The following is a 56,975-nucleotide window of genomic DNA, read 5'->3' as shown; positions in this document are numbered from 1 at the left end:
GGTGCCGGGGAGCATCGCCTCGGCGATGGCCTTGACCGCCTGCCAGATCATCACGTCGCTGTTGATGCAGAGCGCGGCGACGGGTGTGCCGGCGCTGTCGCGGACCACGATGGTGGTCGAGAGCAGCACCCGGCCGTCGGGCAGGCGCGTCTCGTAGCCGACGTTCGTCGCGAGCGTCCCGTCGGCAGCCCGGCGCAGCAGCAGGTCGGTGGCAGGGCTCCCCACGCCGCGCCCGGTGACGTCACCGGCGATGGCGATGATCGAGTTGGGCAGCCGGCGCAGGTCGTGCAGAACGACCTCGGCGTCGCCCGGCAGCGCGGCGGCAAGGGGCTCGACCAACGCGCCCAGCACCGCGAGCGCCTGGTCGGCCTCGAGTGCCGAAGGTCCTGCTGCGGGCTGCTCGCGACTTGTCATCCTCGTGACCTCTCCACTGTGGAGCAATCAGCATGACACAGAGTTGAAGCCCTCACACCTTGTTGAATACTTCAACGTAAGTGGCTACTGTCGCACCAGCAGTTGATGGATTCAACGCGGGGTGTATGCCCTGCGGCCGGACGTCGGAGCCCTGCGCCGGCGGCGACACGAGGAGACGGACCATGCGGTACCTGCCCGAGCCCTTCAAGATCAAGATGGTCGAGCCGATCAAGATGACCACCCGCGAGGAGCGGGCCGCGTTCATCCGGGACGCCCACTACAACGCCTTCTCGCTGTCCGCCGAGGACGTCTACATCGACCTGCAGACGGACTCCGGCACGGGCGCGATGAGCGACGCCCAGTGGGGCGCGATGATGCGCGGCGACGAGTCGTACTCGGGCGGCCGCAGCTACTTCCGCCTCCTGGAGGCCGGCAAGGAGATCTTCGGCTACGAGTACATCCAGCCGGTGCACCAGGGCCGTGCCGCCGAGAAGGTCCTCTTCCCGCTGATCGTCACCCCGGGCCAGTACGTCATCTCCAACATGTTCTTCGACACCACCCGGGCGCACGTGGGCCTCGCGGGTGGCCGGGCGATCGACTGCGTCTGCCCGGAAGGGCTCGACTCGGGCGCCTACTTCGACTTCAAGGGCAACATGGACGTGCCCCGGCTCCGCTCGCTCATCGCCGAGCACGGCGCCGAGAACATCGCCGCGATCGTCATGACGATCACGAACAACAGCGTCGGTGGCCAGCCCGTCTCGATGGCGAACATGCGCGAGACGGCGGCGCTCGCCCGCGAGCACGGCATCCTCGTCGTCATCGACGCAGCCCGCTACGCCGAGAACGCGTACTTCATCAAGGAGCGCGAGGCCGAGTTCGCCGACGCCACGCCCCTCGAGATCACGCGCGAGATGTTCAGCTACGGCGACGCGTTCACCATGAGCGCCAAGAAGGACGCGCTGGTGAACATGGGCGGCCTGCTCGCGGTGCGCGAGGACGGACCGCTCGTCGAGGCCATCAAGACGCGGGTCATCTCCTTCGAGGGCTACCTGACGTACGGCGGCCTGGCCGGCCGCGACCTGGAGGCCCTGACCACCGGCCTGTACGAGGGTCTCGACCACGACTACCTGCGCTACCGCGTCGGGCAGATGCAGTACCTCGGCGCCCGGCTCACCGAGTACGGGATCCCGTTCCAGAACCCCGTCGGCGGCCACGCCGTGTTCGTCGACGCCGGCAAGCTCCTCCCCCACATCCCGTACGACCAGTTCCCGGGCCAGGCGCTCGCCATCGAGCTGTACATCGAGGCCGGCATCCGCACGTGCGACATCGGCTCGTTCCTCATGGACCGCGACCCCGAGACCGGCGAGCAGCAGCGGGCGCCGTTCGAGTTCACGCGCCTGGCGATCCCGCGCCGGGTCTACACCCAGGCCCACCTGGACGTCGTCGCCGACGCCCTCAAGGCCGTCAAGGACCGCGCCTCGGAGGTCCGCGGCTACCAGATCACGTGGGAGCCCAAGGTCCTGCGCCACTTCACCTCGCACCTCAAGCCGGTCGACTGACTCGCCCGGACCTCCCCACCGGCACCGGTGAGGGACGGGGGCCGTCGTCCGAACGACGTCGGCCCTCGTCCCGGCCTCGGCCGCCTTTCAACGACGAAGGGACTTGAACGACCATGACCACACAGGCACGCGAGGGGACGGCGGCGTCCGTCGAGCCGCCCCCGGCTCCGGCAGGGGGCGACGACGCCCCCACCGAGAACGGCGGCCTTCGGCGAGGGCTGAAGAACCGACACATCCAGATGATCGCGCTCGGCGGGGCGATCGGGACCGGCTTGTTCTACGGCTCGTCGGCGAGCATCGGGATGGCCGGCCCGTCGATCACGCTGGCGTACCTGATCGGTGGCGCCATGATCTTCCTGATCATGCGTGCCCTCGGCGAGATGTCGTGGCACACCCCCGTGTCCGGCGCGTTCAGCCACTACGCGTTCACCAACTGGGGCCGGTTCGCAGGCTTCTTCTCCGGCTGGAACTACTGGTTCAACTACATCGCCGTGAGCATGGCCGAGCTGGCCGTCGTCGGCATCTACGTCAACTTCTGGCTCCCTGACGTGCCGACGTGGGTCTCCGCGGCGCTGTTCCTCATCCTGGTGACGGTGGTCAACCTCACCAGCGTCAAGGCCTACGGCGAGTTCGAGTTCTGGTTCGCGATCGTCAAGGTCGTCGCGATCATCGCCATGATCGCCCTCGGTGCCGTGATCGTGATGTTCGGCGTCGACGGGTCGGAGGCGACCGGCGTCTCCAACCTCTGGGAGCACGGCGGCTTCTTCCCCAACGGGGTCTGGGGCACGGTGACCGCGCTCGCGGTGGTGATGTTCTCCTTCGGCGGCGTCGAGCTCATCGGCATCACCGCCGGCGAGGCCGAGAACCCCCGGCGCACCATCCCCAAGGCCATCAACCAGGTCGTCTACCGGATCCTGATCTTCTACGTCGGCGCGATCCTGGTCATGCTCTGCATCTTCCCGTGGAACCAGATCGGCGAGGGTGGCAGCCCGTTCGTCCTCATCTTCGACAACATCGGCATCAGCGGTGCGGCGGTCCTGCTCAACGTCGTCGTCCTGACGGCGGCGGTCTCGGCCTACAACAGCGGCCTCTACAGCAACGGGCGGATGCTCTACAGCCTCGCGCAGCAGGGCAACGCGCCCAAGTACCTGGGCAAGCTGAACCGCAACGGCTCACCCATGGCGGGCGTGCTCACCTCGTCGGCCGTCACCGCCTTCGCCGTGCTCCTCAACTTCCTGGTCCCCGGCAAGGTGTTCGTCTACCTCATGGCCGTGGCCCTGATCGCGGGCATCTTCAACTGGACGATGGTCGTCATCACGCAGATGAAGTTCCGCAAGCGAATCGGGGCGACCGAGGTCGAGAAGCTCGGCTTCAAGATGCCGTTCTACCCCGTGTCCAACTACATCGTGCTGGCGTTCCTCGCCGGCGTCGTCGTCCTCATGGGCGTCCTGCCCGACTTCCGGTACGCGCTGTACGTCGGCCCGATCTGGATCGGTGTCCTGTACGTGGCGTTCCGGTTCAAGACGCGGGCCGAGCAGCGCACGGCCGCGACGGTCGAGAGCTGACCACCGGGGCGGCCTCGTCGGCGACGACGGCGGCGAGGCCGCCCCACCCCCTCACCCCCACCGGCGGGCACCGCCCGCCGACCACCTGGAGAGCACACCATGACCACCACCGACCTCCCGGCCACCCCCACCACGCACTCCGACCGGCTCGCCGGGCTCGGGCTCGAGCTGCCGGCCGTGGCCACGCCCGTCGCGGCGTACGAACCCGCCGTGCGCTCCGGCTCCTGGGTGTGGACCTCGGGCCAGCTGCCGCTGGTCGACGGCGCCCTGACCGCCCGCGGCAAGGTCGGTCACGGACCCGGCTGCGTGGCCCCCGAGGCGGCCACCCTGCTCGCCCGCGAGGCGGCCCTCAACGCGATCGCCGCCGCCGCCGCGCAGGCCGGGGGCATCGACCGGATCCGCCGGGTGGTCAAGCTCGTCGGGTTCGTGGCGAGCGACCCGTCCTTCACCGGCCAGCCCGTCGTGGTCAACGGTGCCAGCGAGGTGCTGCAGGCCGTCTTCGGCGCCGCCGGGGCCCATGCCCGCAGCGCCGTCGGCGTCGCCGTCCTGCCGCTCGACGCACCCGTCGAGATCGAGCTGGTCGTCGAGCTCGAGCCCGACGCGACGGCCGGCTGACCGCCCCCCGGCCCGCCATCACGCTCGCGAGCAGCGCGCCCCGCCGGCCGGGAATCCCGGCGCCAGCGGGCGCGTTGTGGCGTACGATCGACATGCTCGCTGCGCGGACCCCGGTCCGGACGCGAGTGCTTGACAACTGCACAGGGGGTGATCGGTTTCGACGATGGTCGTCGTTCCAGGAGAAGCGGGCCGAGGATGCAGGGTTATCTCGTTAACGCTCCTTGCAAACCAATAGGTGCCGATTCCAAGCGCACCGACTTCGCACTCGCCGCCTGAGCGAGTCCTGAAGTCCGTCAGCCTGAGGTAGCTTCCGACTCAGAGTCTGGCGTCATCTAGGAAGCCACTGCTCGCAGCGTTCGCCGTCGGCGCTGCGGGGACTTTCAGACGGCTGAGCCCGTCAGCGACTCGTCTGCGTGATCGCTGGGGCTGAGAAAATCTTCAGCAGACTGCGCCCGGAGAAGACCTGTTTCACTGCCATCGGACGCGGGTTCGATTCCCGCCACCTCCACGCTGTGACCGCCCACGGGTGGTCACGACCTTGAAGGCCGTCATCCCTCTCGCCAGGGGTGGCGGCCCTTCTTGTGCCCTGACGCCCCCCACGCCCACCGAGGTCGTCGACGTCGCACATCTGCACCGACGACGGTCCTGCGCATGTGCGGCCTCGCTGCAGCCGTGCGACCTCGCCCGACGTCCGGGGCGGGGCGCCAGGCGGGACGATGAGCGCGGGACTCGTCGGCCGACATGGCCGACCGCCGAGGCGGTGCGTCGACCCGGCCCCACGGTGCTCGAGCCAATCACTGAGCACATCGACCTGCTCACCGGCGCAGGCTCGGACACTCTTTCGCACTACCGCGGCCGGCCGCGAACCACATTGCCCCCGCGCTTCGCCCTACCCGGTGGCCGCCATGAGAGACCGGCACGTCGCCGGGTCGGTGCGGGCGATGGCTGAGAAGGGGCTGTCCCCCGAGACGATGACGAATGTGCACGGCCTGCTGTCCGCGGTGACGACGACGGCCGCGCGACTGGGCTACCCCGCGGCACGTCGCCTGCGACGACTAGCCTCGTCACGTGAGACATCCGGGTTTGGGGCAAGCCGCCGTGCTCTCCGCCGGAACGGTCCTCGCGCTGCTGCTGTCAGCGTGCTCGACGCCGGCGGGCGGAACGGGCACCGCCGAGGGCGGACCGGTTGCCTACGTCACCCCCAGCAGCGACGGTGGCGACAGCGCCCTCCTCGAGGGCACCGTGCAGGTGTCCGACTCCTGTGTCGTGATCGCGGACGAGTTCGGCCAGACGTGGCTGCCGATCTTCCAGAGACCACGGACAACGTGGGACGGCACGACCCTGACCTACAACCGCAGGCCCTACACGGACGGCAGCAGCATCAGCCTCGGCGGCGGCTTCAACGAGGAGCCGCTGGATGCCGACTACGCGCCCAATGGTGCGACGTCGACGGCGTCTTCTACGTCGCGCCCTGACGCGCAACGGAGACACCGCGCATCACTTCCACGGGGCGCAGTCGAGCCCACCTGGACATGTTGACGCCGTCAACGAACGCGGTCGATCCGAGCCGCCGGGACCACAACCGTTCGCAGCGTTCCCCCAGGTCAGCGCCTCGAACCACCACGTCCCAACAGCTCCCGACGGGTTCGATTCCCGCCACCTCCACCAGACAGCCGGAAGGCCGTCGCCCCTCGTGGGCGACGGCCTTCTGGCGTGCAGCCCGCGTCGCGCCCTCAGAGGTGAAGCGCGATCGGGTGCCTCGGTTCGTACACGAGGATGCGGCCCGCGCCCGGGACGAGCATGTCGACCCCCGTCCCGAAGCCCATGTCGCGGGGCTCGCCGTCGAACCGTGCCCCTCGGCCGCCCAGCTCCTCCATCGTGGCCTCGAGGTCGTCGCACATGAGGGCGACCCGGTGCTGCCCCTCGGGTCCCCAGGTCTCACCGGTCGGCCCACCCGTGGGGTGGACGCCCAGCTCGCTGGGACCGGTCCGGAAGATCAGCCACTCCTCGGGCTCGTCGGTCTCACCCTCGCTGACACAGGGCCACCGCAGCACCTCCTGGAAGAACCTCCGCGTCATCGCGGGGTCGCTCGAGTAGAGGAGGGTGTGCGCACCGGTGAGCATGACCCAATGTACGACCGCCCGCCCAAAGGTCGACGTCGCACATCCGCACCGACGACGGTCATGCGCACGTGCGTCCTCGCTGCAGACGTGCGACCTCGCCAGGTGGCCGGGGTTGGGGTGGACGCGCGGTGGGACGGCGACCGCAGGGACCGCGTCGGCGTGACAGTCTTGGTGGCAGCACGCCGACAGCACACCGACAGGAGTCACCCGTGGTCGACCTCGCGTACGTCATCGCCGGATCCGAGGCCACGGGGGGCGCCGGCATCCAGGCGGACCTGCGGACCTTCCAGGAGCTCGGCGCCTTCGGGCTGGGCACCCTGACCTGCATCGTCTCGTTCGACCCGGCGAACGACTGGGGGCACCGCTTCTTCCCCGTGCCGCCCGAGGTCATCGCGGCCCAGATGGAGGCGGCGACGGCGGCCTACGAGCTGGACATCGTCAAGATCGGGATGCTCGGCACGCCCGCGACGATCGAGGTCGTGGCCGCAGGGCTGCGGCGGCAGCCGTGGCGGCACGTCGTGCTCGACCCGGTGCTGATCTGCAAGGGCCAGGAGCCCGGCGCGGCGCTCGACACCGACAACGCGCTGCGCCAGCACATCCTCCCGCTCGCCACGGTGGTCACGCCCAACCTCTTCGAGACCCGCGCCCTGTCGGGCATGGAGAGCGTCGAGACCGTCGAGCAGCTCACCGAGGCGGCCCGGCGCATCCAGGAGCTCGGTCCGCGGTACGTCGTGGCCAAGGGCGGGGTCGAGCTGCCCGGCGACGACGCCGTCGACGTGCTGCTCGACGGCGACGACGTCACGGTGCTGAGGACGCCGAAGGTCGGTCGCGAGCGCGTCGCGGGGGCCGGCTGCACCCTCGCCGCCGCGATCACCGCGGAGCTCGCGAAGGGCGCCGAGGTCGGCCCGGCGGTCGCGCGGGCGAAGGAGTTCGTGACCGCGGGCATCGAGGGTCGGGTCTCGGGTCGCGCACCGTTCGAGGTGGTCCAGCAGGGCGCCTGACCTCCCTGGGCGCCGCACCCTCGGCGCCGCCGCGATCACGCACGACGTCGTAACCCCGACGACGCGCGCATGTCACACAGATCACCTACGGTCGAGCATGACCACTCCCGCGACGGCGGAAGCCGGGACGCGCAGCGAGCTCAAGCGCTCGATCACCGCGCGGCAGCTGTACTTCTACGTGGTCGGCGACGTGCTCGGCTCGGGCATCTACGTGCTCGTCGGGCTCGTCGCCGCGGCGGTCGGTGGGGCCTTCTGGATGGCCTTCCTCGTCGGCGTCGCGATCGCGGCCGTCACCGGCCTCGCGTACGCCGAGCTCGTCACGAAGTACCCGCAGGCGGCCGGAGCCTCGCTCTACATCAACAAGGCGTTCCGGAACCCGCTGCTGACCTTCTTCATCACGATCTGCATGCTGTCGGCCAACATGGCCGCGGTCGGATCCCTGGCCTCGGGCTTCGTGCGGTACTTCAGCGGCGTGGTGGGGATCCCGGAGGAGTCCGTCTGGGTGGCGGCCGTCGTCGCGCTCGTCTTCGTGGCCGTGATCACCGTCGTCAACCTCATCGGGATCACCGAGTCCGTCGTGGCGAACGTCATCATGACGTTCATCGAGCTCAGCGGCCTGGTCGTCGTCGTCGCGATCGGCGTCATCGCCGTGATGCAGGGTGTCAACGACCCGGGCGTGCTGCTGGAGTTCCGCGCGGAGGGCTCGCCCGTCATCGCCGTGCTCGCCGGCGTCTCCCTCGCCTTCTTCGCCATGACGGGGTTCGAGAACGCCGCCAACGTCGCCGAGGAGACCATCGACCCCTCCCGCGCGTTCCCGCGGGCGCTCATCGGCGGCATGCTCACCGCCGGCGTGGTCTACGTGCTCGTCTCCGTCGCCGCCGCCCTCACCGTCCCCATCGACGAGCTCGCGGGGCAGACGCTGCTCGCGGTGATCGAGGCGGACCTGCTGATCGTCCCCGCCACGGTGATGCTCGTCGTGTTCGGGCTCGTCGCCATGATCGCGATCAGCAACACCGCGCTCGTCACCGTGGTCGCGCAGTCGCGGATCCTGTACGGCATGGCCCGCGAGGGCGTCGTGCCGTCGGTCTTCGCCAAGCTGCACCCCGCGCGCCGCAGCCCGTACGTCGCGCTGATCTTCGGGGCACTCGTCGTCGGCTCCCTGCTGATCATCGGCGCGGCGGTCCGGTCCACCCAGTCCGCCCTGCCCGTCGACGAGCAGCTCGACGTCGTCGACCGCCTCGCGACGGTCACCGTCGTCTTCCTGCTGTTCATCTACGCCCTGGTGATCGTCGCCTGCCTCAGGCTGCGCGGCCGGGACGAGGCCCCGGGGACCTACCGGGCCAACACCCCGCTGCTCATCGCCGGCATCGCCGGCAACCTGCTCGTGCTGGTGTACACGCTGATCGACGACCCGGCGGCGCTGCTGTGGGTCGGCGGGCTGCTCGCCGTCGGCCTGGTGCTGTACCTGCTCAAGAAGTTCCGCGCCGGCAGGCAGCCCGGCCCGGGGGGCACCGGGCAGGCTGCTGTCCCCGGCGCGCCCACCACCACGACGAAGGAGCTCTGACCCATGCACGTCATCGTCGCCACCGACGGCTCGCGGGCCTCGCTGGTCGCGGCCCGGCAGTTCCAGTGGATCGCCGACTCCCGCGAGATCACCGACGTGACGGTCGTGGCCGTGGTCAGTCCCTACGCCGCCGTCCCGTTCGCCAACGACCTGGGTCCGCAGGAGCCGGCCCCGCTCACCGAGCTCAACTTCGTCCGCGAGGCCCGGGCGGCGGTCGACATCGTGGCCGCCGAGTTCGAGGGCTGGGGCCCGCGCATCCACAAGGAGATCCGCAGCGGGTCCCCCGCGCAGGAGATCATCCGCGCCGCGGAGGACGTCGACGCCGACCTCATCTCCCTGGCCTCGGGGAGCCGCGGCCTGACCCGCACCATCCTGCTCGGCAGCACCGCCTCGCGGGTGCAGCACTCCGCGCCGTGCCCGGTGCTGGTGTGCCGCCCGACGCCCAACAGCGAGCGCGCCCTGGGCTGAGGCCGTGGCCGGGCCGCACGGAGCCGGTCCGACCCGGACCCGGCCGCGCACCTCCGCCCGCTAGGGCCGGAAGGCGTTGCCGACCTGGTCCCACGCGCCCTCGGCGGCGGGCAGCGCACCGCGCCGGACGGCACGCAGCAGCTGCGCGTGGTCGAGCTCCGTCTGGTCGGCGTAGGCCCGCGCGAAGCGGACCATGGCCCGGTCGAGCTTGTCGGACCGGCCCGCGTACCCGGCGATCATGGACGCCCCGCTGGTGCGCGCGTGCCCCTTGGCGAGCAGGTGCCCGACGATGCCGGCGTAGTCGGCCAGCGCCGCGGCGTCGATCGCGTCCAGCGGCACGGTGCCCTTCATGTTCCGGAACTGGCGGACGTAGTACTGCCGGTCCCCCGCCGTGGTCCACCCGAGCAACGGGTCGCTCACCGTCTGCAGCGCCTGCTGGTACTCGACCACCCGCTGGCCCTGGTGCGCGTGCCACGCGGAGTCGCCGTGGACGAAGGGCGCCAGCACGGAGCGCCGCGCCTGCTTGAGCTGGAGGAAGAGCACGTCGTCGGGCGCGCTGCCCTCGAGCAGCGCGACGTAGGCGCGCAGCCCGACGCTGCCGACGCCCACCACCTTCTGCGCGAGGTCGACGAGCGTGTACCCCCCGAGCACCCGGCGCCAGTGCGGTGGGAGCGTCTCGAGGTACCCGTCCAGGGCCGCGGCGAGGTGCTCGGCGTCGTCGTCCGGGACGTGGGTGATGAGCGGCGGCTGGTCCACGATCCGCCGCCGCCCCTCGTGCTCGTGCGTGAAGCGCGGAAGCGCGCGGTCGCTCGTCCTGGTCCTCGCGCGGCGGACGGCGCGCTCGATCTCGTCGCGCAGCGTCTTCTCCGTGGCCGTCTCGTGGAGCCGTTCGACGTCGAGCCGGTTGTAGGAGCGCATGAGCAGCGGCTGCTCGGCGAGGAAGTCCACCTCCGCCCGGTACGCCGCCACGCACGAGCGGACGGCGTCGGCGCACTGGTCCTCGCTCGCCGAGTTCTGGCGTCCCGCCACCCAGATGCTCGCCACGAGCCGACGCAGGTCCCACTCCCACGCGCCGGGGTGGGCCTCGTCGAAGTCGTTGAGGTCGATCACCAGCTCGCCCTCGGGCGAGGCGTAGAACCCGAAGTTCCCGAGGTGGGCGTCGCCGCAGATCACCGGCGTGATCCCCGTGGCCGGAAGCCCCGCGACGTCCGCGGCCATGACGACGGCCGTGCCACGCAGGAACCCGTACGGCGAGGTCATCATGCGCGCGACCCGGATCGGGACCAGCTCCGCGAGCCTGCCGTCGTGCGACTCCTGGATCAGCGCGACGGGGTCGCGGCGGTCCGCCGACACCTCCCAGTCCCCGAGCGTGCGCCGGGGCACCTGTCGCCGCAGCCCGCGCCCGATCGCGAACCGCTCGCTGCGCGAGGTCGGGCGCCGGAGCAGCGAGCCGAAGCCCTCGCTCTGCGCCGTGGCGAGCACGGTGTGCCGCCGCGCGTCAGTCGTCACCCGGCCACCTCCGCTCGTCGCCGGTCTCGTTGTACCAGACGACGCGCGGGACGAACGGGTCGAGCGGCGGCCCGACCCGTTCGGCCCCGGGCTCACTCGGCGCGCTGCTCGGCGCCCGCCTCGTCCTCGTAGCCGTCGATCGCCGCGACCTTCTCGGCCGAGGCCGACGCCGGGTCGAAGGCGTGGTCGAGCCACTCGGTCACGAGGCGCTTGGCGAGCTCCACGCCGATGACCCGCTGCCCCAGGCACAGCACCTGCGCGTTGTTCGACTTCACGGACCGCTCGACCGAATAGCTGTCGTGCGCCGTCACCGCGCGGATCCCCGGCACCTTGTTCGCCGCGATGGCGACGCCGAGCCCCGTCCCGCAGACCAGCAGCGCCCGGTCCGCCCCGCCCGCGGCCACGCGCCTCGCGGCCTCGACGGCGACGTGGGGGTACGCCGTCACCTCGCCCTGGCGCACGCCGACGTCCTCGACCGACGCGACGCGGGCGTCGGCACGCAGCAGGTCCGCGAGCACGTCCTTGTAGGTGAGCCCGGCATCGTCGGACCCGACGACCACCCGCCAGCCGGTCATCGCCCCTCCCCCGCCTCGGCCACGGGACGTGCCAACGCGTCGACGACGAGGGCGAACGACGTCGCCCCCGGATCGGGCCAGCCCACGCTGCGCTCGGCGAGCGGGCGTGCGCGCCCGACGCGCGGGCGCAGGTCCGCGGTCGCCTCCGCGGCCTCGAGCGCAGTCGGCGCCGCGGCCGCCCACGCGTCGAGCACCCCCGCCCCGCCGTCGGCGGCCAGCGCGAGCGCCTCCGCGAAGGGCAGGGCGGCGTCGAGCAGGGTCTTGTCCCCGAGCGAGGCGCCGCCCAGCGTCGCGACCGCGTCGAGGCCCGCACGCACGGCGGCGGTCACGTCGGCGGCGGACGGGCCGATCGCCTCCGCGGCGGCCACGAGCGCGGAGCCCCACAGCACCCCGGACGTGCCTCCCGCCCGGTCGGCCCACGCACGGCCCGCAGCCACGAGCGCCGCGCGCCCGCCCTCGCCGGCCTCGGCGGCGGCCTCGGCGGCGCGGTGGGCGTGCGTGAGGCCCCGGACCATGCCCCGGCCGTGGTCGCCGTCGCCGGCGACCGCGTCGAGCTCGGCCAGGCGCGCCTCCGCGTCCGTGACCGCACCCAGCGCGACCGCCAGGTGCTGGACCACCGCGCGGGCGAGCACGCGCTCCGCCTCGGTGACGGCGGCCGCCGGGGCGCCGTCGGACCCGGGCGTGGGCCGGCCGGCCGTCGCCGCGACCGGAGCGGGTCGCGCCACCGCGGCCGCCCGCGACGCCGACGTCGTGGTCGGCACGGCCCCGCGCCGCAGCGCCGGGGTGTCGACGGGTGCCGTCCAGTGCCGCTCGAGCTCGTCGTCCAGCCACATCAGCGTCAGCGAGCAGCCCGCCATGTCGAGGCTGGTGACCAGCTCCCCCGCCTCGGGCGCGACGACCTCGAGGCCCGCCCGGCCGAGGGCCCGGCGCACGGTGCGCCACAGCACGAAGAGCTCCTCGTACTTGGTCCGGCCCAGCCCGTTGAGGAGCGCCGTCACCCGGGTCCCGGCGTCCGGCGGCGCCTCCTGCAGCAGCCGCTCGACGAAGAGCTCGCCGAGCTCGGCGGCGGTCATGACGGGCATCTCCCCGATGCCCGGCTCGCCGTGGATACCCACCCCGAGCCCCACCGTGCCCTCGGCGACCCGGAAGAGCGGCTCGCTCGTCCCGGGCATGGTGCAGCCGTCGAACGCCACGCCGAGCGTGCGCGTCCGGGCGTTCGCGCGCTCCGCGAGCGCCACGACACCCGCGAGGTCGTGGCCGTGCTCCGCCGCGCTGGACGCGACCTTGAACACCGTGAGGTCGCCCGCGATCCCGCGCCGGTCGGCCTCCTGCGGCGCGCTGGCCACGTCATCCGTCACGACGAGGAACTCCGCCGGGATCCCGGCGGCGACGAGCTGGTCGCGCGCGAGCGTGAAGTTCATGACGTCGCCCGCGTAGTTGCCCGTGAGCAGCACGACGCCGGCGCCGCCCGAGCTCTCGCGTGCCACCGAGACGGCGTCGGCGGTCGAGGGTGACGTGAAGACGTTGCCGACGACGGCGCCGTCGGCCAGGCCGGGCCCGACGAGACCGCAGAAGGCGGGGTAGTGCCCCGAGCCTCCCCCGACGACGACGGCGACCTTGCCGGGCGTCGGGCCCGCGGCGCGGACCACCCCGCCGGGCACGAGCCGGACGTAGGAGGGGTAGAGGTCGACGAAGCCCTCGAGCATGTCCTCCGCGAAGGTCGCCGGGTCGTCTGCGAGCGGTCTCATCGGGTGCCCTCCGCGCTGGTGAGGATGGTCGAGATCACCGAGTCGTCGGCGGCGTGCAGGCCGGCCGCGAGGCCGACGCGGTAGAGCTGCTCGGCCGCACCGGCGACCGGCGTCGCGACCTTGAGCTCCCGGGCGAGGTCGCCGACGATGCCCATGTCCTTGGCGATGACGTCGAGCCGCGACCGGGTCGGGGGCACCTCCCCGCGCAGCTGCGCGGCGATCCGGGGGCCGCGGTCGGCCAGCATGAAGGACGCCGCGGCGCCCTGGCCGAGCACGTCGACGGCGGCGTCGAGGTCGAGCCCCAGCCGCTGCGCCAGGGCCAGCGCCTCGGCGGCCGCGGCGGTGTGGATGCCGCACAGCAGCTGGTTGACCGTCTTCATGTCCTGCCCGGCGCCGACGCCGCCCAGCGGGACGAGGGTCGACGCGAGGGCGTCGAGCACGGGCCGCGCCAGCTCGAGCGCCGCGTCGTCCGCCCCCACCATGATCAGCAGGTCCCCGGCACCCGCCCGCACCGGACCGCCGGAGACCGGCGCGTCCACGGTCGCGACACCCGCCGCCGCGAGCTCCGCGGCGGCTGCCCGCACCGCGGCGGCGCCGACGGTCGAGGTGACGACGACGACGGCGCCGGCGCGCAGGCCCGTGCCCGCGCCGTCGGGACCGAGCACCGCGCGCAGCTGGGCGCCGTCGCGCACCCCCACCACGACGACGTCGGCGGCCTCGCACGCCTCGCGGGCGCTGGGGGCGGGCCGGACGCCGCCCTCGGCGGCGAGCGCGAGACGCTCGGCACTGAGGTCGAAGCCCGTCACGTCCATGGTCCGCGCGAGCCAGGTGGCCATGGGCAGGCCCATGGCGCCGAGCCCGAGGACGGCGACCCGGGTGGTCATCGCGTCACCCCCGCGCGCGTCCGGGCCAGCACCGCGTCGCGCGCCTCGCCGGTGGCGACGGCGAGCAGGCGGCGCAGGTACCGGGCGTTCATGGCCGAGACCGAGAGCCCGTCGCCGCCGTAGTGCTCGACGCAGAAGGGACCGGTGAAGCCGGCGTCGAGCGCGACCGCCACCGCCCGGCGGTAGCTGACGGACCCGAGCTCCATCGGCGCCGGCAGGGTCACGACCGCGCCGCTGGACGGGTCCTCGTCGCGGTAGTAGCTCTTCACGTGCCAGTAGTTCGAGACCGGCAGGCACAGGCGCACCGCGGCGTCGAAGTCCTCGATCTCCCGGTGCAGGCGGAAGACGTTCCCGAGGTCGGGGTTGAGGCCGACGGCCGCGTGGTCGATGTCCTGGACCAGGCGGACGGCGGACTCGGCGGTGCCCAGCAGCGTGTCCTCGTACATCTCCAGCGAGAGCTCGAGCCCGACGTCGGCGGCGTGCTCCCCGAGCTCGCGCAGCCGGTCCACCGCGAGCTGCCAGGTGTCCCGGTCGGTCGCGTCGACCGGGCCCTGGGCCGTCCAGAACCAGAACGCCTCCCGCTGGCCGGGCAGCAGCGGCCGGTGCAGGCCGACGCTGACCACCGAGCAGCCCAGCTCCGCCGCGGCGTCGATGGTGCGGTGGGAGTAGGCGAGGTTGTCGGCGCCCTGCTCCGGGTCGATGACGCTGCGCCGGATCGCCGACAGGGCGGCCGGCGCCAGGCCGGTCGCCCGGAGCGCGTCCTTGAGCTCGTCCAGGCGGGCGGGCTCGAGGTCGCCCGCCCGGACCCACGAGTCGGTGACGTCGACGTGGTCGAAGCCCTCGAACGCGACCTCCGCGAGCTGGTCGACCCACTGCTCGGCGGGGGCGTCCTGCGACGGCGGGAACGGCAGCATGGCGGCCGCGATCGGCCAGCTCTCGGCGGTGGGTCGGGGACCTGCGGGCATCGATGCTCCTCGGGGGTCGTGGGGCTCGGTCACTTGCCGAACCCCGCGGTCAGGCCGGCGACGAGCTGGCGCCGGCCGAAGACGTAGAGCGTGAGCGGAGGCAGGGCCGAGAGCACGACGGCCGCCATCATCGCCGGCACGTTGATCGTGAGCTCGCCCTGGAACGTCCACAGTGCCAGGGGCAGCGTGCGCGTACCAGGGCTCTGCGTGAGGACCAGCGGGAAGAGGAAGTTGTTCCACACGTTCACGCCGTTGTAGATCGCGGTCGTCAGGATGGCCGGCTTGCTCAGCGGCAGCACGAGCCGCCAGAGGATCCGCCACTCCCCCGCACCGTCGAGCCGCATCGACTCGAAGAGCTCGCCGGGGATGTCGCGCATGAAGCTGCAGAAGATGATCACGGTGATGGGGATGGCGAACGCGGCCGACGGCAGGACCACCGCCGTGAGGCTGTCGTAGAGCCCGAGCTTGGTGATCATGTAGAAGATCGGGATGATCGCCGACTGCACCGGGATCGCGAGGCCGAGCAGGAACAGCGAGAACGCGCGGCGGGCCAGCGGCCGCGAGCTGCGCACGATCGTGTACGCCGCCAAGAGCGAGACGAAGACGGTCAGCGCGACGGCGGCGACGGTGACGATCCCCGAGTTGAGGAAGTACCGCGCGAAGCCCAGCTCGAACACCACGAGGTAGTTGTCGAGCGAGGGCTCGGCGGGCAGCGCGAGCGGGTGGTCGCCGAAGAAGTCCTGCTGCGTGCGCAGGCTCGTGATGAGCACCCAGTAGATCGGCACCAGCACGACGACGAGCCAGACCAGCGCGCCGACGCCTCCCGGCCAGTTGACCCGCCACGACGGCGCGCGGCGCCCGGTGGGTGCCGGCGCCCGCTCGGACGTGCGGGGGGCGGCCTCGTCGACGACGGTCATCAGAGCCCCTCCTGCTGGCTCTGCATGCGCGAGAACCCGGAGAACCTGGTCAGGGCGAGGGACAGCAGGAGGCCGATGACGGCCAGCACCGCGGCGATGGCGCTGGCCTTGCCCATCTCGGTCGCCTGGAAGCCCGTGAGGTACATGTGCAGCGGCAGGATCCGGGTGGCGTCGCCCGGGCCCCCGCCGGTGAGGACGAAGACGAGGTCGAAGTAGGTCAGGGAGCCGACGAGCACGAGCACCGACGACGTGACGATCGTGTACTTCAGCTGCGGCAGCGTGATCGACCGGAACTGCTGCAGGGTGCTGGCCCCGTCCATCGCGGCCGCCTCGTACAGCGACCGCGGGATCTGCCGCACCCCGGCCTGGTAGAGCAGCGTGTGCAGGGGGACGAAGTGCCACGCGACGATGACGACGACGGCCGCGAGCGCGGTCCGCGGGTCACCGAGCCACGCGTGGGACAGCGGGCCGGCCGGCGCCGTGCTGGTCAGCCCGAAGTTCGGGTCCAGGAGGTTCTTCCAGGTCAGCCCGACGGCCGCCGACGACAGCAGGAGCGGCAGGAAGTAGGCCACCCCGACCACCGCCCGGCTGCGCCTGCCCCCGGCCAGGTAGACGCCGAGCAGCAGGCTCAGCGGCGTCTGGACGACCCACGAGCCGACCATGACCAGCAGGCTGAGCCGGATCGTGTGCCACGTGACCGGGTCGGAGTAGACGTCCCGCCAGTTGTCGAAGCCCGTCCAGGCCGGCACGCCCAGGCCGTTCCACGACGTCAGGGACAGCCCGATCGCGCCCAGCAGCGGCACGACGGCGAACGTGACGAACAGGAGGGCGGCCGGGGCCAGCAGCCACAGCGACGGCCCGGCGTGCGGGAGCGCGGTCCTGCCGCGCTCCCGCACGGCCTGTGCGGGAGCGCTCATTCGATGGTGGCGTTCATCGTCTCGGCGAACTGCTCCGGGGTGATCTGCAGCAGGAACACCTGGTCCAGCGCCGTCTTGAGCGCCTCGCCCTGCGCGGGCGAGAGCGCCTGGTCGAGCGAGAGCTGGAAGTGCGGCGCCTCGGCGACGAGGTCGAAGACGAAGCCGGGGTACTCGTCGTCGCTCTCGGCGATGAGGTCCTCGGCCGTTGTGACCCCCGGGACCGCCGAGCGTCCGACGATCTCGCCGGTGTACTCCTCGTTCATCACCTGCTCCTCGAGGAAGGCCAGCGCGGTGGCCTGCTCCTCGTCGGACGCCGCCGTCGTGATGGACCAGTAGTTCGACGGGTTGCCGGTGAGGTTCGCGGGGTCGCCCGCGCCGCCGTCGACCGCCGGGAAGGGGACGTAGCCCATCGACCCGGACTCGGCGAACTCCGGCGCGGTCTTCGCGATGTTCGAGTACGCCTGGCTCAGCATGACGAGCATGGCCGCCTTGTCGGTGTAGAGCAGGGCGTCCGCGGCGCCGCTCTCGTAGGAGATCGAGGAGAAGTTCTCCACGAAGCCCCCGGCCTCCACGAGGTCCTGGATCATCGTGACCGCCTCGAGCACGGCGGGGTCGGACCACGCGTCGGGCTCGTTCGCCGCGACGGCGTCCCAGACCTCGGGCCCGCCGACCCGGTCGACCAGGTACGCCAGGTACGGCAGCTGCGGCCACTTGCTCTGGCCCGCCAGCGCCAGCGGCGCGACGCCCGCCTCGGTGAACGTGGGCACGAGGTCCATGAGGTCGTCCCACGTGGCCGGCGGCTCCGCCCCGACCTGCTCGAAGACGTCCTTGTTGTAGAGCAGCACGACCGGCTGCATGTTGTTGATCGGGACGCCGTAGACCTCGCCGTCGAACGTCACGCCCCCGAGGGTGGCGGGCAGGTACCGGTCGATGATCTCCGGCGTGTCCGCGGCGAGGTCCGAGAGCGACTCGACGAGGTCCTGCTCCACGAAGGCCTCGAGCCCGCCGCCGCCCCAGCTGTAGATCATGGTGGGCCCCTCGCCGGCCCCCAGGGCGACGCGGAGCTTGTCCTTGTACCCGTTGTCGGGGAAGAGCTGGAGCTCGATGGGTGCGTCGGGGTGGTCGGCGTTCCACCGCTCCACCGCGGCGACGTAGGTGTCCGACTGCGAGCTCTCGACCGCCCAGACGACGGCCCCGCCGCCCGCGGAGTCACCCGCGGCTGCCTCGGGCTCGCTGCTCTGGCCAAGCTCGGGTGTGGCGCCGGAACCACAGGCCGCCAGGAGCAGGGCTGCGACGACGCCGCCCGTCACCGCGGCGGCCTGGCGCGTGCGTGTGTGCCTCAACATGGCGTCTCTCCACTTCGTCGTGGCGAAAACTTTTCGGACCTTCGTCGAAACGCTTGCACAGTACGACGACGCGGCAGCCGTGTAAATAGTCCGCTTCGGCCGAGACCGGACGGCCTGAGGCGGCCGGCCCACGCTTTGATGTTTTCGGTGCCGTGGGTACAGTCGCGTCGAACCTTGGAGGACCGCGGTGACCAAGCCCAACGGTGCGCGCCCGAACCTGTCCGCCGTCGCGGCCCACGCGGGGGTCTCCGTCGCGACGGCGTCGAAGGTCGTCCACGGGCGTCCGGACGTCGCGGCGACCACGCGCGAGCGCGTCGAGCGCGCGATCACCCAGCTCGGCTACAAGACGCCGGCGGGCCGGCGCTCGGCAGGTCAACGGACCGTCGAGCTCATGGTCGACGTGCTCAACAGCGCCTACGCGATGGAGGTCCTCCGCGGGGCGACCCTCGCCGCCGAGGAGCACGGGGTCGACATCGTCGTGGGCCGCTTCCTGCGCCGGACGCCGGACGGCGCGGCGGAGTCCAGCACGGCCTGGACCCAGCGCCTCGCCGCGTCGGGACGCCTGGGCGCGATCGTCCTGACCGCGGGCCTCGGCCCCGAGGTCTACGGCAGCATCGTCCACGCGCGGCTGCCGGTGGTCGTGATCGACCCGCTCGACTTCACGCATCCCGACGTCGTCTCCGTCGGCTCGACGAACTGGCTGGGCGGTCGGACCGCCGCCGAGCACCTCCTGAGCCTGGGCCACACCCGGCTCGCGGTGGTCGCCGGGCCGGCGCAGTCCATGAGCGCCGTCGCGCGGCTCGACGGCTTCCGCTCGGCCTGCGCCCAGGCGGGCATCGAGCTGGTCGCGGGCCACGCGCAGCAGGTGGGGTTCAACCTCGAGGAGGCCGAGCACGTCGCGTGGACGTGGCTGCAGCGACCCGACCGCCCGACCGGCATCCTCGCGTCGAGCGACGTGCAGGCCATGGGCGTCCTGCAGGCCGCCCGGCGGGTGGGGTTGTCCGTGCCGCGCGACGTCAGCGTCGTCTCGTACGACGACACGCCCGTGGCCGGCTGGGCGAGCCCGCCGCTGACCGCCGTGCGACAGCCGCTGCAGGAGATCGGCCGGCGCGCGCTGCACACGGTCCTGCGCGTGCACGACGGCGTCCCGCTCGACTCGAACCACATCGAGATCGCCACGTCCCTCGTGGTCCGCGACTCCACGACGCACCCGCCGCTGCCCAACCGGAAGGTCTGACCGTGCCCCACGAGACGGAGCGGCCGGCCGCGACCACCTGGCACGACGCCGACCTGCCGGCGGAGCGACGCGTCGCGTCGCTGCTCGCGGCGATGTCGCTCGAGGAGAAGGTGGGCCAGCTCGGCGGCTACTGGTTCGACACGCGGGGGCCGGGCGAGGTGATCGCCCCGATGCAGGACACGCTCGGCGCCAACCGCCCCGCGTTCGACGACGCGGCGGCCCAGGGCCTGGGCCACCTCACCCGCGTCGTCGGGACCGAGCCGGTGCCGGCGGACGAGGGCGCGGCCAAGCTCGCGGGCGTCCAGGCGCGCCTCGCCCGCGCGAGCCGTCTGGGCCTGCCCGCGATCGCGCACGAGGAGTGCCTCACCGGCGTGGCGGCGCTCGGCGCGACGGTGTACCCGATCCCCCTCGCGTGGGGCGCGACCTTCCACCCCGAGCTGGTCGAGGAGGTCGGCGCCGCGATCGGGCGCGACCTGCGCCGCCTCGGCGTGCACCAGGGCCTGGCCCCCGTGATGGACGTCGTCCGCGACTACCGGTGGGGCCGGGTCGAGGAGACCATCGGCGAGGACCCGTACACCGTGGGGACCATCGGCGCCGCGTACGTGCGCGGCATGGAGTCCACCGGGACGGTCGCCACGCTCAAGCACTTCGTCGGCTACTCGGCGTCCCGGTCGGCGCGCAACCACGCGCCGGTCTCGGTGGGCCGCCGCGAGCTCGCCGACGTGCTGCTGCCACCGTTCGAGATGGCGCTGCGCGAGGGCGGCGCCCGCTCCGTGATGAACTCCTACTCGGCGATCGACGAGGTGCCCGTCGGCGCCTCCGAGGAGCTGCTCACGTCGGTGCTGCGCGACGCGTGGGGGTTCACCGGCACGGTCGTCTCGGACTACTGGGCGGTCGCGTTCCTCGCCACGACCCACGGGGTGGCGGCCGACGTCGCCGAGGCGGGCGCGCTCGCCCTGCGTGCCGGGATCGACGTCGAGCTCCCGGACGTGGCCGGCTACGGGAGCCGGCTGGTCGAGCAGGTGCGCTCGGGCGCCGTCGCCGAGGAGCTCGTCGACCGGGCGGCCCGGCGGGTGCTGCACCAGAAGCTCGAGCTGGGGCTGCTCGACGCGACGCCGCCGACCACGGACGCGGCGGGCCCGATCGACCTGGACAGCCCGGCGAACCGGCTGCTGGCCCGGACCGTGGCCGAGCAGTCGATCGTCCTGCTGCACAACGCAGCCGGGGTGCTCCCGCTCGGCGACGGCCCGGCCCGCGTGGCCCTCGTCGGCCCGCTGGCGCAGGACCCCCGCACGCTGATGGGCTGCTACTCCTACCCGGTGCACGTGCTGCCGCGGCATCCCGAGCTGGGTCTGGGCATCGAGGTCCCCACGATCGCCGAGGCGCTCGCGGCGGAGCTCCCGGCGGCGGCGTGGGCCGTCGAACGCGGCTGCGACGTGCTCGGGACCGACCGGGCGGGCATCGCGGCCGCGGTCGCGGCGGCGCGGGACGCCGACGTGTGCGTCCTGACCGTGGGCGACCGCTCGGGGATGTTCGGCCGCGGCAGCTCGGGCGAGGGGTGCGACGCGGCGGACCTGCGCCTGCCGGGCGTGCAGGACGAGCTCGTGGACGCCGTCCTGGCGACCGGGACACCGACGGTCCTCGTGGTCGTGTCCGGGCGGCCCTACGCGCTGGGCGCCCACGCCCCGCGGGCCGCGGCCGTCGTGCAGGCGTTCATGCCGGGCGAGGAGGGGGCGTCCGCGATCGCGGGCGTGCTGTCCGGACGCATCAACCCCAGCGGCAAGCTGCCGGTCCAGGTGCCGGCCGTCGCGACGAGCGGACCGCAGACGTACCTCGGCAGCCTCCTGACCCGCCAGGTCGACCGGATCAGCAACCTCGACCTCACGCCCGCCTACCCCTTCGGCCACGGCCTGTCGTACACGCAGTTCCGCTACGGCGACCTCCGCGTCACCCACGAGGACGTCCCGACCGACGGCGCCGTGGAGCTGACCGTCGAGCTCAGCAACGTCGGGCCTCGCGCGGGCGCCGAGGTGGTCCAGCTGTACCTGAGCGACCCTGTCGCCCAGGTGAATCGGCCGGTCCGGCAGCTGGTGGGGTACCGCCGGGTCGAGCTGGCGCCGGGCGAGAGCGCCGTGGTCTCGTTCACCGTCCACGCCGACCTCAGCTCCTTCACGGGGATCCGGGGCGAGCGCGTGGTGGAGCCCGGCACCCTGACGTTCATGGCGGGCGGCTCCAGCGAGGGCGACTGGCCCCGCGCCGGGGTCCGGCTCACCGGACCGTGCCGGACCGTCGACCACGCCCGCGTCCTGCGCTCCGAGTCCACCGTGCGGAGCGGCGCGGCCGCCCGCTGACCCGCGGCAGGGCTGCCAGGCGGCATGCTGGCGGCATGAGACGTCCACCGCGGCTCGACGCCCGCAGCACGGGCGTGCTGATCCTCAGCAACGTGCTCGGGGGCGTCGGCATCGCCTCGGGTGCGGCGGTCGGCGGGCTGCTGGCCGAGCAGCTGGGGGGCACGTCGATCGCCGGGGTGGCGCAGGCGGCCAGCGTCCTCGGTGCGGCGGTGGCCGCCATCCCCCTGGCCGGCCTGGCGGCGCGCCGGGGCCGCCGCTGGTCGCTCGCGACCGGCTACGCGATCGCGCTGCTGGGCGCCGTGCTCGTCGTGGCGTCCGCTGTCGTCTCGCAGGTCGTCGTCCTGTTCCTCGGCCTGGGGTGCTTCGGCGTCGCCCAGGCCGCGAACCTCCAGTCCCGCTACGCCGCCGCCGACGGGGTCGCGCCCGCGACCCGCGGTCGCGTCATGTCGATCGTGCTCTGGGCGACGACGATCGGCTCCGTCGCCGGCCCGAACCTCAGCGCGGTCGGCGCGGACCTCGGCGTGCGCGTGGGGATCCCCGGGCTCGCGGGGCCGTACCTCTTCTCCGTGCTCGCGTTCGCCTCGGCGTCCCTCGTGGTGGCCTCGCTCTTCCGCGCCGCCGCACCCGGCGCCGCCGGACCCGTCGACGCTGCTCCGGCCGACGCTGGTCCGGCCGACGCCGCGCACGCCGCGCCTGCGGGGACCTCGGCGGTCGTCGGACCACCGTCGGTCGGCGCCCTCGCGGCGGTGGCCCGCGCCGGCCGGGACCCCGTGCTGCGGTTCGCCGTCGCGCTCCTCGCCCTGGCGCACGCGGCGATGGTCATGGTCATGGTCATGACCCCCCTGCACATGAAGCACGGCGGCATGTCACTGGAGGTCGTCGGCGTCGTCATCAGCCTGCACGTCCTCGGGATGTTCGCGCTCAGCCCCGTGTTCGGGTGGCTGGCGGACCGCTGGGGAGCGCTCCGCCTGGCGGCAGGCGGCCTGGCCGTCCTCGCCGTGGCGGTGACTCTGGGCTTCGTCGCCGCCGCGCGCCCGGAGAGCAGCGCGCTGACCGCGATCGCGCTCGTCGTCCTTGGCCTGGGCTGGTCGGCCAGCGTCATCGCGGCGTCGTCGGTCCTGGCGACAGCACCCCTCGATCTGCGGCTCCCGCTCCAGGGCGCCACCGACGCCGGCATGAACTACGCGGGGGCCGGGGCGGCCGCGTTGGCCGGGCCGATCCTCGCGGCCGGCGGCTTCCGCGGCGTGAACCTCGCCGCGGCCGTCCTCCTCGTGCCGGCACTCGCCCTGCTGCTGGGGGCGCTCGGCGCAGGTCCGGGTCCGGGCACGCTCGCGGTACCGGTGACGCGCCGGTTCTCACCCCGTCGCACCCGAGATGGTCAAGAAACGATCATGTAGAGTTCGAAGGTCCGGCGCTTGGCCCCGACGCACGTCACGTGGAGGAATCGGATGGGTTTCATCAAGGCCTTCTCGGGAGCAGTCGGCGGCATGCTGGCCGACCAGTGGCAGGACTTCCTGGCTCCCCCGGCGCACCTCGCACCGACGGCAGCGATCTTCCCGGCCGTCCCGCAGGGCCAGAACGCCGGCCGCGGATCGAACACCAAGGCGTCCGAGAACATCATCACCAACGGCAGCCGGATCCTGGTGCCCGAGGGCTACGGTCTCCTCACGTTCCAGGACGGCCAGCTGACGGGCCTCGTCGCCGAGCCGGGCGGGTTCGTCTACACGTCCGAGGACCCCAACTCGCAGTCGATCTTCGCGGGCGACGGCATCCTCAGCCCCACGGTCACCATGTCGTGGGAGCGGTTCAAGTTCGGCGGTCGTCCGGGGACCCAGCAGCTCGCGTTCTACGTGAACCTCAAGGAGATCCCGAACAACCGCTTCGGCACCCAGTCGGAGATCTACTGGGACGACGCCTACCTCGGCGCGCAGGTCGGCGCGATCACCCGCGGCTCCTACTCGCTGCGGATCGTGGACCCGATCCTCCTGGTCAAGCAGTTCGTGCCCCTGACGTACCTCAGCGCCGGTGCGCGGGCCTTCGACTTCTCGGACCTCGACAACCCGGCCGCCAGCCAGCTCTTCAACGAGGTCGTCGGGTCGCTCGCGGCGGCGTTCTCGATCTACACGAACGACCCCAGCAAGGGGAACCGGATCGCGCGGATCCAGAGCGACTCGGTCGGGTTCGCGCAGTCCCTGGCGCTGGCGGTCGAAGAGGGCTACCAGTGGACGACCGCGCGCGGCATCACGATCGTCAAGGTCGCGATCCAGGCGATCGAGTACGACGAGGACACCCGCGCCCTGCTCAGCGACGTCAAGAAGGCCGACGCCCTCGGCGGCGCCCGCGGCAACTCCTTCATGCAGCAGGCCGCCGCGCGCGGGTTCCAGGCCGCCGGCGAGAACGGCGGCGGGGACGGGATGGCCTTCCTCGGCATGGGCGTCAACGCGGCGGCCGGCGCGGCCGGCGCGCTGCAGCAGCCGAACGTCCCGCACGCCACGCCCCAGCAGCCGCAGGACACGCCGCCCCCGCCCCCGCCGGCCCCCGCCGCGGAGGACCCCGTCGCGAAGCTGACCCAGCTCAAGACGATGCTCGACCAGGGCCTGATCACGGACGCCGACTACGAGGCCGCCAAGGCCAAGGTCCTCGGCCTCTAGGGCCCCGGGCATGGACCAGCGCGACCCCGCGGGCTCCGCCGCGCCACCGCCACCGCCGCCACCGCCGCCTCCCGCGGCGGCAGCGGGCGCGCGCGCGGCGGTCCCCCCACCCCCGCCGCCCCCGCCGGGCCCGCGCGTCGTGCGGACGGACGAGGGCGCCGTCGACGGGCTGACCCGGTGCGAGCGCTGCGGCTCGACGGAGATCTCGCTCAACGTGGCGACGGGTCGCCTGCGCTGCAGCTACTGCCGCTACGAGTGGCAGGGCCCCAGCGCGCTCGCGACGTCGGACCTGAACAGCCCGATCGGCGAGCTGTCCGGGGTCGTCATCGGCTCCGGCTCGGCCGACATCATCCCCTCGACCGACGAGGTCCTGACCTTCAAGTGCTCGGCCTGCGGCGCCGAGGTGGTCATCGACACGAACGAGAGCACGCAGGCGCGGTGCCACTGGTGCCGCAACACGCTCTCGATGAACCAGCAGGTGCCCAACGGGGCGGTCCCGGACATGGTCCTGCCGTTCCGGGTGCCCAAGGACGACGCCGTCGCCCGCATCGCCGAGTTCGTCAAGAAGCGCACCTTCTTCGCGCACCCGGTCTTCAAGCGGGAGTTCAACCCCGAGAACGTCATGGGCGTGTACCTGCCGTACATGGTGGTCGACGTCAACGCCCGCGCGAGCCTCGCGGGCCAGGGTGAGCACCAGACGCGCTCGTACACGGTCAAGAGCGGCGACAGCCGGCGACGGGTCTACGACGCGGACGTGTACGACGTCGTGCGCGACTTCACCGTCCACATCGACGACCTCACCGTGGAGTCGTCGCGGGCGCGGCTCGACAAGGACGCGTCGCGGAACACCAACAACATCATCAACTCGATCCTGCCGTTCGACGTCGAGAACGCCGTCCGCTACGACTCCAACTACCTCTCGGGCTTCCACTCCGAGCGGCGCGACAGCAACGTCGCGGACCTGACCCCGGTCGCGACCGTCCAGGCGCAGGACGTCGCGCGGCACGCGGCCAACCAGACACTCGAGTTCTACGACCGCGGGGTCCGTTGGGACCACGAGCGGGTCGACGTCGTCGGCCAGCGCTGGGTCTCCGCCTACCTGCCCGTCTGGCTCTACAGCTACCAGCAGCGCAAGTCGAACGGCCGGTCGTTCCTGCACTACGTCGCCGTCAACGCGCGCACGGGCGAGACCATGGGCAGCGTCCCGGTGAACCAGCCCAAGCTGCTCGCGGTGGCGGGCGTCGTCCAGGTGGTCGGCACGATCCTGTTCGCGCTCATCATGCTGACGGGAGGGTGAGCGTGGGACTCGCAGTGATGACGGTGGCGACGCAGGTGCTCGCCTCGAGCGGTTCGTCCGACAGCGACCCGCGGGCCTGGGGCCTGCTCCTGCTCCTCGCGGGACCGGCCTTCTACATCTCGATGTACCTGCGGTACCGGAACACGGACAAGCGCCACAAGCACGAGATCGAGACCCGCGCGACGCTGCACGACGTGCGCGCGTCCGACACCTTCCACAAGTCCCTCACGCGACTGTCGAACGCGCGGATGAACGGCGCCAACAACACGGAGGTCCGCGGCGCACGCACCGGACTCGCGGCGTCGCTGGGCCTCGACAACAACTAGCGGGCCGTCGTCCCTGTGGGGCGGCCGACGTCCGCGAGTAGCCTCGCGGCATGGCGCGCTACGTCATCGATGCCCCGACCCTGCTGCACCTCGTCGACACGGGGGCGGCCGTCGGTCCCGACGTGCAGCTCGTGGCGCCGGGCCGCATCCGGTCGGAGGCCCTGGAGCTGCTGCTGCGCGACGTCGAGTCGGGAGCCCGCACGGAGCGCGCCGCGCTCCAGACCCACGAGGCGGTGACCGAGCTGAAGATGCGTCTGCTCAGCGACCGCGTCTCGCGCCGCGTCTCCTGGCAGATCGCTCGCGCGCAGGGCTGGCCGACGCTGCGCGACGCCGAGTACCTGGCGGTGGCGCGCCTCCATGGCGACGCGCTGGTCACGGTGGACCCGGCGCTCGCGGCCAGGGCCCACGACGTCGTCCCCGTCGCACCGCTGCAGGTGCTCGCGGGCGCGTGATCGCACTCAGCGAGCGAGGTGACGCCGGGCCGCCACGGTGATCGCGGACGCCACGCGGTCGAGCGGCTCCGACCGGAGCCTCCACTGCTGCCAGTGCAGCACGACGTCGATCGTCGCCGCGGGATCCAGGCGGACCAGCGCCCCGTCGTCCCCCTGCGCGTCGGGCAGCATGCCCCAGCCCATGCCCAGGCGGACCGCCGCCAGGAAGTCCGCGGACGAGGGGATGTAGTGGAGGGGCGGCTGCACCCCGGGGGCCAGCCTCCCGCGCAGGTAGCGGTGCTGGAGCTCGTCCTTGCGGTCGAAGACCACCACGGGCGCGACGGCGAGCGCCTCGCCGGTCGGGCCGTCCGGGAACCAGCGCTCGACGAAGCCGGGAGCCGCCGTCGGCCGGTACCGCATGGTGCCCAGCCGCGTGACCGAGCAGCCCGGAACCGGCTCGGGGTCCGAGGTGATCGCGCCGACGACGGCTCCCGAGCGCACGAGCGCGGCCGTGTGCCCCTCGTCGTCGAGGCGCAGGTCGAAGGCGACGCGGCCGCTCAGCGGGGCGAGGGCCGCGAGCACCCACGTGCCCAGCGAGTCGGCGTTGACGGCGATCGGCAGCGTCGGAACGGTCCGCTCGGCACCGCTGCCCAGCTCGGCGAGCGTGTCGTCGGTGAGCAGCTCGATCTGGCGCGCCAGCCGGAGCAGGACCTCGCCCGACTCGGTGGGGCGCACCGGCCTGCTGCGCACGAGCAGCACGCGGCCCGTCGCCACCTCGAGGGCGCGCAGGCGCTGACTGATCGCCGACGGGGTCACGTGCAGGGCGCGGGCGGCGGCCTCCAGTGTCCCCTCCGAGACCGCGGCGCGCAGGGCCCGGAGCTGGGCGAGGTCGAGGTCCATGAACAGCGATGCTAATGGTTGTTCAGGAATCTGAACTTCCACTTCAGGATGGCCGACCGTACGGTCGTGACGTGCTCCCCGACCTCCTCGCCGCGCTCTCGGGCCTCGGCCTCGGCCTGTCGCTGATCGTCGCCATCGGCGCGCAGAACGCGTTCGTGCTGCGCCAGGGACTGCGTCGCCAGCACGTCGGCGCCGTCGTGCTCGTGTGCGCGCTGTCCGACGCCGTCCTGATCGCGGCGGGCGTGGCCGGTGCCGGTGCGGTGGTCCAGGACCGGCCGTGGCTGCTCGACGTCGTCCGGTACGCCGGCGCCGCGTTCCTCCTCGGCTACGGCGTGGTCGCCGCGCGGCGCGCCCTGACCGAGCAGGGGCTGGTCCCCGAGGACGGGGCGGCGCGGACCTCGCTCGCGGCCACCGTCACGACGGCGCTCGCGCTCACGTGGCTGAATCCCCACGTCTACCTCGACACCGTCGTGCTGCTCGGCGTGGTCGCGCAGGGCCACCCGGGACGGCAGTGGTGGTTCGCGGCCGGGGCCGCGCTGGGCAGCGTGCTGTGGTTCACGGCCCTCGGCTACGGGGCCGCCCTGCTGCGACCGGTGTTCGCCAGGCCGCGGGCCTGGCGCGTGCTGGACGGCGTCATCGCGCTCGTGATGCTCGCCCTCGCCGTCTCGCTGCTGGTCAGCACCCTCTGAGCCGCGCCCCACCCGGGCGACGTGGCTACCGTGGCACCGAGGGCCGGTCCGGCCACGGTGAGCCCGGAGGATGCCATGCAGCTCGTCAAGCACGTCCACTCGTGCATCGCCCTGGACCACGCGGGAGAGCGCGTCGTCCTGGACCCGGGGACCTTCGGGTCCGCGGACGTCATCGGCACGACGCACGCCGTGCTCGTGACGCACGGCCACGCCGACCATGTCGACGTCGAACGGCTGCGCGCCGCGCTCTCGGCCGATTCCGCGCTCGAGGTCTGGACGACGACGCCCGTGGCGCAGCAGCTGGACGCGCCGGGGCGGGTGCACGTCGTCCAGCACGGCGACGCCTTCGCCGTCCCGGGGTTCGACGTGCGCGTGGTCGGCGCCGAGCACGCGCCGATCCACCCCGACGTCCCGGCGCCGCCGAACGTGGGCTTCGTCGTCAGCGCCGGCGGCGTCTCGGTGTTCCACCCCGGCGACGCGCTCACGGTCCCCGACGTGCCGGTCGACGTGCTGCTCGTCCCGCTCTTCGCGCCGTGGACCCGCCTGGCCGACCTCGTGGACTGGATCCGCGAGGTCCGGCCGGGACGCGCCATCGGCGTGCACGACGCGGGCCTGAACGACGACGTCGGGCAGAAGATGGTCAGCGGCTTCCTCGGGCAGAGCGGGCCCGGGACCGGCGTCCCGTTCGTGCGGGTCCCGGTGGGGTCCGTGGTCGCGCTGCCCTGAGTCCCGGCGGGTGCGTGCTGCGACCGGCCGACCTAACCTCAGGCATGACCGATCCCGCGCCGTCGTCCTCCGTCCCGCGCACGCTCGGGCGCCTGGGCCTGGGTGCCGCGCTCCTGGTGGCCGGCACCGGCCACCTGCGCAACCCCGACGAGTTCCTCGCTCAGGTGCCCCCGTTCTTCCCGGCGCGCGAGGCCGTCGTGAGCGTCTCCGGCTACGTCGAGCTCGCGATGGGCGCGGCACTGGTCCTCGCCCGGCGGCGGCGCACGACGGTCGGCTGGGTCGTCGCGGCGTTCTTCGTCGCCGTGTTCCCCGGGAACCTCTCGCAGCTCGCGACGCGCACCGACGCCTTCGGCCTCGACACGGACCTCAAGCGCGCCGTCCGCCTCGTCTTCCAGCCGCTCCTGGTCGTCTGGGCCCTGTGGTCGACGGACGCCTGGCGCCAGTGGCGGCGACGGCGTGCGGCCCGCCCGGACGTCGCCGCCTAGCTCGTGGTCAGCCGCGCGGCGCGTACATGATCACGGCCACGCCCAGCAGGCAGATCGCCGCGCCGACGACGTCCCACCGGTCCGGCTGGAACCTGTCGACCACGACGCCCCAGGCGAGCGAGCCCGCGACGAAGATGCCGCCGTAGGCCGCGAGGATGCGCCCGAAGCTCGCGTCCGGCTGCAGCGTCGCCACGAAGCCGTACAGCCCCAGGGCGACGACGCCCGCGCCGATCCACAGGACGCCGCGGTGCTCGCGCACGCCCTGCCAGACGAGCCAGGCGCCGCCGATCTCGGCCAGCGCGGCGACGGCGAACAGCAGGAGCGAGCGCAGCACGGTCATGCCGGGCAGTCTGCCCGGCACGACGACCGGAGCCGTGCGGCCCTACTCGGCAGCGCGCCGCCCGCGCCGCCGCGGCGCGTCGGTGCCCTCGTCCGCGCGGAGCGCCGCCGCGGCCGCGGCCTCGGCCTCCCCGGCCGCCACGAGCGCCGCGACCCGGCGGGTCTCGCCGCGTCGCGCCTGGAGGGTGTAGAGCACCGGGACCACGATGAGGGTCAGCAGCGTCGAGGACAGCAGGCCGCCGATGACCACGAGGGCCAGCGGGCGCGAGATGAACGCGCCGCCGCCCGTGATGCCCAGCGCCATCGGGACGAGCGCGAAGATCGTCGCGGCGGCCGTCATGACGATCGGCCGCAGCCGCTTGCGCGCGCCCTCGGTGACCGCGTCGGCCAGGCTGCGCCCGCGCTCGCGGTACTGGTTGATGAGGTCGATGAGCACGATCGCGTTCGACACCACGACGCCGACCAGCATGAGCATGCCGATCAGGGCCGGGACGCCGAGCGGCGTGTCCGTGACCAGCAGCGCGATGAGCGCGCCGGTCGCGGCGAACGGCACCGACACCAGCAGGATGAGCGGCTGCACGAGGCTGTTGAACGTCGCCACCATGACGATGAAGACGATGGCGATCGCGAGCACCAGCGCGAGCCCGAGGTCCGCGAACGCGTCCTCCTGGTCCGCCGCGACGCCCCCGAGCGTCACGCTCGCACCGGCCGGCAGGTCGAGGTCCGCGACGGCCTCGTCGAGCGCCGTGGAGAGCGTGCCGATGTCCTGCCCCTCGGGCGTGACGGCGACGGTGGCGCTGCGCTCGCCGTCGACCCGGGTGATCGCCGACGGCACCTCGACGACCTCGACCTGCGCGACCTGGCCGAGCGTGGTCATGCCCTGCGCACCGGTCAGGGGCAGCAGCGAGAGCTGCTCGACCGTCGTGGCCGGTGTGCCCAGCTCAGCACGCACCGAGACGGGACCGTCCCCCAGGTCCACGGTCCCCACCGGGATCGGGTTCATGGCGCCGGCGACGGCCTGCGCCACCTGGCTCTCGGTCAGTCCGGCGCGCGCCGCCGCGTCCCGGTCGATCGTCACGTCGACGATCTCCTGGTCGCTGCCGAGGTTGCTCGTCGCGGCCAGCACGCCGTCGACGTCGGCCGCCGCCTCCTGCACGAGCTCGGCGGCCTCGGTGAGCGCCTCGAGGTCCTCCGCGGTGACGACGAGGTCGACGGTCGAGCTGCCGAAGGCCGCCTCGCCCCCCGAGACGGAGACGTCCGTCGTCCGCTCGCCACCGAGCCCGTCCACGGCCTGGCGGACCGACTCCTGGGCGGCCACGCCGTCGACGTCGGGGTCGAGCGTGACGGCGAAGGACGCGGAGAGCCCGCCGCCACCGCCGAAGACCGCGGCCAGGCCGCCACCGCCGACGGTCGTCTGGACCGTCTCGACCTCGTCGAGCGCGCCGAGAGCCTCCTCGATCTCGCGCGCCGCCTCGTCCTGCGCCTCGAGCGAGGTGCCCGGCGAGAACTCCTGCGTGACGGTGACGGTGTCCTGGCCGGTGTCGCCGAGCAGGTTCGTCTCCAGGCGCGGGACCAGCGCCAGCGTGCCGGCGAGCACGACGACGGCGACGCCGAGCGTGACCCACGGGTGGCGCAGCGACGCCGCGAGCGTCGGCACGTACGCGCGCTGCCACAGTCCGCGCCGCTCCTTGGCCTCGGCCTCCTCGCGCGCCCGGTCCAGGGCCGCGCCGTCGACCGAGCGGGGGGCACGGATGAACCAGTACGCGAGGACCGGCACGATCGTGAGCGCGACGAACAGCGAGGCGCCCATCGCGATCGCGACGGTCATCGCGAACGGCCGGAACAGCTCGCCGACCATGCCGCCGACCAGCCCGATCGGCACGAACACCGCGACGGTCGCGACGGTCGACGCGGTGATCGCACCGCCGACCTCGCGCACCGCCGTGAGGATGGCCGACGTCTTCGCCTCGCCGTACGACAGGTGCCGCTTGATGTTCTCGATGACGACGATGGAGTCGTCGACGACGCGGCCGATCGAGATCGTCAGCGCGGCCAGCGTGAGCAGGTTGAGCGTGTACCCCGTGACGCGCATGACGGTGAACGCCACGAGCAGCGAGAGCGGGATGGAGACGGCCGAGACCAGCGTCGATCGCAGCGACGCGAGGAACAGCAGGATGACGACGACGGCGAACACGAGCCCGAGCAGGCCCTCCGTCGCCAGGCCCTCGATGGACTCCTCGATGAACGGGGCCTGGTCGAAGACCACGCTCACGCGCACGTCGTCCTGCTCCAGGACCTCCCGCACCTCGGCGATCGCGTCCTGCACCGCGTGGGAGACGTCCACGGTGTTGCCCGCAGGCGTCTTGGTGATGGCGACGGCGAGCGCGGGGTCCCCGTCGAGCCGGGAGAACGACGTCGCCGCCTCGACGCCGTCGACCACCTCGGCGACCTGGGACAGCGCGACGACCCCGCCGGTCGCCGTCGTGAGCGGCAGCGCCGCGAGCTCCTCGACGCTCGCGAGCGGGGTGCCCACCTCGACGGAGAAGGTCTGGTCGCCGTCCGAGACGGTGCCGGCGGGCAGCGTGACGCCGTTGGCATCGAGCACGCCGAGGACCGCGTCGGGGGTCACGCCCAGCGCGAGCATCGCCGGGACGTCGACGTCGAGCGTGATCTCCTGCGCGGCGACGCCCGTGACGTCGACCGAGCGCACGTCGTCGATCTCCTCCAGGCGCGGCACGAGCACGCCCTCGACCGCCGCCGCGAGCGCCGCGTCGTCGGCGCCGCCGGCGACCGCGAGCTGCACCACGGGCAGGTCGTCCACCGACCCCGTGACCACCTGCGGCTCGACGTCGGCCGGCAGCCCGCTGCGCGTGCCGGTGACCGCGCTCGTCAGCTGCTGCGCCGCCAGGTCCATGTCGGTGCCGTACTCGAACATCACCGTCGTGACGGACAGCGCGGTGGAGGACGTCGAGGAGATCTCCTCGACCCCCCGCACGCCCCGCGCCGCGAGCTCGACCGGCTCGGTCACCTGCTCCTCGACGACGTCGGGCGACGAGCCCGGGTACACCGCGAGGACGACGGCCGCCGGCACCTGCACCGACGGGATGAGCTCCTGCTTGAGGGCGCCGAGGCTGACGACCCCCAGGACGGTGACGGCCACGGTGATGAGCGCGGTGACGGCGCGCATGCGCAGGGAGAGCCGGGCAAGACGGTGCACAGGGGGTCCTCGGGACGAGCCGGTGGGGGGCGACCGCGTCATCGCGGGTGCTCAGCCTACGTTCGCGCGCGGGCCTGCCGCGCAGGTCGTAGAGGCCCGGATGAAAGTCATCCGTGGGTAGGACGGCCCCGCCTCCGGGCCCGCCCTAGTGTTCCCAGCGTGACGACACGGAGTGCCTCCCCCGCCCGCATCACCCACTTCTCGGAGTCGGTCTACACCGTGCAGGGGCACGGGGTGCACACCGCCTTCACCGACCTCGTCGCGGCACAGCGGCGCCTCGGGCACGACGTCGTCGTGAACGAGCGCGGGCGCGACGACGTCCTGCACGTCCACACCGTCGGCCCCACCAGCCTGCGCCGCATGCTCGTCCACCGCGGGCTGCGCGTGGTCTCGGCGCACGTCACCCCCGGCTCGCTGCGCGGCAGCCTCAACGGGGTCGGCCTCTACGGCGGCGTCTTCACCGCCTACCTGCGGGCCTTCTACAACCACGCCGACGTCGTCATCGCGGTGAGCGACGGCGCCGCCGCCGAGGTCCGCGACATGGGGGTGCGCACCCCGGTGGTCGTCGTGCCGAACGCCGTGGTGTCCGAGACCTTCCGGCCCACCCCGCAGGGCCGCGCCGACGCCCGCGCCGCGCTCGGCGTCGCCGACGGCGAGTTCGTGGTCCTCGGCGTGGGCCAGCTCCAGCCGCGCAAGGGCATCGAGGAGTTCGTCGAGTGCGCCCGCCGGATGCCCGACGCACGGTTCGTGTGGCTCGGCGACTGCCTCTTCGGCGCCATGTCCGACGGGCGGTCGCGGATGCGCCGGGCGGTGGCCGACGCGCCGGCGAACATGGACTTCCCCGGGCGGAAGTCCCGCGAGGAGGTCGCGCGCTACTGCTGGGCGGCCGACACCTTCCTGTTCCCCTCGCACCACGAGACGTTCGGCATGGCGCCCGTCGAGGCGGCCTTCGCCGGCCTGCCCCTCGTCCTGAGCGACCTGCCGGTGTTCGAGGGCGTCTTCGGCCGCGACCACGACGCCTATCTCTCGGCGGGGTCGGTGGACGGCTACGTGGCCCACCTCACCGCGCTGCGCGACCACCCCGCCCTGCGGCGGGCGGCCGGCAGCCGCGCCGCGGCCGCCGTCACGCGGTACGACGGCGACCACGTCGCCGCCCGGGTCGTGGACCTGTACGGGCACTGGACCGAGCACTCCTCGCGCCGCCCGGTCGCGGCGCGCCAGCTCCAGCCCGTGGGCTGAGCACCCGTCGTCACGCGGCCCCGGTGGAACAGGCGGGCGCGCCGCACGGTTGACTGGGGCGATGCGCTGCGACTACCACGACACCACGCTGTGCCGCTCGTGCACGCTGCTGGACCGGTCGTACGAGGACCAGCTCGCGGGCAAGGAGGCGCACTGCCGCCGGCTGCTCGCCCCCTACGTCGGGACGGGCACGGCGTGGCTGCCGCCCGCGCGCAGCCCGGAGCAGGGCTTCCGCAACAAGGCGAAGATGGTCGTGGGCGCGACCGCTGACGAGCCGACCGTCGGCATCCTCGACGCCGCCGGGCGCGGCGTCGACCTGCGCGAGTGCGGCCTGCACACGGCCGGCATCCGCGCCGCGCTCCCCCACCTCGCGGCGTTCGTCACGCTCGCCGGGCTCGTGCCCTACGACATCGCCGCACGCCGCGGTGAGCTCAAGCACGTCCTGGTGACGGAGTCCCCGGACGGCGAGCTCATGGTGCGCTTCGTGCTGCGCTCGCAGGAGCCGGTCGCGCGCCTGCGCAAGCACCTGCCGGCGCTGCTGTCCGTCGTCCCAGCGCTCCGCGTGGCGTCGGTGAACCTCCAGCCCGAGCACAAGGCCGTGCTCGAGGGCGAGCGGGAGATCCTCCTCACCCCGGAGTCCGCCCTGACGATGCGCCTCGACGTGGCCGGCGGCGGGGTCCCGCTGCACGTGCGACCGCAGAGCTTCTTCCAGACCAACACGCCCGTCGCGGCCGCCGTCTACGGGCAGGCGCGCGCGTGGGTGACCGAGCTCGACCCGCGGACGATGTGGGACCTGTACTGCGGCGTCGGCGGGTTCGCCCTGCACTGCGCGGACGGCACGCGCGACGTCGTCGGCATCGAGACCAGCGTCGAGGCGGTCGCCAGCGCGCGGCTGAGCCGGGACGAGGCCGGCCTGGCGGGGGTCCGGTTCGAGGCGGGCGACGCGACGGCGTTCGCCCTGTCCGCGCGCGACGTACCGGACCTCGTGGTGGTCAACCCGCCGCGGCGCGGGGTGGGGCCGGACCTCGCGGGCTGGCTCGAGGCCTCAGGGGTGGCGCACGTCCTGTACTCGAGCTGCAACGCGGTGACGCTCGCCAAGGACCTGGAGGCGATGCCGTCCCTGCGCCCGCAGCGCGTCCGCCTGCTCGACATGTTCCCGCAGACGTCGCACTACGAGGTCATGACCCTCCTGGCCCGTCGCTGAGGCCGGCCGTGCCGAGGCTGGTCTCGAGGAAGTCGGCCGCGCGGTCCTGCGCCTCCGCGGTGAACGCGTGCGGGCCCGGGAGCACCGCCTCGTCGTAGCGGCCCGGGGCCCCCGTGAACCGCGTGCGGAGCTCGTCGTGGGCGGCGCGGACGCCGTCGGGCGGGAAGAGGGCGTCGTCGGCGAAGGACAGCACGAGCAGGTCGTGCGCGAGACGCCCGGCCGCCAGGTCCGGCAGGCCGTACCGGCCCAGCAGGCCGGGCGTGGTCAGCAGCCACGAGTGGGCGTCCGCGTACGCGGGCAGCAGCGCCTGCGTCGTCGTCATCATGGCCACGACGACGGCCGCCCTCAGGTCCGGGTCGAGGGAGGCGAGCGCCGCGGCGCGCCCGCCGCCACCGGAGAACCCGACGGCGCCCGTGCGCGCCGGGTCGAGCCCGGGCAGGGCGCGGAGGACCGCGAGCGCCACGAGGTCGTCGTGCGCGACCACGCCCGCGAACGAGGTCCCGAGGGTCCCCGCGGTCTTGGCCACGACGTGCTCGTGCGCCGCCGCCGCGGCGTCGTAGCGCTGCTCGTCGTCCGGGACGACGCCGTCGGCCGCCCAGGCCAGCTCGGCGCCCCGCACCGGGCCGCGCAGGCTCACGGGCAGCGGGTCCAGGTCGAAGCGGCGCGACCCCCACGCGAAGGTGTCGTGCGCGAGCACGACGGCACCGCGGCGGGCGAGGTCCTGCGCGAGCGCGCGGCCGTCGTACAGGTCCCGGCGCAGCCGCTCGGCCGCCGCCGAGGGTGTCGGGGTGCGCACGAGGCGCTCCGCTCCGATCGCCTTGACGCCCGCGTGGCAGTGGAGCACCAGCACACCCGGGCGGGGCGCGTCGGACGCGTCCTGCGGCCGCACGACCCACGCCGCCGTCGGCGGGCCGAAGCCGACCCACCACTCGACGCGCTCCGTCGTGACGCCGTCCGCCGTCCACGAGTCGACGACCCGCGGCCGGGGGGTGGCGCGCGGCGCGGGCACGCCGAGCGCCGCCGCGACGTCGCCGCCGAGCGGCGCCGCCCCGCGCTGCCAGGCGGGCCAGTCCTCGTACCCGCCGAGCGCGCTCGGGCGCCCGGCGGGTGCGGGCGGCTCGGGGCGCGGCCCGTCAGCCACCGACGACGTTCTCGACCTCGGCGACGAACTGCTCGGCGGCCTGCTGCGGGGTCAGCCGCTCGAACAGCACCTCGTCGTTCAGCCGGCCGAGGATCGCCGCGATCTCCCCGGCGCCCTGGGGCGGCACCGGCGGGCTGTCGACGATCTCGTCCTCCAGGTCCGCGACGAAGTCGGCCGACTGCTTGTCCGCCGCGGGGAGCTCGGCCACGACCCGCTCGCGCGTCTCGAGGTTCACCGGCATGCCGAGGTCGGCCATGATGATGTCACCCGCGGCCTCGCTGTTGAGCATGAAGTCGATGAACATCGCGGCCTCCTCCGGGTGCTCCGAGGTGGCGGACATCGACGCGTACAGGGCGGGCTTGTAGTACATCCCGGTGCGCTCGCCGTCGGACTCCCCCGGCCAGCGCAGGAGCTCCAGCTCGTGGCCCGCGGCCCCGGAGATCGCCGTCAGCTGGTTGGTCCACTCGGCCATCATCGCGCCGGTGTTGGTGCCGACGAGGGACTGCTCCGGGCCCATGTTCATCATCTCGGACGTCGTGGACGCCGGCGGCTGGCCGCCGGACTCCTGCAGGTCCAGCGACATCTGCCACCACTGCGTCAGGGTGTCCTCCGAGATGCCGAGCTCGCCGTCCTCCGTGAACAGCTGCTCGCCGTGCTGGCGCGCGAAGACGTTCAGGCCGGCGTCGTTCGTGCCCCAGTCCTGCTTGCCCCACACGCCGTCGGGCGCCTTCTGCCCGACCTCCGTCGCGATCTCGTGGAACTCCTCCCAGGTCCACGTCGTGTCGTCGGGCATCTCGACGCCCGCGTCGGCGAAGACCTGGGGGTTGGCGACGATCGAGAAGACGTTGAGCCCGGTCGGGATGGCGTACAGGCCGTCGTCGACCTCGCCCGTGGCCAGGAGCGCCTCGTCCATGCCGGAGGTCTCGATGTCGTGCTGGGACAGGTCGGCCAGCACCCCGCGGTCCACGTACTCGCGCAGGTACCGCTGCTCCTGCATGAGCACGTCCGGCGTGTCCCCCGCCGCCACCGTGGTGGCGAGCTTGTCCCAGTACCCGCCCCAGTCGGTGAACTCGGGGACGATCGTGATGTCCGGGTGCTCGGCCATGAAGGCGTCGGCGACCTCCTGGTACATCTGGTGGTAGTGGTCCGAGCCCCACCACGCGAAGCGCAGGGTGACGTCGCCACCCTCGTCGCCTCCGCCGCCTCCTGCGGTCTCGCCCGCGCCGGCGTCACCCTGGCCGCAGCCGGCGAGCAGGAGGGCGCCGACGGCGAGGCCGGCGCCGAGGCGGGCGGTCCGGTGACGGCGCGCGGGCCGGGAGGCGGGTCGTGTGCTTCGGGTCGCGGTGCTCAGAGGGTGCACGGGTGCTCCAGGAGTCTCGCCCGGGCGGCGACGCTGCCGGCGCCCGCGAGGGGCGCGTCCGGGACGGCGGGATGTGCGAGGCATGTGCTGGTCGCGCTGGAATGCGCTTTCCATGGTCACCCCCCGTGCCGGGGCTGTCAACCGCATGCGAGGCACGGCAGGCTGGACCGGTGGTCTTCGACTTCGACGCCGAGCTGTGGGTGTGGCAGGCGCGCCGCACCGACACGTGGACCTTCGTGAGCCTGCCGACCGACGTCGCCGACGAGGTGCTCGACGTCGCGGGCGGCGTCGCCCGCGGGTTCGGCTCGCTGCGCGTCGAGGTGCGTCTCGGGGACTCCCGGTGGCGGACCTCGATCTTCCCCGACGGCACCGCGAAGACCTACGTGCTGCCGATCAAGAAGGCCGTGCGGCACGCCGAGGGGGTCGAGGCGGGCGACGTCGTCCGGGTCGCCATCACGCTGCTCGACGTGTGACCCGGGCCGTCCCACCCGCGCGGTACCGTGCCGGATGCACACCCCGAACCGCGGCAGGAAGCTCGGCTGGCGGGCGGCGTACGAGCTGCTCGGCGCGCAGGTGCGCCGGCCCGAGTGGGCCTTCATGAACTACGGCTACGCCGCGCCGGACGGGACGGAGCCCCTGGTCCTGGACCCGCCCGACGAACCGGACCGGCTGTGCATCGCGCTCTACGAGCGCGCGCTCGACGGCACGCCGCTGACCGGCCGCGACGTCCTGGAGGTCGGCTCCGGCCGCGGCGGCGGGAGCGCCTGGATCGCCCGCCGGCACCGCCCGCGGCGCACCGTCGGGCTCGACTTCTCCGCGTCCGCGGTCGCGCTGTCCCGACGGCACCGTCGGGCAGCGGGGCTCTCGTTCGTGCGGGGCGACGCCCAGGCCATGCCGTTCCCGGACGCGTCGTTCGACGTCGTCGTGAACGTCGAGTCCTCGCACTGCTACCCGGACCCGTCGGGGTTCGTGCGCGAGGTGCGGCGCGTGCTGCGGCCCGGCGGCACGTTCTGCTTCGCCGACTTCCGTCCCGCCGACGCCGTGCCGGCCCTGCTCGCCGACCTGTCCGCGGACGGTCTGCGCCTCGTCGCCCACCACGACATCACGCCGCAGGTCGTCGCGGCCCTGCGCGCCGACGACACCCGCAAGGCGGCGCTCATCAGCAGCTGGCTGCCGAGGCCGGTGCACCCGCTCATGCGGCGTTTCGCGGCGCTCGAGGGCTCGCCCGGGTTCGACGCCTTCGCGTCGGGGCGGACGTCGTACGTGGTCGCCCGGCTCGACGGTTGAACGATCAAGGGTTGACAGCGTCCGTTCTTGTGCGAAAGTGAGCCTGTCCCCGCGATTGCTGATCGTCCTTGTTCGATCCTGTGGGTCGACTTCGGCCGCGACGTCGTCGCGGCCGCTCGCGGGGGGACGGCGGGGCACCGGCGCTCCGCCGCGCAGACCGGTCAAAGGAGACCACCGCATGCGATCACGCCGTCGACGGCTCGGAGCGCTCACCCTCACCCCCCTGCTGGCCCTCGCCATGGCCGCGGGGGCCCTCACGGCCCCGGCCGCCGCGTCGCCACCGGGTGGTCACGACCCCGGCCAGGGGGCGGCACAGTCCTCGGCGCAGGCGTCGGAGCAGGGACGGTGGCAGGGCGGCGGCCCCGGGAGCGCCCGTGAGCGCAGCTGGCCGACGCCCGGGCTCGGCCTCCTGCGAGGGACGCTCACGCTGGACGGCGCGGGTCAGCTCGCGCTGACCGTGACGCAGGGCTGGTCGACGGTCGTCACGGCGCAGACCCTCGGCCTGGTGACGGCCGACGCCGACCTCACGCGCGACCTGCGCTTCGTCGACCGGGACGTCCGCCTCGTCCACGACCGCTACTCCATGACCACGGGCAAGCGGCTGGACCGCGTGCACCTCGCGATCGAGTCCACCTTCACCTTCCGCGGTGCGACCGGCGCCCTCGTGCAGGTCGTCGTCCGCGTGGCGCCCGACGGCGTCGCGTACCGCTACGTGCTGCCCGACGACGCCGCCCACACCGTGAGCTCCGAGAGCGGCCGCTGGACCTTCCCCCGGGACGGGGCCGTGTGGAACCAGGACGGCTACGCCGTCAACTACGAGGCGGACTGGGCGGAGCGGACCCTCAGCGGCAACCTCGCGGGGGACATCGGCTTCCCCGTCCTCGCCGAGACCGCAGGCCGCTACGCCCTGCTGACGGAGGCCGACGTCGACGGGCGCTACTCGGGCTCCCACCTCACGCACGAGGCCGGCTCGCTCAGCTACGGGCTCGAGCTCTTCGAGTCCACCCCCGTGACGCACGACGGCCCCCTCGCGACGCCGTGGCGCGTCGCGATCGTGGGCGACCTCGCGACCGTCGTCGAGTCGACGCTGGTCGACGACCTCGCGCCGCCGAGCCGCCTCGCCGACACCGACACGTCGTGGATCCGGCCGGGCGTCTCGAGCTGGTCGTGGATGACCGACTGGGGCAGCCCGCGCGACGAGGCGCGCCAGCGGGACTTCGTCGACCTCTCGGCGCGCAACGGCTGGGAGTACGTGCTGCTCGACGAGGGCTGGAGCGCGGAGTGGGTGCCGCGGACGACCCGGTACGCCAACGCCCGTGGCGTCGACACGATCGTCTGGTTCCACAGCCGTGACCTGCAGACCCAGGAGCAGCGTGACCACTGGCTCCCCCTCCTGCGCGAGTGGGGCGTCGCCGGGCTCAAGATCGACTTCATGGACACGGACTCCCAGGAGATCCACCAGTGGTACGACGCGGTCCTCGCGGACACCGCGCGTCACCAGCTGATGGTCAACTTCCACGGGTCCACGCTGCCGCACGGGCTGCAGCGCACGTGGCCGCACCTCATGAGCTACGAGGCCGTGCGCGGGGCGGAGAACGGGATCTCGCCGAGCCGCTCGCTCACCGTGCCGTTCGCGCGGGGCGTCCTCGGCTCGATGGACTGGACGCCGGTGACGTTCTCGCGGGGCAGCGGCGCGTCGTCCAAGGCCCACGAGCTCGCGATGGCCGTGGTGTACGAGTCGGGCTGGCAGCACATGTCCGACAAGCCCGAGGCGTACGCGGCCGAGCCGGTCGCCGAGGGGCTGCTGCAGAACCTGCCCACCACGTGGGACCGCACGGAGCTGCTCTCGGGCGACCCGGGCGGCCACGTCGTGCAGGCGCGCCGCAGCGGCGACACGTGGTTCGTCGGCGGCATGCGCGCCGGCAGCGGTCCGGCGCTGGACGTGCCGCTGCGCTTCCTCGGCGCGGGTCGATGGCTCGTCCACACGATCACCGACGCCCCCGGAGCCGACGGGGCACCGGACGGCAGCGTGCTGGCCACCCAGGTCACGACGCGACGGGCGCACGAGACGCTGCGCCTGCCGACGGCGACCAACGGCGGCTTCGTCGTGGTGGCGTGCCCCGCCCAGGGCCGGACCACCTGCTTCACGCCGGTCGAGCCGACCGCGACGCTCGACGTCACGGCCGACCCGGACGTCGCCGAGCTCGAGGTCGGGGACACGCTCGAGGTCACCGCCCGCGCGGTCGTGACGTCGGGCGACGGCACGGACGTGTCGTTCGGCCCGCGGCTGCCCGCCGGCTGGACCATGACCGGCGCCGCCGTCGAGCGTGACCGGCTCGCCACCGGCGACGTGCTCGAGGGGACCTGGACGCTGACGGTCGGGCCCGACGCGGTGCGCGGCGACCTGGAGGTCGCCGTCGGCGCGGCGTTCACGTCCGGCGGGCGCGAGGTCTTCGCGGCCGACGGGATCGAGGTCTTCGTCGCACCGGACGCACCGGACGGGCAGGCGTGGGTCTCGGACCTGCCCTGGCTCGAGGACACCGCGGGGTGGGCCAGCAACCGGCGCGACCTGTCCAACTCCGGCGGACCCCTGTCCGTGCGGGGCGAGGTCTTCGCCAAGGGCGTCGGCACGCACGCCCCGAGCGCCGTGACGGTCTGGGCCGGTGGTCGGTGCACCGCGTTCCGCGCGGTGGTCGGGACGGACGATGGCGCCGGCACGCCGGCGGAGAGCTCGGTGTCGTTCCAGGTGCTGGGCGACGGGCGGCTGCTCGCCGAGACCCCGGTGCTGCGGGCGACGTCGGAGCCCGTCGAGCTCGTGGTCGACGTCGCCGGGGTCGACCGGCTCACGCTGCGCACGACCGACGGCGGCGACGGCAAGAACAACGACCACGCCGACTGGGGCGACGCGAGCGTGTGGTGCGGCGACGCGCAGGGCCCGACGCCGCCCACGGAGCCGGCCGGGCTGACCGGGTCGCCGTACGTCAGCGACCTCGAGTGGACGGGCGAGGCCAACGGGTACGGACCGGTCGAGCGCGACCAGTCCAACGGCGAGGCCGCACGCGGCGACGGCAACCCGCTGACCATCGCCGGTCAGGTCTTCGACAAGGGCGTCGGCATGCACGCGACCGGACAGCTCACGACCTGGCTCGGCCGCACCTGCACGACGTTCGAGGCGGTCGTCGGCATCGACGACGAGGTCACGCAGGAAGGCTCGGTGAGCTTCCAGGTGCTCGGGGACGGGATGCTGCTCGCGGACACGGGCGTCGTCACGTCCGCGTCGGGCGGCGTGCCGCTCTCGGTCGACGTGACGGGCGTCCGGAGCCTGACCTTGATCGCCCACGAGGCCACGAACGGCAAGAACTTCGACCACGCCGACTGGGGTGGGGCGCAGCTGGTCTGCGCCGCGGCCTGAGGGCGCGGGCGGCAGGGTGCCTCGGCTCCCTGCCGCCCGACGGGGTCACCGGACCACCCGCCGCCCGCGGCGCCCGGCGCCCTACGCTGACCGGATGTTCAGGGCGCGTCGGCAGGGTCTCGGGCCGGCGTTCACCAACCTGTTCACGGCGAACCTCAGCTCGAGCCTCGGGGACGGCATCAGCCGCGTCGCAGCCCCGCTGCTCGCGGCGCGGCTGACGGACGACCCGCTCCTGGTCGCGGGCGTCACGGTCGCGGCCATGCTGCCGTGGCTGCTGCTGGCCATCCCCGCCGGCGTCCTCGTCGACCGGGTCGACCGCCGGCACGCGCTCGGGTTCGCGAACGGCGCCCGGACCGCGGCGGCCCTCGCGCTCGTCCTCCTCGTCGCGACCGGGACCCTGACGATCTGGTGGCTGCTCGCCGTCGTCTTCGTCTACGGCGCGCTGGAGACCGTCTACGACGGCGCGGTGCGCGCCGTCGTCCCGAGCCTCGTCGGGCGGACGGACCTGCACCGGGCGAACTCCCGGATCGAGGCGGGCGAGCTCGTCGTGCAGAACTTTGCCGCCGCACCGCTGACGTCGTGGCTCTTCGCGGCCGCCGTCGTGGCCCCGCTGGGCCTCGGCGCGGCGGTCTTCGCTCTCGCCGCCGTGCTCGCGTTCCTGCTGCCCGCCGCGGCGGCGGGCACGCACCGCGCCTCGACGAGCGAGCCGGCCGTCCGCTGGTACCGCCAGCTCGTGGACGGCTACCGGTTCATCCGGGGGAATCGGATGCTCCTGACCCTGTGGCTGCTCAGCACCGCCACGGGCCTGTGCTTCGCCGCCGCGACGGCGACCTGGGTGGTGTTCGTGCTCGACCGCCTCGCGGTGCCGGAGGCCTGGTTCGGGTCCGTCCTGCTGGCCGGCGCGGTCGGCGGCATCCTCGGGACCCTCGTCGTCGGGCGGCTGGCCACAGCCTTCGGGACCGGCCCGGTCATGGCGGTGGCCAACCTCGTGGCGAGCGCCGCCCTGATCGGCGTGGGCGCGGTGCCCACCCTCTGGGTCGGCGTCGCCGGTTTCGCCCTCACGTCCGCGGCCATCACGGTGTGGAACGTGCTCGTCGTCTCGCTGCGGCAGAGCCTCGTCCCGAGCGCCCTGCTGGGGCGGGTGCACGGGACCTGGCGCACGCTGCTGTGGGGCACGACGCCGGTCGGCGCCCTGCTCGGCGGCCTGCTGGCGCGCGTCGACCTCGCACTGCCGCTCCTCGTGGGCGGGGTGGTCGCGACGGCGCTCGCGCTGGCGCTCTTCCGGTTCCTCGCGGGCCTGCCCGACCCCGCCGAGGTCGCGCCCGATACGGTCGGGGCGTGACCTCGCCGCTCCCCGGCCCGCAGGGCCCCAGCACCCTTCCCGACGACGCCGCGCAGCGCCTGCTCACGGACGCCCGGGCCCTCGCGCCCGGGCTCGCGTCCCTGCGCCACGACCTGCACCGGGTCCCCGAGATCGGCCTCGACCTGCCGCTCACGCAGCAGCTCGTGCTCGCCGCGCTCGACGGGCTCGGCCTGGAGGTCTCCCTCGGGCGCGGCCTGACGTCCGTGACAGCGGTCCTGCGCGGCGCGCGGCCCGGGCCCGCCGTGCTGCTGCGGGGGGACATGGACGCCCTGCCGGTCACCGAGGACTCGGGCGAGCCCTTCACCAGCACGCACGACGGCGTCATGCACGCGTGCGGCCACGACCTGCACGTCGCAGGCCTGGTGGGCGCCGCTCGCCTGCTGGCCGCGCGCCGGGACGAGCTCGCGGGCGACGTCGTGCTCATGTTCCAGCCGGGCGAGGAGGGTCAGCACGGCGCACGCCTGATGATCGAGGAGGGCGTGCTCGACGCGGCCGGGGACCGCGTCGTCGCCGCGTACGGGGTGCACGTGGTGTCGTCCCTCGAGCGGACCGGCGTCGTCACGGGGCGTCCCGGCACGGCCATGGCCGCGGCGGACCAGATGTACGTCCGGGTGCACGGCCGGGGCGGGCACGGGTCGACGCCGCACCACGCCGCGGACCCGGTCACCGTGGCCGCCGAGATCGTCCTCGCGCTCCAGACCGCCGTCACGCGGCAGTTCGACGCGCACGACCCGGTGGTCGTGACGGTCGGCCGCCTGGCCGCCGGGACGATCGACAACGTCATCCCCGAGACGGCCGAGCTCGACGCGACCGTCCGGACCTTCTCCCCCGAGCACCACGCGGTGATCCCCGAGCGCCTGACCCGGGTGGTCGAGCACGTCGCCGCGGCGCACGGGCTCACGGCCGAGGTGGACTACGTGCGCGGGTACCCCGTGACCGTCAACGACGCCGCCGAGGTCGAGCGCGCCGCGCGCCTCACCGCCGCGATCGTGGGCCAGGGTGCGTGGCGGGAGGCGCCGCGGCCGATCTCGGGCGCCGAGGACTTCTCCTACGTGCTCGAGCAGGTGCCGGGGGCGTTCGTGTTCGTCGGCGCGACGCCGCCCGACCTCGACCCCGCGACCGCGGCGTACAACCACTCGCCCCACGCCCGGTTCGACGACGACGCGCTCCCCGTGTCCGCGGCGCTGCTCGCGGGGCTCGCGCTGGACCGGCTCGCGCAGGGCTGAGCCGTCACGGCCGCGCGGGCGGTCGGCCGTCCTGGGCCTGGGCCTGCGGCGGGTGGGCGCGGGCCTGCGGCGCCGGTCCGCGCCGCCGTCGGCGAATGTGCGCACGCCCCCACCACCAGCCGGACCGCCGGAACCCACCCCAGAGCAGCGCCGCCGACGCGGCCATGACGAGCAGCGCGGCCGCGAACCCGTAGCGCCAGTGCTCCCCCGGGATGAACTCGAAGTTCATGCCGTAGAGCCCGGCGACGAACGTCGGCACGGCGATGATCGCCGCCCACGCGGAGATGCGGCGCATGTCCTCGTTCTGCTGCACCGAGACCCGGGCGAGGTGGACCGAGAGCATGTCGGAGAGCAGTCCGTCGTGCTGGTCCAGGCGCCCGTCGAGCCGGTCGACGGCGGCCTGCGCCCGGGCGAGCCACGCCGTCTCGCGGCTCTCCTCCCCGGTGGACGAGAGCTCCTCGACGAGCTCCGGCAGGGCCCCGGTCAGCGGCATGAGCGCACGACGCGCCTCGGCGATCTCCCGCTTGAGGGCGTAGACGTCCTCCGCGACCCCGTCGCCCGGGTCGGAGGAGAAGACCAGCTTCTCGGTCTCCGTCACGGCGTCGGCGACGTCGTCCTCGACGTCGAACGCGGCCGCCACGACGGCGCGGAGCACCCCCGCGAGGACGGCGTGGACGGCGTGGTGCGCGCGGGAGCCGTCGGCCACCAGACCGGTCGCCGCGGCGGCGACGGCCCCGGCGTCACCCTCCTCGAGCATGACCACCGTCCCCCCGCTCAGGAGCCCGGTGACCCAGCCGGTGCGCACGTCGCGGTCCTGCGCGACGAAGGAGACGGTCGGGAGCGTGAGCACGACGTCGTCCCCGGCGCCGCGCTCGACCCGCACCCGGCGGTGACCGCCGGCCTGGACGTGGCGGCCGACGACGGCCACGGTCCGCGGGTGCACCCCGAGCAGCCCGCACGCCGCCAGCAGCCCGGGGGCGTCCTCGGCCACCACCCACGCGGGCCCGTGGAGGCCGTGGACGCCGTCGCGCAGGTCGCTCGCCCCGCCGTCGCGCCAGGGCCGCCAGCCGTCGGTGCCGTCGACCCAGACCCGTGCCGGGACGGGCGCACCGCCTCCCGGCTCGGACGGGCGCACCGAGGGCAGCGTCATCCCGTCAGTGTGACCCCGATCGCAGCGGTCCGCGGGTCGTGCCGGACGGCGTCACCGCCCCTCCCGGCGCCGGGAGACATAGCCTTTGCGCGTGGACGTAGCCGTGATCGGCGCGACGGGTGACGTCGGCCGGCAGATCTGCACGCAGCTGGTCGAGCGCCGGGTGCTGCCCACGACATCACGGCTCCAGCTCGTCGGCCGCGCGGGCGGCGCGTCGGAGCGCGCGGTGCACGGCCTGCGGCAGGACCTCGTCGACGCCTACGACGAGCACGCACCGCTGCTCGACGTCGCGCTGCGGCCGCAGGACGTGGTGGCGGACGTCGTCGTGGTCGCGGCGGGGCGGACGTCGCCCGCGCGCGCGGGGGCGTCCCCGGACCGGGCGGTCCTCGCGGCCGAGAACCACGCCGTCTTCGCCGAGGTCGCCGACGCGCTCGCGCGCCACGGGTCCGGCCACGAGGTCGTCGTGGTCGTGTCCAACCCGGTCGAGCTCGGCGTCGCCGTGATGTCCCGCGCGCTCGGTGCGCACCGCGTCATCGGCATGGGCGCGTGGCTCGACACGCTGCGGTTCCGGCGCGAGGTCGCCGTCTCGCTCGGGGTGCGTCGGCACCGGGTGAGCGGCTTCGTCGCCGGTCAGCACGGCGAGGACCTCGTGCCGCTGTGGTCCACCGTGCGCGTGAGCGGTTTCGACGCGGCCGAGCGACGCACGCTGGTCGAGCGGCTGCGGCGCGGCCGGCGGCTCGACACGTTCGCCGCCGAGATCGAGCAGGCCAAGGTCGCGCTGCTCGGTGAGCAGGCGACCGACCCGGGCGCCGCCTTCGCGCTGATCGAGACCTGGCCGCCGGACCTGAGAGTCGTCGCGCGGCCGTGGCTGACCCACCAGAGCGGCGCCAAGACCGCCACCGCCACCGCGAGCGCGACGATCGACCTCGTCGACACCGTGCTCGACGGCCGGGACATCGTCGTCGCGGGCCAGGTCCGGCTCGACGGCGAGGTCACGCTGGCGGGGCAGCCGCTGCGCGGCGTCGTCGGGGTACCGGTCGTCCTCGGACCCGACGGGTGGAGCACGGTGCTGCTCGCCGAACCCGCGCCCGACGAGGCCGCGCGGCTCGCGGCGTCCGTCGAGCGCATCGACGCGATGCTCGCGCCGTGGGGCCTCGACGCCGCGTCCTACGCCGGGAGCCGCCCGTGAGCGCCGACGACCCCCGCTGGGTCGCCTTCGTCCACGGGGCCGACACCGTGGGCACCCTCACGGCGCTGACCAGCGTCTTCTCGACGCGCGGGGTGAGCTTCGACTCGCTGACGACGGGCGCGGTGCACGGCGACGCCGGGCTGATCGTCGTCACGTTCACCGCGAGCGAGCGTCGCACGCGCGTGCTCGTCCGCACCGTCGAGCGCCTGGCCGCCGTCCGCGGCGTCGAGGTGTGGCGCGCCGACGACCCGGGCCTGCGCGCGGCCGGCGTCGTCCACATGCCCGCCGGGGCGGTCTTCCGGCCCGATGCCGCGGACGTGCGGTGGGCCGGCGACAGCGCGGCCGGGAACGCCGTCCTGGTCGAGGGCCCGCTCGCGGCGGTCGAGCGGGTCCTGGCCGCGGCGCGGGACGACGGCGCCATGGCGGTGACGACGACGGTGCTGCCGCCGGTGGCCGCCGACGACGCCGGCGGCGCGTCGGGGGGAGCCTGAGATGGACGTCAGCCCGGTCGCCGACCTGGTGCCCAGCCTCGCCCGCGTGCTCGACCTCGTCGGGGTGTTCCTCAACGCCGTCCTCGGCGGGACCATCGCCCGCCAGCGCCGGTTCGACATCGTCGGCTTCGCGATCCTCGCGATCGTGTCCGCGCTGGGCGGCGGCATGCTGCGCGACACGCTCCTGCAGGCCGGTCCCCCGGTCGCGCTGACGGACCCGGTCTACCTGACCACCGCGCTCGCGGGCGCCGTCGTCGCCTTCTTCGTCAAGCTCGGGGGCCGGTGGTGGACGCGCACGTACCTGGTGGGCGACGCCATCGTGCTCGGGTGCTGGGCCGCGACGGGCGCGGCGAAGGCGCTCGACGTCGGGCTGGGTGCCGTACCCGCCGTGCTGCTCGGCGTGACGACGGCGGTCGGCGGCGGGATGATCCGCGACATCGTCGTCGGCCGCGTCCCCGCCATCTTCGGCGGCAACACGCTCTACGCGACGTCGGCGGTCTTCGCGTGCCTCGCGATGCTCGGGCTGAACCACGTCGGGCAGCACGACCTCGGCCTGCTCGCGGCGATCGTCGTCGGCTCGGGGCTCAGCATCGTCGCGCGCTGGCGCAGCTGGACGCTGCCCGACGCCGACACCGTCCGCCTGAGCGCGTGGCGGCCGCCGCGCCGGCGGCGGGTCGGCGGCGCGGATCCCGCGCGCCAGCAGGTCCCGCCCGAGGCCGCGCCGGGCGAGGCCGCCCGCCCCCCGGACGACGACGAGCAGCCGGTGGGCGGGGCTGAGCCCACTCAGCCGCCGTAGGGCAGGACCGGCAGGCCCGGCACGTCGACGCGCAGCCGGAAGAGGGCGCCGGCCTCCGGCTCGGGGTCCTCGAGGTTCTCGCGGGACGTGGTGACGTAGAGGTCGCGCAGGTCCGGTCCGCCGAGCGTGCACGCCGTCACGAGGCGCACCGGGAGCTGGATCTCCTGCAGGATCTCGCCGGTCGGGGCGTAGCAGCGCACGCGACCGACGCCGTTGAGCGCGACCCACACGTTGCCGGCCGCGTCGACGGTCAGGCCGTCCGGGCGCCCGTCGTCGCCCGAGCGGAAGGGGCGGCGGTCCCGCAGCTCGCCACCGACGACGTCGAACACGTCGGTCCGGCCGGTGTCGGTGTCGTTGTAGTAGGCGAGGGTCCCGTCGGGGCTGAAGGCGATGCCGTTGGAGATCGTGACGTGCGGCAGGACCGTCGTGACGGTCCCGTCGGGCGCGATGCGCTGCAGGCTCGCGCCGCCCTGCGCGCGGTCGTAGCGCATGGAGCCGGCGTACAGGTTGCCGGCCGGGTCGCAGCCGCCCTCGTTCATCCGCAGGCCGGTGTCGGACCACATCTCGGGCAGGGGGTGGGCGGCGGCGTCCGGGCCGTCGGCGAGTCCCAGGCCGCGCTCCAGGCCGACGACGTACCCGCCCCCGCGGCGCGGGCGCACGAACGCCGCGACATCGCCGACGTGCAGCCGGTCGACGTCGCCGCCGGCGCGCAGGGTGAGGAGGTCTCCCGCGAGCATGTCCACGAAGCGGAGGCCGCCCCAGCTCTCGGACCAGACGGGGCCCTCGCCGTGGTACGCGACGGCATCGGTGACCTGCTCGAGTCGACTCATGCCTTGATCGTGCCGGGGACGCGGCTCGGGCGCAGCATGGGTGGGCTCGGGTGGCGGGCTCGGGTGGCGGGCTCGAGTGGGCTCGCGGGCTGGGCCTGGTCGCATCGCGCTGGCTCCGGCGGTCCGGGGATTCGCGGGGAGCGCCGTGACCGAATTGTCCAGATCCCGGGTGGGGCGTGGTGCGTGTCAGTGGCCGTTAGTACACTAGTTCGATCAGGGGCGAACTGGTACACGGGGGTCGGGATGGTCCAGGCGGCGAGCGAGGCGGCGGGGGTTGCGGGCCTCGACGCGCTGCTCGCCCGGCTGCGCGCGGACGCCGCGGCGTTGGCTGCGATGGCGCTGGGTTCGCTGGAGGGGCCGCGGGCGGCCGCGGTGCGTAGGGACCTGCGGGTGGTCGGAGACCAGATCCACCTGGCTGCCTCGGTCCTGCTCGCAGCGGTGGAGGCGGACGGGCGCTGGGCGCTAGGTGGGGCGGACCGCACGGTGGCGGGGCACGTCGCGCGCCGTGAGGGCATCGCCTACGGGGACGCGGCCCGCCAGGCCCAGCTCGGCCGGGCGATGGGCGAACTCCCCGTCGTGCGGGAGGCGGTGGCGTCCGGGGAGATCACCCGGGGTCACGCCGAGGCGCTGAGCCGCCTGGTGTCCTCCCCCGCGAGGCGCGCCGCCCTCGCGAGCGACCTACCGGACCGCAACGAGGCGTTCTTCGTCGACCAAGCGCGCCGCCTGGGTGTCGACGAGTTCCGGCGCCTGACCAGTCGCATGGCCGCGAAGCTCGACGACCAAGCCGCCGAGCGTGAGCACCGCCAGGCCGTCGCGCGACAGCGCCTGACCCTGACCCCGCGCGGGGACGGGTTGGCGCTGAGCGGGTTCCTCACCCACGAGAACGGTCAGCTCCTGGCCACCGCCGTCCGATCCATCGCCGGCGTGCCGACCAAGGACGACCAGCGGCCCGTCGAGCAGCGCCAGGCCGAAGCCCTGGTCGACCTCGCCCGCCTGGTCCTGGACAGAGGCCTCACAGGTGCCGGGGCCCAGGTCCGCCCGCACCTGAGCGTGCACGTCTCCTGGGAGACCTACCAGCGCCTGGCCACCGACGCCGCGGCCCGCGACGCCGCCGAGGCGGCCGCTCGTGGCACCGGCGGCACGGATGGCGCGGGTGGCAGGGACGGCGCGGGCGCCAGGGATAGCGCGGGTGGCACGGCGCACCAGGTGCGGCGCACGGGTCTCGAGACCGATCTGGTCGATCCCGCCGAGTTCGAATCCGGCGAACCCGTCCCTGCCTCGGTCCTGCAGCGCATCGCGTGCGACTCCCAGGTCACCCGCATCGTGTTCGGACCCGACAGCCAGATCCTCAACGTCGGCCAGGACGAGCGCACCTACACCAAACAGCTGCGCCGCGCGGTCATCGCCCGCGACCGCCACTGCCAGTACCCCGGATGCACCGCACCGCCCACGCTGGGCGAGATCCACCACATCCGGTGGTGGTCACACGGCGGCGACACCTCCACCGACAACGGCATCCTTCTCTGCTGGCACCACCACGACCACATCCACACCCACGACCTACGCATCACCCGAGTCCCCCACGGGTTCGAGTTCCGACACCCCGACGGCAGACCCGCCGCCCAGCCCGAGCACGCCTCCGGGGCACCACCGGCCACCGGCACACGTCCGCCACCAGGCGGCGAGACCGTGCTCCTCGACCTGGGCGCGGCGTGACAGGCCGACCGCAGCGCGACCGGCTGGTTCGGCGCGACCGGCTGGTTCGGCGCGACCGGCTGGTTCGGCGCGACCGGCTGTCGGCCGCGGCGCGCCCGAGGCTGGGCCCGGGCGCGCCGCTCGCGCGTCGTCGGACGCGCGCCGTTCAGGCGGCCGCAGGACCCGCCAGGCCGCCGCCGAGCCAGGTGCGGATCGCCGCGGCGTCCGACGCGTCGAGCTCCATCCGCGCGCCGCGGCACAGGCCGATGACGTACTCCGCCCAGGTCTCCGCCACCTCGCGGGCGGTCGGCGCCGCCGCGAGGTCGAGGCCCGCGTAGAGCACGCCGGCGATCACGGCGTTGACGGACGCACGACCAATCGGCTCCCCCGCCGCCTGGCACGCGTCGTGCACGCGCCGTGCCGTCTCCGGGCGGTCGAAGGGATGCTCGGCGACGTCCTCGGCGAGGGTCGCGATGAGGACGCGGTACCGGTCGGCCGGCAGGTTCGGCACGTCGGTCACGTCCACGACCTGGCGCTGCAGCGGCGGCAGGTTGGGGGCGCCTCCGGGCAGGTCGGACTCGCTGAACCGGCGCGGGTCCCAGACGAAGCCCGGGGCGGGCTCCGGTGACGCCGCCACTTCGGGCACCGCCTCCGCGATCCACCCGAAGAAGCCGCCCGTGCCGTCCCAGCCGCTGCTGCGCAGGGTCGGGTCGGCCTTGTGGGCCGCCTGGGCCACGAGCCCACCTCGCAGCGGGCGGTCCGCACCCCGCACCTGGCGCAGCACCGCGCGCCGGGCCGGTGACTGCGCCTGCGACTGCGTCGGTGACTGCTGACGGCGCTGCTGTCGCTGCGCCTGCGGTGCCTCGGCGGCGTCGTCGAACTCGTCGATGTCGATCTCGGGGCCGGCGCCGGCGTCAGCGCCCGCGTCAGCGCCCGAGTCGGCGTCGGCGTCGGCGGTGGGCGTCCCGGCGGCTCGCGCGCCGCCCGCCGGAGCGGTGGCGCGGCGCGAACCACGGCGGCGGGCCGTCGTGGCGGGCGCCTCCTCGGGCGTCGCCCCGGCGACGTCGGGGTCGCCCACGGCGGCCTCCGGCCCGGCCTCGTCGCGCTTCGCAGAACCCGAGGCCGCGTCCGGGGCGGCGTCGTCGCCCGCCACGTCGGCGGCACCGGTCGCCGCGGTGCCGGCCTTGCGTCGGCCGCCACCACCCCGGCGGGCCCGCGTGCCGCCCGCAGCGGCGGTCTGCTCGGCACCGGCTGCCGAGGCGTCGTCGGCCTCGGCAGCCTCGGCCTGGTCGCCGTCGGTGGCCGAACCGAGGGCGGCCGCGACGGCCGCCCGGGCGGCGGCAGAGCGGCCGCGGCCGGAACGGCCGGTGGAGGACGCAGTCGTCGAGGCCGCGTCGGCCGCCTCGAGCGGCCCGTCGACCTCCAGGGGCCCACCGTTCAGCGCGTCGTCGTCCACGGCGTCGGCGGTCCCCTGGCCGTCGGACGCCTGACCCGCGGCGGCCTTGGCGCCGGAACGCCCGCCACGCCCCCGGCCCCCGCGGCCGCGGGACGCGCCGGCGCGCGCCGGCTCGGCCGCGAGCGCGAGGTCGCCGACACCCACGAGTGCGACCTCGTCCGCGAGGGACGGCTCCGGGAAGCGCACGATCTCCGCGAGCCCGTCCGCGGTGACGACGGTGTCGGCGACCGCGCGGTACGCCGCGGCGGCGGGCGAGGCGGTGATGATGGTGACCTTGCGGTCCGCCGCACGCCACCGCAGGGCGAGCGGCGTGAAGTCGGCGTCCGCCGACATCAGGACGAACTCGTCGTAGTGCGTGGACGCCGCGAGCGCGTCGACGGCGTCGAGCACGAGGCTGATGTCGGCGCTGCTCTTGCCCTGCTGGGTCAGCGACGGGCAGTCGACCACCTGGAAGCCGGCGCGCGTGAAGTTCGGCCGGAACTGCGAGAACACGGACGGATTGAGGTAGCAGGCCCGGACCAGGAAGCGCCGCGTGAAGTCGCCGTCGGCGTCGCTGCCGGTCTCGAGCGCGGACAGCCAGTGACCCGGCTGGCTCGCGAAGGCCTCGGCGGCCGCGGGGTCCAGGCGCCGCAGTCCGATGTAGACGTTGTCGAAGTCGACGAACAGCGCGCAGCGCAGTCGTCGACCGTTCTCGGGGTACGCGATGTCGGTGCTCACCGGTGCATCCTCTCGTGCCCGGCCCGATCGCGGCACCGCGACCCCCTGGTTACGGTGGCCCGACGGCGCGCCGGCCACCCGTCACGCGCGCCGCACCCACCGAGGAGCAACCCGTGGCGCAGCCGACCATCGCCCTCCAGCTCGTCCAGATGCTGCGTGCCGCGGGCGTCGAGCGCGTCTACGGCGTGGTCGGCGACAGCCTCAACCCCGTCGTCGACGCCATCCGCCGGACCGACGGGATCGAGTGGGTCCACGTGCGCAACGAGGAGGCGGGCGCGTTCGCGGCCGCCGCCGAGGCCCAGATCACGGGCCGGCTCGCGGTGTGCGCGGGCAGCTGCGGGCCCGGCAACACCCACCTCGTCCAGGGCCTGTACGACGCGCAGCGCAGCGGCGCCCCGGTGCTGGCGATCGCGTCGCACATCCAGTCCGCCGAGATCGGGACGGGCTTCTTCCAGGAGACGCACCCCGACCGCACGTTCCAGGACTGCAGCGAGTGGTGCGAGATCGTCACGGCCGAGCAGATGCCGCGCGCCGCGCGCATCGCGATCCAGACCGCGCTGGGCCGCCGCGGCGTGTCGGTGATGGTCCTGCCGGGCGACGTCGCCGGCATGCCCGCCACGGACCCGGTGCCGCCGAGCGTCCTCGCCCCCGGCCCGTCCCCCGTCGCGCCGCCGCCCGAGCAGGTCCGGGCCCTCGCCGACGCCATCAACGCCGCGGGCACCGTCACGCTGTTCTGCGGCGCGGGCACCCGCGACGCGCACGCCGAGGTGATGCAGCTCGCCGGCGCCGTCCACGCCCCGGTCGCGCACGCGCTGGGCGGCAAGGAGTGGATCCAGTACGACAACGCCTTCGACGTCGGCATGAGCGGGCTCCTCGGGTACGGCGCCGCGCACAAGGCGACGCACGAGGCGGACCTCCTGGTGCTCCTGGGCACCGACTTCCCGTACGCGAACTTCCTGCCCCAGCGGCGCACGGCCCAGGTCGACGCCGACCCGGCGCGCCTGGGCCGCCGCACCCCGCTCGACGTCGCCGTCGTCGGCGACGTCGGCGCGACCATCCGGGCGCTTCTGCCGCTCCTGGAGCCGAAGAGCGACCGCCGGTTCCTCGACGAGATGCTGCGCGCGCACGCGAGCGCGCTCGAGAAGGTCGTCGGCGCCTACGCCCGCGAGGTGCCCACGATGCGCCCGATCCACCCGGAGTACGTCGCGGCGCAGCTCGACGACCTCGCGGCGGACGACGCCGTCTTCACGGTGGACACCGGCATGTGCAACGTCTGGGCGGCCCGGTACCTCACGCCGAACGGGCGGCGCCGCGTCATCGGCTCCTTCCGGCACGGCAGCATGGCCAACGCCCTGCCCCACGCGATCGGCGCCCAGCTCGCCGACCGCTCGCGGCAGGTCGTGAGCATGTCGGGCGACGGCGGCCTCGCGATGCTCCTCGGCGAGCTGCTCACCGTGCGCCTGCACCGGCTCCCGGTCAAGATCGTCCTGTTCAACAACGCGTCGCTCGGCATGGTCAAGCTCGAGATGATGGTCGACGGGATGGTCGAGTTCGAGACCGACCACGAGCCCGTGGACTTCGCGGCGATCGCGCGCGGCATGGGCATCGAGGCGCTCCGCGTCGAGGACCCGGCGCAGGTGCGCGACGCCCTCGCCGACGGCCTCGCGCGGCCCGGTGCCGTGCTGATGGAGTTCGTCACCGACGCCAACGCGCTCTCGATCCCGCCGGCGATCACGGCCGAGCAGGTCAAGGGGTTCGCGCTGTCCGCGAGCAAGACGATCCTCGGCGGCGGGGTCGGCACGATGATCGACCTCGCGCGCGCCAACCTGCGCAACGTCCCGCGTCCCTAGCGCGGCGCCCGCGCGCCCATCACCCAGTCGAGCTCGCGCGCCAGGAGCGCCCGGCGTGACGCGCTCGCGTACGAGCGCACGTCGTGGCCCAGCGCGTCGTACAGGACGCGGTGCGGTCCGGGAGCGGCCCACACCACGGGGTGGTCGACGCCGTCGTGCCGCGTCGTCAGGAGCACCCGCGCACCACGCACCTCGAGATCGCAGTACTGCTCGTCGACCGCGACGACCTCGGCCAGGCCGCGGGTCACCCGATGGTCGGCGTCCCGGACGGCGAACCTCGCCTCGGCGAGCGGCGGGTGCCACGACCGGGCGGTCCAGCTGCCACCCAGCAGCGCGGCCCATCGCGGGTCGTCGGCGAACGTGCTCGCCGCCTGGTGCAGGCCCAGCACGCCGGTCCCGGCCGCCACGAGGGCGTGCAGGCGGTCGTGGAAACCGCGCCAGGCGGCGTCGTCGCCGTCGAAGTCCGGGTCCGAGCGCCCCCGCCCCGCGTTGACGACCACCGCCCGGAGCGCGTCGACGTCGTCGAGCGCGTCCGGGAAGGTGCTCCGCAGGCGGGCGTCGACGCCCTGCTCACGCAGAGCGTCGACCACCAGGGCCGACGTCGCGGCGTGGTCGTGCCACGGGTCCTCGTACCGTCCGCGTCCGGTCAGGACGAGCACCTGCGCTGCCACGCCCCGACCCTAGGCCCTGCGGGAGTCCGCCTTCTCGGGCTCCGGCACCACCATGCCCTGCGCGTGCGGCGTCGTGACCTCGGTGCCGCCCGCCTCGGTCGTCGCCGCGGCGGCGACCTCGGGGGCCTCCCGGTGCAGCGTCTGGCGCAGCGGGATCTGCTTGACCAGGAGCGAGGCCACCAGCGCGATGGCGACCAGCGGGATGGACAGCAGGAACACGTCGTGCAGCGCGTCGGCGAGCCCCTGACGTACCGCGACGGCGATCACGTCCGGCAGCTGGGCCAGGACGGTCGGGTCGAGGACCGCGCCCGCGTCGATGCCCTCGACCGGCAGGGCCGCGGCCGCGCCCTCGGGCAGGTGCGCCGGGATGGACGTCGCCAGGCGCGAACCCATGATCGTGCCCAGGACCGCGATCCCCACGGTGCCGCCGGTGCTGCGGAAGAACTGGGTGGAGGCCGTCGCGACCCCGAGGTCACGCCGGTCGACGGCGTTCTGCACGACCAGCGTGTAGGTCTGCTGCGCGGCTCCCAGGCCGGCGCCGATGACGACCATCGCGAGGGCCAGCTGCAGGCCGGACGAGCCGTAGTGGACCCGGGTGAGCAGCCAGAAGCCGACGAGCATGACGGCGGTGCCCCCCACGATGAAGGGCTTGTAGCGGCCCCACCGCGTGGTGAGGAGGCCGACGACCATGCCCACGACGATCATGGCGGCGCTCATCGGGATGATGATCAGGCCCGAGTCGGTGGCACTGACGCCGAGCACGCCCTGGGCGTACACGGGGATGTAGAAGATCGCCCCGAACATGCCGGTCGCGACGAAGAACGAGGCCACGTTCGACCACGTGAAGATGGAGTTGCGGAACAGGCGCAGCGGGATGACCGGCTCCTCGGCCGTGCGCTCGACGGCGATGAACGCCGCGAGGAGCACCGCGCCGAGGGCGAAGAGGCCGACGACCTGGGCGGAGTCCCACGGGTAGGTGGTGCCGCCCCAGGACGTGGCGAGCAGGATCGCCACGAGCGCGGCCGAGAGGGTCACGAAGCCCGCATAGTCGATCTTGGCCCGGCGCTGGACGTGCGGCG

At 73.9% G+C, this 56,975-nt stretch carries 49 protein-coding genes and 1 other RNA gene (2 of these 50 running past the window's edge); 30 read left to right on the top strand and 20 right to left on the bottom strand.

Features of this window, described 5'->3' with window-relative positions:
* On the bottom strand, nt 1-414 hold the 5' portion of the coding sequence (locus H2O74_RS05170; protein WP_182113430.1) for a transcriptional regulator. 300 nt of this gene lie to the left of the window's left edge; 414 of the gene's 714 nt are visible here — the first part of the coding sequence; it begins with the start codon at nt 412-414; its stop codon lies beyond the left edge, outside the window.
* A gap of 182 nt (nt 415-596) precedes the next feature.
* Here H2O74_RS05170 and H2O74_RS05165 point away from each other — a divergent pair, with 182 nt between their 5' ends.
* The 5 genes from H2O74_RS05165 to H2O74_RS05145 all read left to right on the top strand — a co-directional run bounded on the left by H2O74_RS05165 (nt 597) and on the right by H2O74_RS05145 (nt 5,692).
* Complete coding sequence (locus H2O74_RS05165) at nt 597-1,973, top strand: tryptophanase (protein ID WP_182113429.1); 1,377 nt, start codon at nt 597-599, stop codon at nt 1,971-1,973.
* A 113-nt stretch (nt 1,974-2,086) separates the two neighbouring features.
* Nucleotides 2,087-3,538, top strand: a complete 1,452-nt coding sequence (locus H2O74_RS05160; protein WP_182113428.1) for an amino acid permease — start codon at nt 2,087-2,089, stop codon at nt 3,536-3,538.
* Nucleotides 3,539-3,637: 99 nt separating this feature from the next.
* On the top strand, nt 3,638-4,153 hold the full coding sequence (locus H2O74_RS05155) for a RidA family protein (RefSeq protein WP_182113427.1): 516 nt from the start codon (nt 3,638-3,640) through the stop codon (nt 4,151-4,153).
* 143 nt (nt 4,154-4,296) lie between these two features.
* Nucleotides 4,297-4,664: a transfer-messenger RNA gene (ssrA, locus tag H2O74_RS05150) on the top strand.
* A 557-nt stretch (nt 4,665-5,221) separates the two neighbouring features.
* Complete coding sequence (locus tag H2O74_RS05145; protein ID WP_182113426.1) at nt 5,222-5,692, top strand: hypothetical protein; 471 nt, start codon at nt 5,222-5,224, stop codon at nt 5,690-5,692.
* Between the two features lie 194 nt (nt 5,693-5,886).
* Here the strand turns inward: H2O74_RS05145 and H2O74_RS05140 are convergent, their stop codons facing one another.
* Nucleotides 5,887-6,276 carry a VOC family protein gene (locus H2O74_RS05140; RefSeq protein ID WP_182113425.1) on the bottom strand — a complete coding sequence of 130 codons (390 nt, stop codon included), beginning with the start codon at nt 6,274-6,276 and terminating at the stop codon, nt 5,887-5,889.
* A gap of 209 nt (nt 6,277-6,485) precedes the next feature.
* On the opposite strand from H2O74_RS05140, the gene thiD reads away from it, so the two are divergent.
* The 3 genes from thiD (at nt 6,486) to H2O74_RS05125 (ending at nt 9,309) form a co-directional block, all read left to right on the top strand.
* Nucleotides 6,486-7,277 carry a bifunctional hydroxymethylpyrimidine kinase/phosphomethylpyrimidine kinase gene (gene thiD, locus H2O74_RS05135; RefSeq protein WP_182113424.1) on the top strand — a complete coding sequence of 264 codons (792 nt, stop codon included), beginning with the start codon at nt 6,486-6,488 and terminating at the stop codon, nt 7,275-7,277.
* A 97-nt stretch (nt 7,278-7,374) separates the two neighbouring features.
* The gene (locus tag H2O74_RS05130; RefSeq protein ID WP_182113423.1) at nt 7,375-8,841 is read left to right on the top strand and encodes an APC family permease; all 1,467 of its coding nucleotides are present in this window, start codon (nt 7,375-7,377) and stop codon (nt 8,839-8,841) included.
* Between the two features lie 3 nt (nt 8,842-8,844).
* Entirely contained in the window at nt 8,845-9,309 is a 465-nt protein-coding gene (locus H2O74_RS05125; RefSeq protein ID WP_182113422.1) for a universal stress protein, read from the top strand.
* A gap of 60 nt (nt 9,310-9,369) precedes the next feature.
* Here the strand turns inward: H2O74_RS05125 and H2O74_RS05120 are convergent, their stop codons facing one another.
* The 8 genes from H2O74_RS05120 to H2O74_RS05085 all read right to left on the bottom strand — a co-directional run bounded on the left by H2O74_RS05120 (nt 9,370) and on the right by H2O74_RS05085 (nt 18,170).
* A complete protein-coding gene (locus H2O74_RS05120) occupies nt 9,370-10,818 on the bottom strand; it encodes a DUF2252 domain-containing protein (RefSeq protein ID WP_220458023.1) in 1,449 nt (482 codons plus the stop codon).
* Nucleotides 10,819-10,910: 92 nt separating this feature from the next.
* Nucleotides 10,911-11,393 carry a ribose-5-phosphate isomerase gene (locus H2O74_RS05115; protein ID WP_182113421.1) on the bottom strand — a complete coding sequence of 161 codons (483 nt, stop codon included), beginning with the start codon at nt 11,391-11,393 and terminating at the stop codon, nt 10,911-10,913.
* The gene (locus H2O74_RS05110) at nt 11,390-13,141 is read right to left on the bottom strand and encodes a dihydroxyacetone kinase family protein (RefSeq protein ID WP_182113420.1); all 1,752 of its coding nucleotides are present in this window, start codon (nt 13,139-13,141) and stop codon (nt 11,390-11,392) included. Before H2O74_RS05110 ends, H2O74_RS05115 begins: the two co-directional genes overlap by 4 nt.
* Complete coding sequence (locus tag H2O74_RS05105) at nt 13,138-14,025, bottom strand: NAD(P)-dependent oxidoreductase (protein WP_182113419.1); 888 nt, start codon at nt 14,023-14,025, stop codon at nt 13,138-13,140. Before H2O74_RS05105 ends, H2O74_RS05110 begins: the two co-directional genes overlap by 4 nt.
* Nucleotides 14,022-14,990: a sugar phosphate isomerase/epimerase gene (locus tag H2O74_RS05100; protein WP_182113418.1), complete on the bottom strand. Its 969-nt coding sequence runs from the start codon at nt 14,988-14,990 to the stop codon at nt 14,022-14,024. Before H2O74_RS05100 ends, H2O74_RS05105 begins: the two co-directional genes overlap by 4 nt.
* 29 nt (nt 14,991-15,019) lie before the next feature.
* Nucleotides 15,020-15,907, bottom strand: coding sequence for a carbohydrate ABC transporter permease (locus tag H2O74_RS05095; RefSeq protein ID WP_182113417.1), 888 nt, complete (start codon nt 15,905-15,907; stop codon nt 15,020-15,022).
* Nucleotides 15,907-16,824 (bottom strand): carbohydrate ABC transporter permease, encoded by a 918-nt coding sequence (locus tag H2O74_RS05090; protein ID WP_182113416.1) that lies wholly within the window; start codon nt 16,822-16,824, stop codon nt 15,907-15,909. Before H2O74_RS05090 ends, H2O74_RS05095 begins: the two co-directional genes overlap by 1 nt.
* A complete protein-coding gene (locus H2O74_RS05085; protein WP_182113415.1) occupies nt 16,821-18,170 on the bottom strand; it encodes an ABC transporter substrate-binding protein in 1,350 nt (449 codons plus the stop codon). The genes H2O74_RS05090 and H2O74_RS05085 overlap by 4 nt, the downstream gene beginning before the upstream one ends.
* Before the next feature lie 187 nt (nt 18,171-18,357).
* Between H2O74_RS05085 and H2O74_RS05080 the strand changes: the two genes are divergently transcribed.
* The 7 genes from H2O74_RS05080 to H2O74_RS05050 are packed head-to-tail and all read left to right on the top strand — an operon-like array spanning nt 18,358 to nt 26,484.
* Nucleotides 18,358-19,407 (top strand): LacI family DNA-binding transcriptional regulator, encoded by a 1,050-nt coding sequence (locus H2O74_RS05080; RefSeq protein ID WP_182113414.1) that lies wholly within the window; start codon nt 18,358-18,360, stop codon nt 19,405-19,407.
* Nucleotides 19,408-19,409: 2 nt separating this feature from the next.
* Nucleotides 19,410-21,758 carry a beta-glucosidase gene (locus H2O74_RS05075; protein WP_255491795.1) on the top strand — a complete coding sequence of 783 codons (2,349 nt, stop codon included), beginning with the start codon at nt 19,410-19,412 and terminating at the stop codon, nt 21,756-21,758.
* 35 nt (nt 21,759-21,793) lie between these two features.
* Nucleotides 21,794-23,155 (top strand): MFS transporter, encoded by a 1,362-nt coding sequence (locus H2O74_RS05070; protein WP_182113413.1) that lies wholly within the window; start codon nt 21,794-21,796, stop codon nt 23,153-23,155.
* A 51-nt stretch (nt 23,156-23,206) separates the two neighbouring features.
* The gene (locus tag H2O74_RS05065; RefSeq protein WP_182113412.1) at nt 23,207-24,409 is read left to right on the top strand and encodes an SHOCT domain-containing protein; all 1,203 of its coding nucleotides are present in this window, start codon (nt 23,207-23,209) and stop codon (nt 24,407-24,409) included.
* Nucleotides 24,410-24,419: 10 nt separating this feature from the next.
* The gene (locus H2O74_RS05060; protein ID WP_220458022.1) at nt 24,420-25,706 is read left to right on the top strand and encodes a TFIIB-type zinc ribbon-containing protein; all 1,287 of its coding nucleotides are present in this window, start codon (nt 24,420-24,422) and stop codon (nt 25,704-25,706) included.
* 2 nt (nt 25,707-25,708) lie between these two features.
* Nucleotides 25,709-26,032: a growth/differentiation factor gene (locus H2O74_RS05055; protein WP_182113411.1), complete on the top strand. Its 324-nt coding sequence runs from the start codon at nt 25,709-25,711 to the stop codon at nt 26,030-26,032.
* A gap of 50 nt (nt 26,033-26,082) precedes the next feature.
* On the top strand, nt 26,083-26,484 hold the full coding sequence (locus H2O74_RS05050) for a hypothetical protein (protein ID WP_182113410.1): 402 nt from the start codon (nt 26,083-26,085) through the stop codon (nt 26,482-26,484).
* Nucleotides 26,485-26,490: 6 nt separating this feature from the next.
* On the opposite strand, the gene H2O74_RS05045 is transcribed toward H2O74_RS05050, so the two are convergent.
* Nucleotides 26,491-27,363: a LysR family transcriptional regulator ArgP gene (locus H2O74_RS05045; protein WP_182113409.1), complete on the bottom strand. Its 873-nt coding sequence runs from the start codon at nt 27,361-27,363 to the stop codon at nt 26,491-26,493.
* Nucleotides 27,364-27,434: 71 nt separating this feature from the next.
* Here H2O74_RS05045 and H2O74_RS05040 point away from each other — a divergent pair, with 71 nt between their 5' ends.
* The 3 genes from H2O74_RS05040 to H2O74_RS05030 all read left to right on the top strand — a co-directional run bounded on the left by H2O74_RS05040 (nt 27,435) and on the right by H2O74_RS05030 (nt 29,263).
* Nucleotides 27,435-28,052: a LysE/ArgO family amino acid transporter gene (locus tag H2O74_RS05040; RefSeq protein ID WP_255491794.1), complete on the top strand. Its 618-nt coding sequence runs from the start codon at nt 27,435-27,437 to the stop codon at nt 28,050-28,052.
* 75 nt (nt 28,053-28,127) lie between these two features.
* Nucleotides 28,128-28,778: an MBL fold metallo-hydrolase gene (locus H2O74_RS05035; protein WP_182113408.1), complete on the top strand. Its 651-nt coding sequence runs from the start codon at nt 28,128-28,130 to the stop codon at nt 28,776-28,778.
* Between the two features lie 44 nt (nt 28,779-28,822).
* On the top strand, nt 28,823-29,263 hold the full coding sequence (locus H2O74_RS05030) for a hypothetical protein (protein WP_182113407.1): 441 nt from the start codon (nt 28,823-28,825) through the stop codon (nt 29,261-29,263).
* A 7-nt stretch (nt 29,264-29,270) separates the two neighbouring features.
* Here H2O74_RS05030 and H2O74_RS05025 read toward each other — a convergent pair whose 3' ends face one another.
* Together H2O74_RS05025 and H2O74_RS05020 are read right to left on the bottom strand one after the other, a co-directional pair.
* Nucleotides 29,271-29,603: a YnfA family protein gene (locus tag H2O74_RS05025; protein ID WP_182113406.1), complete on the bottom strand. Its 333-nt coding sequence runs from the start codon at nt 29,601-29,603 to the stop codon at nt 29,271-29,273.
* Between the two features lie 42 nt (nt 29,604-29,645).
* Nucleotides 29,646-32,819 carry an efflux RND transporter permease subunit gene (locus H2O74_RS05020; RefSeq protein ID WP_182113405.1) on the bottom strand — a complete coding sequence of 1,058 codons (3,174 nt, stop codon included), beginning with the start codon at nt 32,817-32,819 and terminating at the stop codon, nt 29,646-29,648.
* A 159-nt stretch (nt 32,820-32,978) separates the two neighbouring features.
* Here H2O74_RS05020 and H2O74_RS05015 point away from each other — a divergent pair, with 159 nt between their 5' ends.
* Both H2O74_RS05015 and rlmC read left to right on the top strand, forming a co-directional pair.
* Nucleotides 32,979-34,058, top strand: coding sequence for a glycosyltransferase family 4 protein (locus tag H2O74_RS05015; protein WP_182113404.1), 1,080 nt, complete (start codon nt 32,979-32,981; stop codon nt 34,056-34,058).
* Between the two features lie 61 nt (nt 34,059-34,119).
* On the top strand, nt 34,120-35,262 hold the full coding sequence (rlmC, locus tag H2O74_RS05010) for a 23S rRNA (uracil(747)-C(5))-methyltransferase RlmC (RefSeq protein WP_182113403.1): 1,143 nt from the start codon (nt 34,120-34,122) through the stop codon (nt 35,260-35,262).
* Here rlmC and H2O74_RS05005 read toward each other — a convergent pair.
* Both H2O74_RS05005 and H2O74_RS05000 read right to left on the bottom strand, forming a co-directional pair.
* Nucleotides 35,237-36,403 carry an acetylesterase gene (locus H2O74_RS05005; protein WP_182113402.1) on the bottom strand — a complete coding sequence of 389 codons (1,167 nt, stop codon included), beginning with the start codon at nt 36,401-36,403 and terminating at the stop codon, nt 35,237-35,239. The genes rlmC and H2O74_RS05005 overlap by 26 nt on opposite strands.
* The gene (locus H2O74_RS05000) at nt 36,396-37,763 is read right to left on the bottom strand and encodes an ABC transporter substrate-binding protein (protein WP_255491793.1); all 1,368 of its coding nucleotides are present in this window, start codon (nt 37,761-37,763) and stop codon (nt 36,396-36,398) included. The genes H2O74_RS05005 and H2O74_RS05000 overlap by 8 nt, the downstream gene beginning before the upstream one ends.
* A 170-nt stretch (nt 37,764-37,933) precedes the next feature.
* Between H2O74_RS05000 and H2O74_RS04995 the strand changes: the two genes are divergently transcribed.
* From H2O74_RS04995 to H2O74_RS04975, 5 genes are all read left to right on the top strand, one after another.
* On the top strand, nt 37,934-38,236 hold the full coding sequence (locus H2O74_RS04995) for a DUF1905 domain-containing protein (RefSeq protein WP_255491792.1): 303 nt from the start codon (nt 37,934-37,936) through the stop codon (nt 38,234-38,236).
* A gap of 34 nt (nt 38,237-38,270) precedes the next feature.
* Nucleotides 38,271-39,050 carry a class I SAM-dependent methyltransferase gene (locus H2O74_RS04990; protein ID WP_182113399.1) on the top strand — a complete coding sequence of 260 codons (780 nt, stop codon included), beginning with the start codon at nt 38,271-38,273 and terminating at the stop codon, nt 39,048-39,050.
* A gap of 178 nt (nt 39,051-39,228) precedes the next feature.
* Nucleotides 39,229-42,462 carry an NPCBM/NEW2 domain-containing protein gene (locus tag H2O74_RS04985; RefSeq protein ID WP_255491791.1) on the top strand — a complete coding sequence of 1,078 codons (3,234 nt, stop codon included), beginning with the start codon at nt 39,229-39,231 and terminating at the stop codon, nt 42,460-42,462.
* Between the two features lie 94 nt (nt 42,463-42,556).
* Nucleotides 42,557-43,804 (top strand): MFS transporter, encoded by a 1,248-nt coding sequence (locus H2O74_RS04980; RefSeq protein WP_182113398.1) that lies wholly within the window; start codon nt 42,557-42,559, stop codon nt 43,802-43,804.
* Between the two features lie 59 nt (nt 43,805-43,863).
* Entirely contained in the window at nt 43,864-45,051 is a 1,188-nt protein-coding gene (locus H2O74_RS04975) for a M20 family metallopeptidase (protein ID WP_220458042.1), read from the top strand.
* A gap of 4 nt (nt 45,052-45,055) precedes the next feature.
* On the opposite strand, the gene H2O74_RS04970 is transcribed toward H2O74_RS04975, so the two are convergent.
* Nucleotides 45,056-46,201 carry a CorA family divalent cation transporter gene (locus H2O74_RS04970; RefSeq protein ID WP_182113397.1) on the bottom strand — a complete coding sequence of 382 codons (1,146 nt, stop codon included), beginning with the start codon at nt 46,199-46,201 and terminating at the stop codon, nt 45,056-45,058.
* A gap of 91 nt (nt 46,202-46,292) precedes the next feature.
* Between H2O74_RS04970 and H2O74_RS04965 the strand changes: the two genes are divergently transcribed.
* From H2O74_RS04965 to H2O74_RS04955, 3 genes are read left to right on the top strand one after another with little or no spacing between them, the layout of a single operon-like run.
* Entirely contained in the window at nt 46,293-47,390 is a 1,098-nt protein-coding gene (locus H2O74_RS04965; protein ID WP_182113396.1) for a lactate dehydrogenase, read from the top strand.
* On the top strand, nt 47,387-47,881 hold the full coding sequence (locus tag H2O74_RS04960) for a hypothetical protein (RefSeq protein ID WP_182113395.1): 495 nt from the start codon (nt 47,387-47,389) through the stop codon (nt 47,879-47,881). Before H2O74_RS04965 ends, H2O74_RS04960 begins: the two co-directional genes overlap by 4 nt.
* Before the next feature lies 1 nt (nt 47,882).
* Nucleotides 47,883-48,677 carry a trimeric intracellular cation channel family protein gene (locus H2O74_RS04955; protein ID WP_220458021.1) on the top strand — a complete coding sequence of 265 codons (795 nt, stop codon included), beginning with the start codon at nt 47,883-47,885 and terminating at the stop codon, nt 48,675-48,677.
* Here the strand turns inward: H2O74_RS04955 and H2O74_RS04950 are convergent.
* Nucleotides 48,665-49,507 (bottom strand): SMP-30/gluconolactonase/LRE family protein, encoded by an 843-nt coding sequence (locus H2O74_RS04950; RefSeq protein WP_182113394.1) that lies wholly within the window; start codon nt 49,505-49,507, stop codon nt 48,665-48,667. The two genes, H2O74_RS04955 and H2O74_RS04950, sit on opposite strands and share 13 nt — an antisense overlap.
* Nucleotides 49,508-49,750: 243 nt before the next feature.
* Here H2O74_RS04950 and H2O74_RS04945 point away from each other — a divergent pair, with 243 nt between their 5' ends.
* Entirely contained in the window at nt 49,751-51,223 is a 1,473-nt protein-coding gene (locus tag H2O74_RS04945) for an HNH endonuclease signature motif containing protein (protein WP_182113393.1), read from the top strand.
* Nucleotides 51,224-51,368: 145 nt separating this feature from the next.
* Here the strand turns inward: H2O74_RS04945 and H2O74_RS04940 are convergent, their stop codons facing one another.
* On the bottom strand, nt 51,369-53,375 hold the full coding sequence (locus tag H2O74_RS04940; RefSeq protein ID WP_255491790.1) for an NYN domain-containing protein: 2,007 nt from the start codon (nt 53,373-53,375) through the stop codon (nt 51,369-51,371).
* A gap of 149 nt (nt 53,376-53,524) precedes the next feature.
* On the opposite strand from H2O74_RS04940, the gene H2O74_RS04935 reads away from it, so the two are divergent.
* A complete protein-coding gene (locus H2O74_RS04935) occupies nt 53,525-55,225 on the top strand; it encodes a pyruvate dehydrogenase (protein ID WP_223148262.1) in 1,701 nt (566 codons plus the stop codon).
* Here H2O74_RS04935 and H2O74_RS04930 read toward each other — a convergent pair.
* Together H2O74_RS04930 and H2O74_RS04925 are read right to left on the bottom strand one after the other, a co-directional pair.
* Nucleotides 55,222-55,896: a ThuA domain-containing protein gene (locus H2O74_RS04930; protein WP_182113391.1), complete on the bottom strand. Its 675-nt coding sequence runs from the start codon at nt 55,894-55,896 to the stop codon at nt 55,222-55,224. The genes H2O74_RS04935 and H2O74_RS04930 overlap by 4 nt on opposite strands.
* Before the next feature lie 9 nt (nt 55,897-55,905).
* On the bottom strand, nt 55,906-56,975 hold the 3' portion of the coding sequence (locus H2O74_RS04925; RefSeq protein WP_182113390.1) for an MDR family MFS transporter. The gene runs 607 nt beyond the window's last position; 1,070 of the gene's 1,677 nt are visible here — the last part of the coding sequence; the start codon falls outside the window, past its right edge — the gene reads right to left on this strand; the stop codon is at nt 55,906-55,908.

The sequence above is a fragment of the Actinotalea sp. JY-7876 genome, from assembly GCF_014042015.1.
Classification (GTDB): Bacteria; Actinomycetota; Actinomycetes; order Actinomycetales; family Cellulomonadaceae; genus Actinotalea.
The sequence above is the reverse complement of the archived record's forward strand: the minus strand, read 5'-3'. Positions and strand labels throughout refer to the sequence as shown.

What these genes read in the sequence shown, in the direction of transcription:
- H2O74_RS05165 (WP_182113429.1), top strand. Translation starts at nt 597, where the DNA reads ATGCGGTACCTGCCCGAGCCCTTCAAGATCAAGATGGTCGAGCCGATC.
- H2O74_RS05160 (WP_182113428.1), top strand. Translation starts at nt 2,087, where the DNA reads ATGACCACACAGGCACGCGAGGGGACGGCGGCGTCCGTCGAGCCGCCC.
- H2O74_RS05155 (WP_182113427.1), top strand. Translation starts at nt 3,638, where the DNA reads ATGACCACCACCGACCTCCCGGCCACCCCCACCACGCACTCCGACCGG.
- H2O74_RS05140 (WP_182113425.1), bottom strand. Translation starts at nt 6,276, where the DNA reads ATGCTCACCGGTGCGCACACCCTCCTCTACTCGAGCGACCCCGCGATG.
- H2O74_RS05130 (WP_182113423.1), top strand. Translation starts at nt 7,375, where the DNA reads ATGACCACTCCCGCGACGGCGGAAGCCGGGACGCGCAGCGAGCTCAAG.
- H2O74_RS05125 (WP_182113422.1), top strand. Translation starts at nt 8,845, where the DNA reads ATGCACGTCATCGTCGCCACCGACGGCTCGCGGGCCTCGCTGGTCGCG.
- H2O74_RS05115 (WP_182113421.1), bottom strand. Translation starts at nt 11,393, where the DNA reads ATGACCGGCTGGCGGGTGGTCGTCGGGTCCGACGATGCCGGGCTCACC.
- H2O74_RS05110 (WP_182113420.1), bottom strand. Translation starts at nt 13,141, where the DNA reads ATGAGACCGCTCGCAGACGACCCGGCGACCTTCGCGGAGGACATGCTC.
- H2O74_RS05105 (WP_182113419.1), bottom strand. Translation starts at nt 14,025, where the DNA reads ATGACCACCCGGGTCGCCGTCCTCGGGCTCGGCGCCATGGGCCTGCCC.
- H2O74_RS05100 (WP_182113418.1), bottom strand. Translation starts at nt 14,990, where the DNA reads ATGCCCGCAGGTCCCCGACCCACCGCCGAGAGCTGGCCGATCGCGGCC.
- H2O74_RS05095 (WP_182113417.1), bottom strand. Translation starts at nt 15,907, where the DNA reads ATGACCGTCGTCGACGAGGCCGCCCCCCGCACGTCCGAGCGGGCGCCG.
- H2O74_RS05090 (WP_182113416.1), bottom strand. Translation starts at nt 16,824, where the DNA reads ATGAGCGCTCCCGCACAGGCCGTGCGGGAGCGCGGCAGGACCGCGCTC.
- H2O74_RS05085 (WP_182113415.1), bottom strand. Translation starts at nt 18,170, where the DNA reads ATGTTGAGGCACACACGCACGCGCCAGGCCGCCGCGGTGACGGGCGGC.
- H2O74_RS05070 (WP_182113413.1), top strand. Translation starts at nt 21,794, where the DNA reads ATGAGACGTCCACCGCGGCTCGACGCCCGCAGCACGGGCGTGCTGATC.
- H2O74_RS05065 (WP_182113412.1), top strand. Translation starts at nt 23,207, where the DNA reads ATGGGTTTCATCAAGGCCTTCTCGGGAGCAGTCGGCGGCATGCTGGCC.
- H2O74_RS05060 (WP_220458022.1), top strand. Translation starts at nt 24,420, where the DNA reads ATGGACCAGCGCGACCCCGCGGGCTCCGCCGCGCCACCGCCACCGCCG.
- H2O74_RS05050 (WP_182113410.1), top strand. Translation starts at nt 26,083, where the DNA reads ATGGCGCGCTACGTCATCGATGCCCCGACCCTGCTGCACCTCGTCGAC.
- H2O74_RS05045 (WP_182113409.1), bottom strand. Translation starts at nt 27,363, where the DNA reads ATGGACCTCGACCTCGCCCAGCTCCGGGCCCTGCGCGCCGCGGTCTCG.
- H2O74_RS05035 (WP_182113408.1), top strand. Translation starts at nt 28,128, where the DNA reads ATGCAGCTCGTCAAGCACGTCCACTCGTGCATCGCCCTGGACCACGCG.
- H2O74_RS05030 (WP_182113407.1), top strand. Translation starts at nt 28,823, where the DNA reads ATGACCGATCCCGCGCCGTCGTCCTCCGTCCCGCGCACGCTCGGGCGC.
- H2O74_RS05025 (WP_182113406.1), bottom strand. Translation starts at nt 29,603, where the DNA reads ATGACCGTGCTGCGCTCGCTCCTGCTGTTCGCCGTCGCCGCGCTGGCC.
- rlmC (WP_182113403.1), top strand. Translation starts at nt 34,120, where the DNA reads ATGCGCTGCGACTACCACGACACCACGCTGTGCCGCTCGTGCACGCTG.
- H2O74_RS04990 (WP_182113399.1), top strand. Translation starts at nt 38,271, where the DNA reads ATGCACACCCCGAACCGCGGCAGGAAGCTCGGCTGGCGGGCGGCGTAC.
- H2O74_RS04985 (WP_255491791.1), top strand. Translation starts at nt 39,229, where the DNA reads ATGCGATCACGCCGTCGACGGCTCGGAGCGCTCACCCTCACCCCCCTG.
- H2O74_RS04980 (WP_182113398.1), top strand. Translation starts at nt 42,557, where the DNA reads ATGTTCAGGGCGCGTCGGCAGGGTCTCGGGCCGGCGTTCACCAACCTG.
- H2O74_RS04970 (WP_182113397.1), bottom strand. Translation starts at nt 46,201, where the DNA reads ATGACGCTGCCCTCGGTGCGCCCGTCCGAGCCGGGAGGCGGTGCGCCC.
- H2O74_RS04955 (WP_220458021.1), top strand. Translation starts at nt 47,883, where the DNA reads ATGGACGTCAGCCCGGTCGCCGACCTGGTGCCCAGCCTCGCCCGCGTG.
- H2O74_RS04950 (WP_182113394.1), bottom strand. Translation starts at nt 49,507, where the DNA reads ATGAGTCGACTCGAGCAGGTCACCGATGCCGTCGCGTACCACGGCGAG.
- H2O74_RS04945 (WP_182113393.1), top strand. Translation starts at nt 49,751, where the DNA reads ATGGTCCAGGCGGCGAGCGAGGCGGCGGGGGTTGCGGGCCTCGACGCG.
- H2O74_RS04935 (WP_223148262.1), top strand. Translation starts at nt 53,525, where the DNA reads ATGCTGCGTGCCGCGGGCGTCGAGCGCGTCTACGGCGTGGTCGGCGAC.